Raw genomic sequence first — 57,671 nt, forward strand, 5'->3', positions numbered from 1 at the left:
AACTTGTTTAGCCTCTTCCCACTAAAATGTACACATTACGTAACGTCGCGGCAAGTTTATCCTTTTTACGAAGAAAGCTATCGTTTCGTAAAGATCGGGTATAATGTGGACAGAGAGTCATAATACACGAACGGATCTTCGGGAGGTACCTGTGTGAAAATCGCAATATTTACTGAGACATTTCTACCCTCCACAGATGGCATCGTTACACGCCTATGTTCAACTATCGACCATCTTCTTGAAATGGGACACGAAGTAGCCGTTATTGCCCCAGACGGGTCGCCTGCTTTTTATAAAGCTGCTCCCGTACTTTCTGTAAAAGGAATTCCTTATTTTTTTTATCCACAAAAGAAATTTTGTCCTCCATCACCTAAAATCGGGACATTTCTTAGGTCCTTTAGCCCTACCCTTATCCATATTGTGAATCCAGTCGTACTTGGCTTAAATGGCATATACTATGCACGTAAAATGCGCGTTCCGCTGATTGCATCCTTTCATACCAATCTAGCCGCGTATGCCCATCTATACCACGTCCCATTTCTAGACCCAGTGGCTTGGAGTTATTTGCGGCTTCTCCACAATCAAGCCATACTTAATCTTGCCACATCCGAAGCCATGGTCGGGGAATTAAAAAAACGCGACTTTCACAATACGCGACTTTGGGCTGGGGGTGTGGATGCTGAACTTTTCCATCCCCGCCAACAATCTGATGCCATGCGTGCCCGATTAACAGGGGGAAAAATAAAAGACCCTGTGTTGCTCTATGTTGGCCGCTTAGCACCTGAAAAACAATTAGAGCGACTTCGCCCAATCTTAGACGCTATTCACCCTATTCATATCGCATTTGTTGGGGATGGTCCAGACAGAGCTCGACTAGAACATATGTTTAAACATACGCAAGTACATTTCCTCGGCCTTTTACATGCAAATGAACTGGCTGCTGCTTTTGCTTCTGCAGATGCGTTTATTTTCCCATCCACCACTGAGACGCTTGGACTCGTTTTATTAGAAGCGATGTCATCGGGTTTGCCTATCATTGCGGCTAAGAGCAAGCCCTCGGAAGAATTGATCCGGCAGACGGAGGCAGGAATTTTATTTGATTCCGAAGATCAAGAATCCTTACTACATGCAGTGCGATCACTTCTCACACAGCCTGATCTACACCATCAATTAGCGACACAAGCTCGCTCTTCCATTGAATTGCGAGGGTGGGAAATCCCAACGAAGGCGCTTGTTGAATACTATCAGGTAGCCGTGCGTGCACATCAATTACATCATCATTCTGTGACAAGTGACATTGACATTCCAGTGTAAACAGCTACATAATCAAGTGCCCAATTGTATAGTTGCAATGGTATAATTGTAGGCGAAGACATTGGAATCATATAGGTTGAGGTGACATAATGAGGATATTAATTACCGGTGGAGATGGATTTTGCGGCTGGCCAACTGCATTGTACCTTTCCCGTAAAGGACACGATATTGCCATCCTAGATAACCAATTACGCCGTGAGTGGGATCGCGAGCTAGGTATTGCATCTCTTACGCCAATTGCTTCTATGGATGAACGCGCACACGAATGGGAAAAATATGCGCAGGGCTCATTCACTTCATTTGACGTAGACATGCGGGATTATGATGCATTAGCTAGCGCAATTGCTGCATTTGTTCCAGAAGCAATTGTGCACTTTGCTGAACAACGATCTGCACCATACTCCATGATTGACCGTGAACACGCTGTATTTACTCAAACGAACAACATTGTAGGGACACTTAATCTTCTGTACATTATGAAGGACATCGTTCCTGACTGTCACTTGATTAAACTCGGAACGATGGGCGAATATGGAACGCCAAATATCGATATTGAGGAAGGCTATATCACAGTTGAATATAATGGTCGAACAGATACACTACCGTATCCTAAACAGCCACCTTCTATGTATCATCTTTCAAAAGTTCACGATAGCCACAATATTATGTTTGCATGCCGATCATGGAACTTACGGGCAACAGATTTAAATCAAGGCGTCGTATATGGCGTCCAAACGGAAGAGACACGGCTCCATCCCCTCTTATCCAACCGATTTGATTACGATCAAGTATTTGGAACAGCACTCAATCGCTTCTGTGTAGAAGCGGCAGCAGATCATCCGCTTACTGTGTATGGATCTGGTGGGCAAACTCGAGGATTTATTAATTTACTAGACACAGTAAGGTGTATTGAAATTGCAGCATTACACCCAGCTAAACCAGGGGAATTCCGCGTATTTAACCAATTTACAGAGGAATTTTCTGTTGCTGACTTAGCGTCTAAAGTGGAGCATGTCGCTTCTAGTATGGGCATTCAAGCAAACATTTCTCATCTAACCAATCCGCGTGTAGAGTCAGAAAAACATTACTATCATGCGGCACACACAAAGTTACTGGAACTGGGACTAACGCCTCACTTACTTTCGGATCAAGTCATCCGAGACATCATTGAGATGGCCCAAATGAACAAAGATCACATACAACTGGAACACATTATGCCAACTGTCACATGGTCTTAACTTATTATGCCTTGTGCTAGATGAGAAACACGCGCAGTATGGGGGAATAAATCATGGCTCAAGTGTCAAATAAGCCAGCACAGCCGAGAAAGGCTCGCCTGATTAAAGGTCGCTATCAGAGATTTTTGATCGTTGGATTGATGAATGCCTTTGTCGATCTTGCCATTTTGAATTTCTTGATGTTTACTTTCCCCACAAGATCGTCTGCGGTGTTACTCATATACAATACATTTGCCGTCATCTGTGCCATTACTACGAGTTACATCCTTAATCGCCGCTGGACATTTGCTGACCAAGCAAATAATAGTCGCAGACAAACACTGTTATTTTGGATGCAAGGAATTCTTAATATCGTGATCAATGACGCAGTACTCGCTCTTACATCTCGTTATTTTTTCCGATCCTTAAACTTGCCGCTAATCATTAGCGGCAACTTATCCAAAGCAGTAGCGATGTTTATGGCGTCGTCTATCAGTTATACTGTTTTGCGTTTTTTTGTTTTTCGAACCTCATCATAAATGGTGCGTTCGATGTTGCTTTTATTGCTTTCGTACACCTCTTATGGTACAATCATTGATATACACAATGAGGATTTTGTACATTTGCATACAAGTAGATGTACTATTAGTCATACGGGGATGTTTTTTCTATACAGTGTCAGTAAGAGTCAAGAAAACTGTCCTTAACAAGAGTTGAGGAGAGTTTTTATTTTGCATGTCCAATCGAAAGAGGGGCTACCATGTATTTTCACAAGAAATCAGCAGAAGACGTTCCTATGGAAGATACGGAAATTTGGTCCTGTACAAAAGAAGATTGCAACGGCTGGATGCGGGCAAACTTTACATTTGACGAAACACCTAAGTGCAGACAATGTTTGTCTCCTATGGAACGGACATCAAGAATGCTTCCGTCCTTAAATAACTCAAATATGGATGCTAAATAATCCACATGACACTAGAAGCACCCAAGTAAGCTGAGATAAAGATCTCCGCTTACTTGGGTGCTATTTTTACTGCGCAGTCTGTTTCATGAGAGATACAAGCCAAGCTTGAATATCCCGCACTACATTTGTATGGCAAAAATAATAATGCCATACCCCTTTTTGTAAATGTCCAACGAGCCCAGCATGTCGTAAAATAGCTAAATGCCTCGACACCGTTGATTGAGGTAATTCTAGCATGTCGCTTAAATCTTGAACACAAATTCCATTGACCTCTTCACCATCAATATGACAATAGAACTCCGTTTTCGTAAGTGCCTCAAGCAATGACCTTCGAATAGGATCCGCCAATGCTTTGAAAGCTGCATCAATATCTACAGTAACGTCGATCACCCTCATCAATACTTGTATACAGCACTAATTATGTGCAAGATGCACATCTCACTGTATATAGTATGATTGTGGCATTTTCATACTTAAAAAGTCAACCATTACAATCGAGTTCATGGCTTCACTAGTTTCTTTTTAACAAATAGATAGCTTACACCAATGATCATTGTGATAATGGCAAATGCATAAAAGGCAATTTGTTGATCCTTTTGAAATAACGCATACACGGTGAGAACAACGATCGCAACCATGGTGATGACTGTGGAAACCGGCTGACCAAATGCTAGCCGAGAAACTTCCCCTTGTCTTCCCTCTTTTGTGTTACGCCATTTAAGAAAAGTCCACAACATCATAAACCAGTAGAAAAAGGTCATAAAACTGGATGCGCTAATAAGAAAATTATAGATATTGGACGGCAAAATAAACGCTGCCCCAATCGCAATGAAAATCCCACCTGCCGTACTCGATAGAGCCCCATATGGGACATCTCGCTTAGATGTCTTAGAGACAAAACGAGGTGCTTCACGGTCTTTTCCTAAACTCACTACAATCTGATTGGCTGAAAACACAGCACCAGCCATGACACTAAAAGAGGCAACAAGGACAACCGCATTAAAGATATACGCTAATACAGGCATCCCTGCATGTTCTAAGGATAAAACAAATGGACTTGTCTTTGTGCTCACTGTCTGCCAAGGTTCAATCAATAAGAGTCCACCAATGGATAACACATACACAAGCGTCAAGATGATGATCGTCCATATGGCTCCTTGCTCAATTTCTCGCGTATCTTTTACTTCTGCAGCCGCTGTTGCAAAAACGCCAATCCCAGCATAGGCAAAAACTACGATTAACATGGACTGTAAGATACCAGTGATACCATGTGGAAAAAATCCTGCAGACGTAAGACTGGCATGTGCAAATCTACCCACTGTGGCGTGCCCGAACATGATTACGACGACAAATAGGATAAAACCAACCAAGGCAGCTATTTTTACGATACTCATCAAAGATTCTACACGACCAAAACTTTTAACACCAAAAGCATTGATCAGCAAAATCACGGCAGAATATACAGACGCAAATATCCACAATGGAACACCCGGTAACCACACACGAGTAAACACACTCATCGCCACAGCTTCACTCGCGATCGTTAACACACTAGCTAAATAATACATCCAGCCCTGCATGTACCCAGCAAATTGTCCAATATACATATCAGCATAAACTTTAAACGACCCTTCTACAGGATGTTTTGTTGCAATAGAGGTGAGTGCACCTGTAACTTGTGCGGTTAGAAATGCGCCAATCACAAATGAGATTAGTACGCTTGGACCTGCAGTGCGTATGGGTAATCCACTGCCAAGAAAAAAACCAGCTCCAATAATGCCCCCAACCCCAATGAATATGAGCTCACCCAGTCCTAAAGAACCATGACCTTTTTTTTTCGATAGATAGCTGATCTTTTGATTTCTGTGAATTAGCATACTCTGTTTACTCCGTTGCATCCAAGCTCCTCCTACAAATGATGATCTTCAGAGCTAGCATGTGATGCAACAAATGCTTTTATGCTTGATGATGGTGTTTCTCCCTCACTTACAAGAGAACAGCCCCATGAATTTGTGCGAGGACAAGGTCCACTTCAGAGAGTGGAGAAATAAAGACCAATAACTCATCCCCCGGCTTCAACACTGTATTCCCATGTGGGACAACCACTTCTCCTCCTCGTTTCACAGAAACAATGACAGCCTGTTTAGGTATACTTATTTCAGATAATGGACTCTCGACAATCGGACTCGAATGCTTTAATGGGATACTCACAAACTGCCCCACATCTCCAGTATAATCCTTTAACTGCTGTACTTTAGCGTTGGATTCAGTCGAATACAACGTATAAGCACTATACGCACGAACGACATCGCGCTGAGTGAGCGTTCCCACAACTTCATTTGTGTGATCATCTACTACGGGCAATAAGGTAACATCATGCAACGAAAAAAGACGCATCGCTTCTTCTAGAGTAGCGCTTTGCACGATGACAGGCAGGACAGAAAAATCAAGCATGGATAAAGGAGTCGTCAGCGGCATACTTTCAGCATAGGAGCGCAAGGTTTCAAGCGTCATAATTCCCTGTAATTGTTGTTGATGATCTGTAATAACAGCTACATGATCGCGCGACAGGTTTACTCCGTGATACGCTTCTACTAGTGTGTCGTCAGACGAAAAATAAGCGGTCAACGGCTCCATGGCTTGTTGCACAGAGATACGTTCTGTGGGCCGCACCTCATTGCCACGTAGGATGTGTATCCCCAGTCTTGAAAGTTTTACTGTATACATAGAGTCACGCGTAAGTAATCCATGGACTACAAAAGCCGTCACACAGGCAGCCATGACAACAGGGGTCAACTGATAATCTCCAGTGACCTCGAGTAAGATCGTAATGGATACAAATGGAGCTTGAGCAGCCGCAGCAAATATGGCACCCATACCTGCAATGGCATAGATTTCTGGATGCGGAATCAACCCAGGAACGATAAAACGTAATCCATCGCCATATAATGCACCGAGCATCGCACCAAGAAAGAGCGAGGGTGCAAAGACACCCCCAGAACCACCGGACCCAACCGTAGTGAGTGTCGCTACATATTTCAATACAAACAGAAGAAGAATGGTTCCAATGGCCAGTTGACCACCGAGTGCCAAATGGATCGATGGATACCCAACGCCTAGGACTTCAGGTGCCAGCAAGCCAAGTACTCCTACGAGTGCCCCACCTGTAATGTTTTTTACCCAAAAGGGCACACGCCAACGCTCTAGTAAATCTTCCGAAAAGGTCAATCCTTTAGAATAGGCAATGCCAAGTGTTCCAGCCAGTAAACCAAGGATAATCATAAACAAGAGCGCTATTGGATGAATCACAGGGTAGGGGATCGTTTGTAACACGGGGTGATTCCCCATGATTGCATCAAAAACTGTAGACCCTGTAACTGCAGCTAAAAAAACGGGCATAATAGCCCCCATCGCATAACTGCCTAATATAATTTCTAAGCCAAAAAAACCACCTGCAATCGGCGCATTAAATGTCGCCGCAATGCCTGCTGCTGCCCCTGATGCTAAGAGAAGGGAAATATACTTATCGGAGAGCCGTAGCCGTTGTCCAAGAATCGAACCAAAAGCGCCACCGATTAACGCAATCGGACCTTCTCGTCCCACGGATCCACCTGCACCGAGCGTGATTGCAGGTGCTATTATACCAAAAAAAGCGACACGCGGACGAATCTTGCCGCCACGCAAAGCAAGCGATTCTAGTAATTGTGGTACCCCGTGGCCTTTGACTTCTTTTGCAAAGAAATGTGTAATGAGTCCAACAAGCAATAACCCTAAAGCTGGAATCAAAGCGCGCAGTGGAGAATGTGTGACAGGTATCATAGAAAACCATGAGGCAAATAAATGAATCATACCCCTAAATAAAATAGCTCCTAGTCCACCGATCACTCCGATCAAGATCGCAAGTAAACCCACAATGATGGGTTCACGATACGGATGGATTAGCCAGCGCTGCAATGGTGACTGTTTAGGCCGAGCTGGTGCAATCACGGATGACAATACAAGATCCCCTTATGTACAATGTGAAATTTGATAAAACATAGGTGTGATAGAAGTCCACGACAAAATGAAAGTATGTACATATAGTGTACATGACTATAAGAGCAGGAGTAAAGGTTTATTTAAGCTAAACGAAACGGGGTGTCGATGTGAACGCTGCTACATCTAATTCTGTGCAAAATAAAATAAAGCACAGGAATAGTGAACAGTCTCATCGCCCATCACATCATTCGCAGCAGACACCTCCTGAATCCGTGCGATGGATGGTTACCTTTCTCATTTTGCTTGTTCGCTTTATTTTTGTCCCTGTCTCTATGTACAATACGTTCCTAAACCTCTTTATCATTGTCTCCTTGTTGCTCGTCGCATCAACGACAGATTTCGCAGTTACACGTATTTTATTTTTAATCGTCATCTTCACAACATTTGAACCTGCCCAATATGGCGAACACGAGGAACAGACCAAAGGATCGTTGCTCATCCCCAAATCAAAAAGCCTGTCTTCTTGTACACCATAGAAGACAGGCTCATCTTTTCATCCCATTAGATTAAAATCACAATAGTTCCGCGCTACTTAATTGAGTTCCTTAAACTGCGTGACATACTCTTCTAAAGTATGATGTAACGCTTCACCAATGTTGGCATACGCCTCATCCTCTAAATTAGCCAAAGAGACTCGAATTGACCAATTCGGTCCATGAAATCCTCCACCATTTAGTAAAACAATGGCTGATTGTTCAGCTAAGCGAAAAAGAATATCCACTGGTTCGTACTCTTGTTGAAGATACTTTGTGAATTTTTCACCATAGTGATGTTGAGCCCATTCACCAAGATCAAACTCTGTATAATAGGCGGCATCATACGGATCCTTTCGTGCCTCTATTCCTAATCCATCAAACAATAGCTTCTTGCGGCGACGACAGATGTCTTTAGTTAGTTGCTTATATCGTCCTTTGTGATCAAGTAAGGCAAACGCTGCGAAAAAAGCCATCTGTACTTGTTGAGGTGTAGACAAACCTGCTGTATGGTTTAATGCTACTTGACGACTATCTGCCACCAATCGATCGATGAAGCGTAATTTTGAGGGATGCAACGATAGAGAACCATAACGCTTTTTAAGTTGCTCTTGCTTGACTTCTGGTAATTGCTGAATTAATTGGTCAAACACATTATGGTGTTGTACGGATATGACACCAAGTCGCCATCCGGTAACACCAAAATACTTAGAAAATGAGTAGACCCCTATCGTATGAAAGGGCAAGTCTGCCATTAACGAGTGATAATCATCTACAAATGTCCCATACACATCATCAGATATAATCATTAATTGGCGATTATGCTTCGATACAACCTCCTTTAGGAGTTCGCGAGATTTTGGGTTCATTGCAACAGAAGGAGGGTTACTCGGATTCACAAGAAACAAAGCTTTAATAGTTGGATCACATAGCTTATCTATTTCTGATTGTGGATACTGCCATGTATGAACGTCATTTTCTGTCATTTCTGTGGCACGAATCTCGACTATTTCAAAATTGTATTTTGATAGCTGAGGAATTTCAATATACGGAGGAAAAATAGGAACCATGAGGGCAATCTTATCTCCAGATTCCAGTAAATAGTTGGCGTAAAGCGTCTCAAAAATATAACACATCGCAGCTGTGGCACCCTCTACAGAAAACAAATCGAAGTTCCCTAAAGATGCCTCACTATGCGCCATTTCTGCAAGCACATAATCGTGAACAATTTGTTCTACGTGTACAAGCATTCGATCTGGAAGTGGATAATTGTCTCCAATAATGCCATCTACAAGTTCAAATACCCACTGATCCGGGTGGAAATGCCGTTGTTCAATGCCATAATTAATGATGTCCATCAGTAACTTGACACCTGGTTGCTCTCTATGTTTGTTTACATATGCGTCGAGTCTTTGGGCAATTCCATCCTGTTTTGGTTGTCCGGCAAGATCACCTTCATTCCATACTCGTCGTGTCTCTTCTACTGCAAACTGACCAAACACAAAAAAAGCTTCACGTGGAGTAGCAGCAGTCCAGTTCGGATTACCCCTCCCAGCATCCAGCATCGTTCTTGCACTCTTTTTTTCATTGTCCTTCGCCAAGCGAATGAGCTCATTTTTAAATTCAAAAGGGCTAATTCCCTCATAAGGACGCTCCATCTTGCGCCGCGATTCTTGACTCTCTTCTTGTTTATTGTCGTTCATCTGTTACAGACCCACCCCTATCCAATAACTGTATGTCATTATTTGCGGATAGGGGTGAATCCATACTCATATTCCTTAAAGATCATGATACCCATACAGGATGACTATCAGAAAGCTTATCCTAGCATAATTTTCTTAGTACGTTTCTCTTCTATTTAGCGGAGAGTTCTCTTATCCATTGCGAGTACCAGAGTATACTATCCTTAGGTGTGCGTTTTTGTGTTTCATAGTCTACGTATACTGCACCAAATCGTTTGCTATAGCCAAATGCCCACTCAAAATTATCCATAAATGACCAAAGATAATATCCGCGCAAATCTACTCCTGCTTGTAGCGCCACTGTCAGTGCTTCTAAATGTTCCTTAAGATATGCAAGGCGAGCTACATCATGGATAGATCCATCAGACTCAACGACATCAGGATAAGCTGCACCATTTTCCGTTATATAGTAAGGCAACTTCCCATACTCTTTTGTTAATCGAATCAGTAGATCAGATAACCCCTTACCATTGATAGGCCACCCCATATCTGTGATGCGATCTTGTGGGGTTACGTGTTTTCCCATCACTCCACCATGCTCATCATGTGCTATTACACCATAGGAATAGTAATTGACCCCCATGAAATCATTTGGCAAACTAATAAGATCTAAATCACCATCTTTCACAACAGATGGCATGGTTCCAAAAATATCCCCTAATTCTTCTGGATATTTCCCTTTAAAAATAGGATCCAAGAACCAACGATTAGAAAACACATCTTGATAGTTAGCTGCTCTACGATCCGCTTCACTCTCTGTTGCAGCATAAGCTGGAGTTAGATTTAAAGTAATACCTATCTTACCCTTATGATTATTTTCTCGATAAGCCTGCACTGCAAGTCCGTGCGATAACAATAAATGATGAGAGACGTCTAATCCAATCTGCGCATCAGTAATACCCGGCGCATGTTCACCCTTAATATTTCCCAAAAACGCAGTACACCAAGGTTCGTTGTGCGTTATCCATTGATTCACCCTGTCGCTAAAACGATCAGTTAATGCCATACTATAGTCGGCGAAACGATATGCGGTATCGCGATTGAGCCATCCACCATCCCGTTGTAACGCCTCTGGCAAATCCCAATGATACATCGTAGCCATAGGATTAATTCCATGAGAAAGTAATGTATCAATTAATCGATCGTAAAATGCGATCCCTTTTTCATTCAATTTACCTTTACCTTCGGGAAAAATTCTCGACCAAGCAATAGAAAAACGGTAGTTACGAATACCCAAATCACTCATCAACTGAATATCAGACGGATATAGATGATAATGATCGCAAGCAACCTTCCCATCCTCATGTCCAGATACTTTACCAGGAACTTCACAAAAAGTATCCCAGATAGACGGACCTCTCCCGTCTTCATTCACAGCACCTTCAATTTGATACGATGATGTTGCAACTCCCCACTGAAAATCTCGAGGAAGAACGTTCATCATATCTTTGATCAATTTTTCACTCATAACAACATCTCCTTAAACTAACATACGTTTTCTACTAAACACTATAGTGGACGAGTCGACTGACGAACCATAAGCTTCGTTGGAACAACATAGTGTAATGGTAAATCATCAGATTTCGAACGAATTAATCTAAACAATACTTCCGCGGCCAACTGTCCCATCTGTTCTTTATCTTGTGAAATAGTTGTTAATTGCGGATAAATATAAGATGCTGCTTCGATATCATCAAACCCCACTAGACTGATTTGATCTGGAATATCAATCCCTCGCGAATGCATAATCTGCATAGCTCCGATCGCACACACATCTGCAGAAGAAATGACAACATCTGGCCATTCCTTTGAAGAAAGAATCTTTTCCATTGCCGCTTGCCCACCTTCAAGTGTAAACAATCCATTTTGAATCCACTCAGAACATGGAGCGATTCCTACTTCCTGAAGACCACTATAAAAACCTTGTAACCGTTCAACGGCCACAGGAATTTTTAGGGGGCCATGAAGAAACCCAAACTTACGATATCCATGATGATACAGCACATGGACTAGATCTTGAATGGCGCGACGATTATCTGAAGTTACTGATCCCACTTTTGGGCCTGTAACGACATAATCCAACCCAACCATGGGTATGTCAATTTGCATTAACTCGTCCACTGCTTCCTCAGGAGTTCCTATCAACAATACACCATCTAAATCGCGATGTTTAATTCGATCTAGAATTCCCCACCGGTCAAATGGTGCTCGACGATTACTAAGCAACATCATGTCATACCCTTGTTCACCAATCGCATCTTTAAAAACATTGAGTAAATGTCCAATAAATGGATGCCGCAAACCCGTACCATCCAATGACGGATAAACAACACCGATCGTGTTTGAACGATGCGTGACAAGGTTACGAGCAGTTGCACTAGGATAGAAACGAAGTTCCTCGGCAATGCGAAGAATATTGGCCTTTGTATCTGCATTGATATCAGGATAGTTATTAAACGCCCTTGATACAGCTGCAACTGATACCCCTGCTCTTTTTGCCACATCTCTAATCGTTGCCACTATGTGCTCCTCCTGCAATGTTGTGAACGTGCCCGCTTACTTTACTGCCTATACATTCATCAAGTGACAGAACACCGTATGCTCATCACTAATTGTCGTTTTTTCTGGTTCAACTTTTGTGCACTTTTCCAGTACATGTGGGCAACGATCAGCGAAGGGACATCCCATTCGTCCTTCAAATAAATTCGGTGCTGAGTTACTCGTCTCAGGCAACGGACCACGCACAGGACTGCCAGGAGTTGCCGCCAACAGCAACTTGGTGTAAGGATGCTGTGGGTTGCGAATCAACTCAGAAGATGGTGCCGTTTCCATCACCTTACCACCGTATATTACCATGATGCGATCACCAAAATAGCGCGCAGAAGCAAGGTCATGAGTGATATACAAGTAGGAAAGACCAAATTCATCCTTTAATTCATTCATTAATTTTAATATGCCCGCTCGAATGGAGACATCTAGCATCGAGATAGGTTCATCTGCGACAAGAAATCCAGGGTTTACAGCGAGTGCACGTGCAATGGCCACACGTTGACGTTGTCCACCTGATAGCTCATGTGGAAACTTTGCACGAATGTCCGCTACAGGCGTTAATCCAACGCGAGTTAACAAATAATCCATTCGTTCATCTACCGAATCGTTATTTCTACTAGGAGTAGTCTTCAACGGAAATTCAATATGTTGCTCGATAGTGCGAATGGGGTTCAATGATCCAAAAGGATCTTGAAAAATCATTTGAATAAACCGCCTATATTCCCTTAATGCTCGACCCTTAATATGTGAAACATCTTGGCCTCGAACGAGAATTTTTCCGTGACTAGGTTCTGTAATTCGAATTAAAGCGCGACCAATCGTTGATTTCCCACTACCTGACTCACCAACAAGCGCTAGTACCTCACTATGTCCAATTTCAAAACTCACGTGATCAACTGGCCGAATAAAAGTTTGCTTTCTTGCCTTCTGTGAGATCGGAAAACGAATGACTAAGTCTTCGACTTGAACTAACGGATCTCCTTTTGCCATTTTGCGTTCTCCTCCTCCCGATCGAATAAATGGCACTCGATTAATGCGCCATTATGCTCCAAAGTGAGTGGTTTTACTGATTTGCATGTTTCTAGTGCAACTGGACAGCGGGGATGAAATGCGCACCCTGTAGGCAAAGTAATCAAGTTTGGCGGCGAACCAGGAATCCCCTCAATGACAATTTCATCTGCCGTAAGTTTTGGTATTGCACGCAGTAATCCCTGCGTATAAGGATGATGTCCATCTAGTACTTCTAGAGATGCTGTTGTTGTTTCTTCTACTATCCTACCTGCATACATGATCGCGATGCGAGAAGCAAGTTCTTGAACCAAACTAAAATCATGGCTAATAAAGAGAATTGAAAAATGTTGTTTTCGTTGAATTTCTTGTATTTGATCTAAAATCGAACGCTGCACTACCACATCCAAAGCAGTAGTCGGTTCATCCATAATTACTAATTGCGGCTTTAAAGCAATTGCAATAGCAATTACGACACGTTGACGCATGCCACCCGAGAGCTCATGGGGATAACTACGCAAATGTTTGCGATCAATACTAACTAAATCTAAAAGTGATGCTGCACGCATAGATGCTTCTTTACGCGTAATCTTTTCATGACTTAAGATGGTATCAACAATCTGTTGTTCCACGTTCATTACAGGATTCAAAGCACTCATTGCGCTTTGGAAAACCATCGATACTTGGCTCCAACGAAAAGTACGCAAATCTTTTTTGTTCATCTCGTAGATATCGCGGCCAAGAATTTTCACGGTACCTTCTGTAAGATATGCACTCCCGCGCAATAATCGCATTACTGCATAAGCAATCGTAGATTTACCTGATCCTGATTCGCCAACAAGTGCCATGATTTCATTTTCATAAATAGCAAAACTCACCTTGTTAACCGCTTGTACATCTCCATTTGACGTTTCATAAACGATAGACACTTGATTCAGTTCAAGCACAGGAGTTTTATTGTTTTCCAGCATGAACTTTCCTCCTTGTCGTTCGTAAGCGTGGATTGGTCATTTGATCAACGGCTGAGTTCATCAGAGCAAAACTCATTCCAACTAATGCAATGGCCAAACCAGGAGGAACAATCCACCACCATGCTCCGTTTAACATGGCCCCACCAGCATCAGCCCAATAGAGCATTGTCCCCCAACTTGTCGAACTCAAACTTTCAAGTCCCAAATACGCTAATCCAGCTTCAGCCAAAATAGCTCCAAGACATGCGTACATTAAGTTTGCAAAAACGATGGACAACATATTAGGTATAATCTCAATGACCATAATGCGTAGACTAGACATTCCGGATAATCTTGCAGCAACAACAAAATCCCGATTGATTAACGTCATCGTTTGAGAACGAAAAACACGAGCACCCCATGCCCATCCGGTTAACCCAATAATAATTCCATTGAGTAGCGGTGTGCTATTACGCACGTATGATTCAATGACAATCAGCAATGCGAGTACAGGCATCACAAGGAAAATATTAGTTAGCGCTGTCAACAAAGAATCGACTAATCCACCTTTAAACCCTGCATATACCCCAACTAATAATGATAAAAAAGTTGCAAGTAAGCCTGCACCAATTCCAATCATTAAAGTTGTACGAGATCCTAAAACAAACTGCGAAAATACATCTTGTCCTGTTGATGTAGTTCCAAGCCAATGCTGAGCTGTAGGAGCTTGATTTGGCATAAATAACGTAGCTTGTGGATTATACCGAGCAAGCAACGGAGAAAAAATAGCCATCAAGATAAAAAAAGTGAATATAATGACGCCTGCCAACGCCTTAGGATTGCGCAAAAACGTTTTCGCTGTAGCCCATTTTTTTGCTTTTTTTAATTGACGTAACTGATCTTTTCTTTCCTGGTCAACAACATGCACATTCATACTCATGCAACAGCACCTTCTCGCCGCACACGTGGATCCAAACGACTTAAGAGTAAATCGACAATGAAGTTAGCAATGAGGACAGACAAAGCAATAATCAAGAACGTTCCCTGAATTAACGGGTAATCTTCGCCAGTTACTGCATTGACTAACTGATAGCCAATACCCGGATAGGAAAACACCATCTCAACGAGAATCGATCCACTAACTACATTGCCAAGAGCGATGGCAAAAGAAGTGATTTGAGGTAAAATGGCATTTCGTGCTGTATAAGAAAACATCAATCTTGCAGGACTTATCCCTTTTGCTTCAGCAAATACGATGTAATCTTCACCTAATGTATTGATCATATTATTGCGCATGCCGATCATCCAGCCGCTTAGTGACCCTATGAAAATTGTAAATCCAGGAAGCACAGCGTGATACAATATACTTAATAGATAGGACCCACTCATCCCGGGAACAATACTATTGGAATAGGCATGGCTCATAGGAAACCAACTTAGTAGGAAACCGAATATATACAATAACATTAATGCAACCCAAAACGTTGGCATAGCTTGAAAAAACATGAGAGAGGTAGGTAAGACAGAATCTAATATTCCTTTTCTACGCCACGCGATGTAAATTCCAATGATCGTCCCCATAAAAACAGAAATAATTGTAGAAATACCCACTAATCCAATCGTCCATGGAAGACTAGAAGCAATCACTGATGTAACCGGTGTAGGATAATAGTTAAACGATAATCCCCAATGCCCAGTAACTAATCCTCCAAGATAACTAAAATACTGATCAATCAGAGGTTTGTGGTTAAATCCAAATTCTGCTTCAAGTGCATGAAGCGCCTGTGGGGTCATACGCCCTTGAAATTTTGCAAAAAGCACTGTGGCTGGATTACCTGGCATCATTCTCGGCAATAAAAAATTAAGAGTAACTGCAGCGAACATAGAAAGAAATAGAAATCCTACTCGATGCAAAAAGTACTTCACACCCATAGCCTCCTAACAATCGCAATGAGAGAATGGAGAGTCGGGGTACACCCGATCTCTCCAGTGCATGAAACCGTCTAATTTTTCGTTACGATTTAACGACCATGTAGATGCATTAATACAACTGCATCTGCTGCTCCTGTAAACGGTGCTGGATTGACGTATGGATTTTGTGCTGTTGGCCAACCTGTAATGTTGGAATCATTATATTCATTCCAAGTTGCAGCATAGACCAGCGGAATTGTCGGCAAAGAATTGACCATCACTTTTTCAATCTTATAGATCTGTTGTTGTTGTGCGGCAAGATTGGTTGTTTTTTCAAAGTTACTTAAAGCTTCCGTAGTAGCAGGGTTACTCCACTGCTCAATATTCCATCCGCCCTTCGTTGCGAGCATGTTTTCATATTGGTAATACGGATTAGGACCAGTATTATTAGTCCAAGAAATAGTCAATTGATAATTATGTCCTGTTAGATTGGAGTAGTATGATCCAAACTGTTCTTCCTGTACTGTTACATTAATACCAATTTGCTTTAGTTGCTGAGATATTAATTCAGAATCTGAATCCCAGTCAGTCCAGCCTGTAACAACTTGCAATGTAAAGGAAAGCGGTTGCCCAGAACTACTCTCAAAAATACCTTGAGCATTTTTCTTGAATCCTGCTTTTTCAAGAATTTGAATCGCTTTAGCCGGATTATAACTGTATGATAACTGACTGGTCGTCAAACTCGGATCAATCCAGCTATTGTCATTTGGCAACACTAAACCTGTCGGACTTGCTGGAGCTTCAAAACCATATTCACCTTCTTGATCAATCTGCTGACGATTGATGCCAAGAGAAATAGCTTGTCGAACCGCGAGATTACCCAAAAGTGGATTGGTTAAGTTGGGATACAATACTACGTCGCCATCTGGCGGGAACCAGTATTTATTATTGGGGCTTTTGGAAGAGTATACATTTTGAATGTTAGGAATAAAAATACCTGCCCAATCAATTTGTCCCTTTGCCAGTGCCAAGTCAGCGCTATCATTGCTAGTATAGGCTGGATATTGCAAATTGCGAATATCAGGTTCGCCACCATAATAGTTTGGATTCGCTTTCAACGTATACACTTCAGGGCTAAAGGAGCCAAGCACATACGGTCCTGTACCTACAGGATTTGGAACGTTTACTTTACTTGGATTGCCTAAGCTTGCCCAAATATGTTGCGGAACGATATAAGAACCTAATACAAATGCTGCGAATGGAACATCAGCTTTTTTAAATTGAAAAATAACCTGATATTTACCATTAGCTGTTACAGACGTTAACTCATTCCATACGCCATTTGTATCTGTTGCAGGGTATTTTTTAAATAAATTAAACGTGAAAACAACGTCTTTTGACGTAAATGGTTTACCATCAGACCACTTTGCATGTTGTTGCAAATTGACAGTGAGCGTCTTATCGCCATTGCTCCAAGAATAATTCGTCCCTAGAAACGGATATACATTTGAGCTGACATTATCAAAATAAAATAATGGTTGATAGATGAGACCATCTGTACCTTGGTTTGCGTTCCCTTGAAATGGGCTAAAGTTTGGTTGAAATGTGCCATATGGTGACGGAACGACCACCATCGGTTGGTTCACTACTGCAGAATTTGATCCTCCATTTGAACCCGTGGTAGTCGGTGTGGCAGACTGTCCACAACCAGACAACGCCCCAACTGCCAATGTTGCTGTAGCGGCAAAAAGCGCCAATCTACGCGTTTTTTTCATTTTTGCCCCTCCTCCGAATACCGATGTAACCGGTTTCTCGAAAACGTTTTTGAAAAACTGCACAGCAAAGCAACCTTCGCATAATGCTAAGCAAATGTACTATAAATGAAGCAGATCATTGCAACAATATGTCTTTGTAACTGCAATGTAATTCTTGTTTACATACTAATACTACTTCCAACAGGTGTCAATAACGTTTTCGATAATCTATCTTCATCTCGTAGATTACGACCACCACACATCCTGTACCTGCTCTTTAATCAACATCGACTGTAGAAAGTGAACCGCCTTTTGAAAACCTTCTTCCCTCGACATCAAACTATCTTCATGTTCTATGCTGACTGCACCCTGATAACCCACGAGTTGTAATGCACTAAGTATTTGTCGCCACACTACTTCCCCATGCCCATATCCTACCGTGCGGAAAATCCAAGAGCGATTCATCTCATCGCGAAAACTTTTTGTGTCTAATACTCCATTGATCGCAGTATTGTGAGCGTCAATCGCTGTATCCTTTGCATGAACATGAAAAATAGCTCCCTGTCTACCTAGTTCCTTAATAGAAGATACAGGATCCATGGCTTGCCAAAAGAGATGACTCGGATCGAAATTGACACCTATCGCATCTCCGCATTCCGATCGTAGGCGCAACATGGTTTCTGTATTATAGGCAACAAACCCTGGATGCAGTTCTATAGCAACGCGAACTCCCTGCTCCTTCAAGAAGATATTTTGCTTTGTCCAATATGGTATAACTTTCTCGCTCCATTGCCATTCAAGTACTCTCGCATGCTCTTCTGGCCATGAACAGGTCACCCATACTGGATTCTCTGAGTGCTCTGATTCTCCTGGACATCCAGAAAATGTGTTGACTGTTTTAACACCCAACTCTGCAGCCAAGCGCACCGTAGCTACAAAATCATCATGAAACTGTTGCGCAATCAAAGGATTGGGATGCATTGGGTTACCATGGCAACTAAGTGCACTGATCTCCAAACCGCGACTGGAAATTTGATGCGCAAACTTTCGCAATTCAGAGGCATCGGACAATAGCAACGCAGGATCACAGTGTGCTTTTCCGGGATATCCGCCTGTACCTATTTCTACACATTGCAATCCTTGTTGGGCGATATCATCTAGTGCATCCTCACGGGATTTATCTCCAAACAACACCATAAATACACCAAGTTTCACTTTGCAATCCTCCGTTTACTTCTTATCATGAATGTATAAAGTCATTGCTATTTCAAGAAAAATATACAGCTTCCCCGGTATGAGCTGACTGATAAATCGCCTCTAAAATTTCAGTCACAACAAGCGCTTCTTCGGGTTTCACAAGTGGCTCTTTGTCTAACATGACAGCTTCAATCCACATTTTCATCTCAAGATCAGCCGCATTATCTGTGTGTCCTTCAAAAAAATCGGCCCCTGCACCTTGTAACTGAACATCACTTGTATACAGTTTCCCATACTGTTCACCATGAATATGCAGTCCACCCCGCATGTCTGCTCCAGCCTTTGTACCAGACAAAGAGCACTGTGCCTCTCCAATATCTAATGTATTGAGTGCCCAACTCGATTCCAATATGATAGTTGCTCCATTTTTCATGACAATAAACCCAAATGCCGAATCCTCTACCGTAAATTTTTTAGGATCCCACGCCCCCCATGCATTGGCTGCATGCTCAAACTTACTTAACTCGTGATGACTACTACCTAAGACAACTTTCGGTTCATAGTTATTCATCATCCACAGAGCCAAATCAAGTGCATGCGTCCCAATATCAATTAATGGTCCTCCGCCTTGTTTCTGCTCATCAAGAAAGACTCCCCATGTTGGCACTCCACGCCGCCTCAGAGCGTGTGCTTTAGCAAAATAAATATGTCCCAGACCATCTTCTTCACAAACTTGATGTAGATACTGACTATCTGCACGAAAACGATTTTGATAACCGATTGTCAACTTTTTGCCTGTTCGCTTTGCAGCTTCAACCATTTTACGTCCATCCATAGATGTGATGGCCATTGGTTTTTCGCACATCACATGTTTTCCTGCCTCAAGTGCGGCAACTGTTATTTCAGCGTGACTATCATTTGGCGTACATACGTGAACCACATCAACTCCCGCATCGCTTACTAATTCACGATAATCTTCGTATACTCTAGCAGTTTCTGATCCATACTGTTTTGCTGCAGAAATGGCCTTTTCTTTGACGATATCGCAAAATGCAGTCACCTCTACATGACCCAGTTTAGCTAAACTAGGCAAGTGTTTACCTAGTGCAATTCCTCGACATCCGATAATCCCCACACGCAATTTGTCAGTCATCTAATTCCCTCCATGATCATGCGATGTACCCAAAATAAACAGCTCTTTAAAGTATTGTTTGCATATATGCAAAACTTGACAAAACACTTTCAAGCGGATCGCCCAGACATTCATCTTGCTCAACAAACAACCATTTGGATCCACTTTCTTTTGCAGTCTCTACCATTTGTGAAAGATCAAATATCCCTTGACCAAGCTCCCTAAAACCACGTCCCTCACCATTCTCCATATCTTTAAGATGAACTAACGGTACTCGTCCTGCATATTTTTGCAAATAAGCTACAGCACTTTCCCCTGCATATTCAATCCAATATAAATCAAGCTCTGCCTGAACATGATGACCCTTAGTCCAATCGAAAAGAGCGTCAAGTGCATATTGGTCTTTATCCGTTTGAAGCTCAAACTCAAACGCGTGATTATGGTAACAAAATGTAATACCATTAGATTCACAGGCATTTCCGATGATAGAAAGACTTCTCGCAAGTCGTTCATAATCACTTAAAGATTTTCTCTTATCTTCGGGGAGAAAAGGACAGACAAGATACGATATTCCAACTTCTTTTGCAAATGCAATGACAGCATCTAATTCTTGTTCAAGTGCTATGAGTGGAATATGACTAGAAACTGCCTCTAACCCAAAATCATCCATTAGTTTTTTCAACTCATGTGCTCGATAATTACCGTACCCGGCAAATTCAACACCTCGATACCCAATGTTCGAAACAGCCTCCAACGTCTTTGCGAAATTGTCCTTCATGAGTTCTCGCAATGTATAGAGTTGAATACCGAGATTAGCTTTCGTTCCACCGCCTGCTCCCATCTGTATACCCTCCAAGAAGTATCATCACTTACTTTTCTCTATATTTACGAAAACGTTTTCTCGTTGATTATTATCCTATTTACTTGCACTGTCAATAAGATGTTTCTAATTAAACTCACTCATTTTACAAGTATAATGTGCACATTCTCCTGTCATAGATAAGCTCCTTTACCATGTTCTTTCTCAAATTCAATAACTGATTTAGCTTGAAAAAATGGCATCGTGAACATGGCCAAAGTCGATAGTGAAATTAAAAAGAAAAATGGAATATCCCCAATATGATGTACCATAAGTGCGCCTGCTAACACGATCATACGCCCAAGTGCCAAAGCAGCTTCAAACCATATTCCTAACTTTGTCCTCCACACAGGATCACCCTGCATAAATAATCGGTAGCTTTGTCTTCCAGAAGACGCTGAAAAAAAGAGGCCACCTATTTGCATGAATAAAACAACAAGAATCATGAGCATAGAATGGTTTGTCATAGCTAAGATATAGCCTGCAAGAATCAAGATAATGCCTATGATGAGCCAACTATTTTCATCTACGTGTGTCCGCCGATATACAATAAGACCTCCCAGTAGAACGATCGTATATCCCACATTTAAAAGCGCAACAAAAATTTCATTGCTTGTCATATGAAAAATAAAAATCATAGAAAAAAATCCTTGAAACTGTGTCAGTATTCCAGTTGCAACCATCATAGGGAATAGCCAGCGCGTACCTGCCTTTGAAAATACAGTTTTATAACGAATATCCTGAAATAATGGCTGATCTACCGCGAATACTGGGAGCCGAAACACAAAAAATATGGCCCCAAGAGCAAGAACTACCATGATGAGAAAAGCGCCTTTAAATGCAAACCAATACACAATAGCTGATGAAAAAAGAGGGACTGCCACTGTTACGATTTGACCAAGAATCGTGTTTATAGAAAAATAGGCCGGAAAATCTTCGGATTTAAGAAAAAAATACAGAGCTGCATTATTGCCTGACCAGTAAAACCCTTGTGTGGCTCCTGCAAGCAATCCTACTAATACAATCATGAGGATTCGATCAGATGCTTGATAAAAGTATAGAGAGATATAAGAACCCACGGCAAATACTACACTCCATGCCATAACAAATCGTGCACTTCGCTTATATAAGTAACGAGATCCAAGAAGATATGTGCCAAATAGAGCCAACATGGATAGTAGATTAAACCAAGTAACAGCGAGCAAGTCGCTCCCATTGCCCCAGATAAATAAGTTCACAAAAATACTGGTAAACGTGAATAAGGTGGACATGATGTTATTGAAAATAATGAAACTCCATACTTCTCTCGAGACGTTCAACCTTATTCACACCACCTTATACGTTTCATTATATAGTACCCATCTGTATTGCAGGTGACTTGGCATGACATACTAATGGACAACAATGAAATCAATACCATGAAAGAAAGGAATGTTTGAATGAAACATGTGAAACAAATGATTGCAGCAAGCATTTTATTCTCGGGAATAGCGAGCGTTGCACCAGCACTTGCTTCTTCCATCACAACTCACCCCGCATCCATCCAAGCTCCATATGAACAAATCGCTACCTATACCGATGTGGGGACGACACCTCACTTTACAGGAATAGACCATTTGTTACATAAACTATTTGTCAGTAATTTAAAGGCGGGAACGATAACAGTCGTAGATACGGCTACAGGTAAAATGATAAAAAGCATGAAATTAGGCGGTACCTTACATACCGTAATGGTCGATCAAGAAGCGCATCGAGTGTATGTCACCGACATTGAACGCAACTTACTAGACGTAATTGATGCGAATACGGATAAGGAAATCCAACATATAACCGTAAGTAAGATGCCACACGGACTCGCATTAGCACCTATGTTGCACCGCATCTATGTGTCCAGTGTAGGCAATAACAGTGTTGACGTGATTGATTCTACCCAAATGAAGCGAATGACTACAGTCGCTGTGGGTCCTAATCCATGGGGCGTGGATGTTGATCATCAAACACAAGCCGTTTATAGCGCAAATACAGGATCTTTACCAAATGGAACAAACAATCCTAACGGCAATTCTGTGACAGAGATTGATGGACATACAGATCAACCAAAACGAACAATTGTAGTTGGCCCACATCCATGGAATATCGTGGTCAATCAGCAATCTCATGTTGTCTATACTGGTGTGAGCGATGCTAACAATGTAGCCGTTATCATGGGTGAACAACCAGTTTTACATATCACGGTAGGAAAGTCACCACATGGTCTTGCAATGGATGAGCGAAGACAACGGCTATTTGTCAATAACTCAGGAAGCAATAGCGTATCTGTAATCGACGTGAAAACAAACACAGTTATTCAGACAATACCAGTTGGAAAAGATCCTCAGGGAGTCTGTGTAGATCAAGTAACAGGCGATGTATACGTAGCTAATCAGGGTGAAAATACAGTGACTGTGTTGCATCCAAAACAACCTGACGCGGTACACTGAACCCCCATTAAATCGCTCATCATATGAAACTCGCTCGATTTGCCACTCGAATGCAGTGACTCTGCATAGGCGATGTGGTATATCGGGCTATTTGTTATTGATTAATAGGCTGAATTTGGTATTATTGATGTTAAATAATTTCCACAATTATTTTATATCTTTTTTATCCACATCCTGTGTTAGGGGGGAGTATATATGCAGGAACTGACCGCGCATGATAACAAAAAACGAGCGCCATTTCCTTTCGAGCAGATTGATATTTTTAAAGAGGTTCATAGCACTTCAAGTCCAGGTTTGCAACTGCAGTATATCCGTCAAACCGCAACACACTTTCAAGACTGGTTTCGCAAGACAGGAGTTGTCAGTGCATTTGCTTCATTTGATCTAATTACGTTACCTTATCCTACACGATACGGTCTATGGCGAGCAACCAAGAGCCCCTCCCCTTTTCTTTGGTTTACTAATCGAATGTTCATTGTCCAATGGAAAGCTCATGGAAGAACATGGACTCTACTCAATGAACCTTCTGACTACGAACTCGGTGCTAATACTCCTTTTTATGTTAGTCTAATGAAAAAATATGGCGATTATGTATCTAACCATTTGCTAGCTAAGCGACACGGCACAGTTGAAACTCATCTTCAATCTGTCGGGCTTCGTCCCGAAGACATTGACTTTATCACATATGATCATTTACACACCCAAGATATTCGCCGATGGGTGGGTACAACGAAGTCACAAGCAGATCATGCAACAAACGAACCCTTACAAGCCTATTTTCCTAAGGCAAAACTAATCGTCCAGCAAAAAGAATGGGATGTACTCCATTCACTTCATCCTTTACAGTCGATATGGTATCAACCATCCACTTTTCATGATATTCCGAAGGATCGGCTGCTCTTTATTGACGGTGACGTTTTACTTGGACCAGGCGTTGCATTGATCTGGACACCCGGACACACCGAAGGAAACCATTCTCTCGTAGTACATACAGATACAGGGATTTGGGTATCCAGTGAGAATGCCATCTCGGCTGAATGTCTGAATCCATCGCAAAGCAGCCTACCTGGTCTTCGTAGTTACGCAAAAACTAGTGGTCTTGAAGTCGTTATAAACGGCAATACACTTGAGCACACAGCGCGCCAATATAATTCTGTAGTTTTAGAAAAGTTGATGTCAGATCCATCAAAAAACAACCCGCATATGCGCCAATTTTTCCCTAGTTCAGAGTTGACCGGACACCCACTATCACCTGGTACCAAACCATCATTTCGTCATCTTCAAGTTGCATATGGCACGATACAACAACCGCATGGCGTGCAATAACGAATCGGGAGGAACTACATGAAAGCGATTGTATACGACTTTTCCATCACTAAGTACATGGCTGCAAAAACATTTGGCAAACGATATCCAAAGCTCTATTATGGAAAACGATCTGCATTAAGCTTACGCGAGTGGCCCGACCCTAAGGAACCTGGACCACACGAGATTCGTATGCGCCCACTTCTTGCTGGAATTTGCGGTACAGATATGGGGGCTATCCTCTATAAATCTTCGCCATCACTCACACCTTTCAATTCTTTCCCAGCCGTTCTTGGCCATGAAGTAGTGGGCATGGTTGACGCATGTGGTGCAAAAGTCAAAGGGATTGAACCTGGACAGCGCATCTCTGTAGATCCCTTTATCTCTTGTGCAGTAAGGGGCATCGATCCCCCGTGCCCTGCTTGTGCACAGGGTCTTCACGCCATGTGTCATTACTCTGGTACTAAGCGCGGACTTTCAGAAGGGATGCTCATGGGTTTTTGTCGAGACCTTCCAGGGGCTTTTAGTGAACAGTGTACCATCCACGAATCCATGGCTATTCCAGTGCCTAGAGAAATTCCTGATCGCCTCGCAGTGATGATCGAGCCACTGAGCGTTGGTGTTCATGCTGTTTTACGCAAAGTCCCAGAAGATGGCGAGTCCGTTCTTGTGATTGGGGGTGGAATGATTGCTTATTCAGTCATCACTGCTCTACGGATGGCAAATAAAAATATTCACATCACCCACCTAAGCTTGTTACCGTATCAACGCGACATGGCAATGACACTGGGAGCAACCCAAGCGTTCACTACTAAAGAAGAATTATTGAACGATATGGAAGGACGTATAGGCGCAAAAAAGCATCGCCCTGCTATGGGTCGCACTGTTTATTTGGGCGGATACGCAAAAGTGTATGACTGCATCGGTAGCGAGCAATCACTCGCAGACGCCTTACACTATACGCGTGAGCGTGGTGCGATCATTGTCGTTGGCACAGCTGGACATATGAGTGATCTGGACTGGACATTTGTGTGGGCAAAGGAGCTAAGTATCATTGGATCGGTAGGTTATGGTCGAGAAACTTGGGAAGGTGAAACAGTCTCTACTCATGCCATTACCCTGCAGATGCTTATGCAGCAAGAAAATGCACAACTTGTTAAACTTGTCACTCATGAGTACTCATTAGATCATTATGAGCAGGCGATCATTGCAAATATCGAAAGAGCAAAGTACCAATCTATTAAAACGGTTTTTACAATATAAACATGCGAAGAGAGGATATGGGATGTACTCCGTTGATCCCCTCTTCGTTTGCAATCAACCTACATTTCACTAGATCCCCTTGCTACCTTGGTCAAGACGTCTCGAAATACCTCAATAGGCTGTGCCCCAACCAGTTTAAAACGATTTGCAACAATAAACGTTGGTGTTCCCGTTACTTGAAACTTTATTGCTGCCTGCCGTGCCTCTTCTAACCGCGACTCATAACGCGAGTCACTCAAGGCCTGCTCTATCTCTTTGCGATGAAGTCCCACTGATTCGCCAATTGCAAGGAGTATAGACTGATCACCAATATCTTTACCATCCGTAAAATACGCATGAAAAATTGCATCGTGGAACTCGTGAAATACCCCTTGATCGCGCGCAAACTCAGATACTTCAATCGCCATTTTGGAATTAGACAATAGCGTAAGATGACCAAACTTCACCCCATATGGTTGACCCATTTGCCGGAGCCGATCCACCATGGCCTGCGCCGATGCAGCAGAAAACCGCTCAGCTAAACTCATCCCCTGTAAAGGTGTGTCTGGATGAATTTCGTAATTGATCCATTCATCCTCAATATCAAATTCTTTTTTTAACGCTTGGACAACACCGCTGCCCACATAACAAAACGGTCATATATAATCTGAAAAAATCCGTATTTGTATACTCGTGATGGCCATCCCCTCACATTTGTAATTATTCATCTTATGACTATCATACACTCACACCGTACTCACTACAATGTGGATCGACTCGTACTCGTCCATCTTGTTTAGTTTATAAGAGCCTGTTCAAAAAGGGGGCAGGTAAGAACCGCGCAGTGCAAGGAAGCGAGCCATGAATGTGGACTGAGCGTACGTTTTGGGTACGTGAGGGAGCGTTCTTGGCGCTGACGCTGCCATGCGCCGGGGAGTTCTGACCCCTTTTTGAACAACCTCTATAAAAAACTTTACCTTCCGAATCATCACTCTTCACGGATATACTAAATTCATGTAGAATAGATAGAAAATTAATATAAAGGGGGGCGTCGTGTGTTCGAAGGGTACGTACGAGATACATTCTACGATGAGATGCTTTGTGATGACAATCAGCCACGCCCACCCTATCGCCGCTATTATGAGTTGCTTTCGCGCTTTCCAAAAGAAATTTTTGCGGCACGACACGATGCTGCAAAACAACTTTTTTTACGTCAGGGCATTACATATACCATGTATGATAACGCTCTTGGTGTAGAGCGCACACTACCCTTTGATCTTGTTCCTCGCATTATCCCTTCAGCAGAGTGGCATCACATTGAACGGGGCCTGATTCAACGAGTGACCGCGCTCAATGAATTTTTGAAAGACATCTACTCCACGCAATATATCATTCGAGATCATATCATTAGCCGTCAGACAGTGTATGCTTCTCCAGATTTTCAACTGGAGATGATGAATGTGCCTGTACCCAAAGGCATTCATACGGTGTTATCTGGGATTGATCTCATCCGCAATGAACAGGGTGGATATCAGGTTCTTGAAGATAACTTGCGAATTCCTTCTGGCATTTCTTACGCCTACAAAAACCGAAATATGATGAAACGTGTTTTTGCTGAAGCTTTTTCATCATATCATGTAGCCCCACTTGAACCTTTCATGAAAAAGTTAGGGGATACTTTTGCCTATTTATCACCGCGTCAAATCCCACAGCCAACAGTCGTTCTTTTGACACCTGGGCGCTTTAACTCCGCCTTTTTCGATCACTCATTTCTTGCTCAAAGCATGGGTATTGAACTCGTTGAAGGTAGTGATCTGATCGTGATTAACCAAATTGTATACATGCGCACCACAAGTGGATTGCGACAAGTTGACGTCATCTATCGCAGACTTGACGACGGATATCTAGATCCCCTCTCCTTTAACTTAGATTCGCTCATTGGCGTTCCCGGACTATTTGATGCATATCGCGCCGGTAACGTGGCCATCGCAAACCCATGGGGTAATGGTGTAGCTGATGATAAACTTATCTACTCCTATGTTCCCGACTTTATCCGCTATTATCTAAACGAAGACCCAATTTTACCAAATGTCATAACTTATCGCCTGACCAAAGATAACGAACGGCAACACGTGATTGAAAACATCGAAGATATGGTTATTAAACCGACAAATGCATCAGGTGGAGCAGGACTGTTTTTTGGATATGCTGCCACTCGTGCAGAATGCGAAGACATGCAACGAATCATACAAAAAGAACCACGCAATTTTATTGCACAGCCACTCATCTCATTATCTCGTCACCCCACCTGGATGGATGGAGACTTTGAACCTTGTCCAATCGACTTGCGCCCATTTGTGGCATTTGGTGAAACACTTCATGTTTTACCTGGTGGACTAACGAGAGTGGCACTTGAGCGCGGATCATGTGTAGTCAACTCATCCCGTGGCGGCGGTGCAAAGGATACATGGATCGTTGTGGGGGAGGGGGAACCTACATGTTAAGTCGCATCGCAGAATCGATGTACTGGATGGCTCGATATTTGGAGCGTGCAGAAAATCATGCCCGTTTATTAAAAGTACAAAAGGTCAATTCACTCGGATTAGTTGAGGATATGATCACGAATTCAGGCTGGGATACTATTCTTGATATCAACGGATATATGAACGTGTTTACACATCGTTTTCCCGAACGAACACCAGACAACATCTGTACATTCATGGTTTCATCAATCGATAACCCAAATTCTGTGCTCTCTTGTATTAAACAAGCGCGAGAAAATGCCCGAGCAGTTCAAGAACGGCTATCCTCTGAAATATGGGAAGCATTCAATGAATTTTACTGGGATTTTCTAGACTTCCAGCGCCACACAATCAATATGAATGACAGTTTGCAGGATCTCTTTTCTTTCGTTCGCAACTACTGTTTTCGAATTATTGGCGCACTTCACGTGTGTATGCCGCGATCTGAGGAATACGATTTTTTCCGTTTAGGATTGTATTTAGAACGAGCGGAGCAAACCTCTCGTATCCTTGATGTGCGCTACCATTTAACGGTTCGTACACCAGGTGAACAGCCCCTTGTCGACACGCATCATTGGATTAATATCTTGCGTTCCACATACGCTTATGAAGCTTTTTTGAAACGCCATCAATCTCGCTTTACTCAAGATCATGTCATCGAATTCCTGCTACTTGACGCAGAGTTTCCTCGCTCCATTCAGTACACTATCACTATGGTTAACCAGGCGTTGAATCACTTATTACAAAGCGAGGATCACGCCAAACATCCGCTTTTGCGCACGGTCGGGAAAATTCGATTGGAACTCCAGTATACAGCTGTAAACGAATTATTGAATGAAGGATTACACAATTATTTACTTGCGTTTCAAGCGCGTTGTTTTCAAATTGGAGACCTTATTAACCAATCATTCTTTTCCCAGGAGTTGACTGATTATGCCAACAATCTACCGTTTGCAGCACAACACAAAGTATACATACGAAACACCAGCACGCGAATTGACGAATGAAATCACCCTCACTCCTGGACAATTTCCTGGACAAACGGTTCTTCATCATGAAATTCGAACACTTCCAAGTTCACGGCCCTTTTATCACTCCGATGTATTTCGCAATCAATCTCAGACCTTTTACATTCCAACGTCTGTTTTGCAATTAACTGTAAGAGCCGATAGTTTAGTACTCGTGAATCGCGCGCCCACATTCCCAGAGATCATGTGGGGAAAATCAGACTATGCAAAAGGCGATATCCAAGAAAAGTACTACTTATATGTAATGCCCACTCATTACTGCTATCCAATACCTGAACTCTCTGAGTGGCTCGGTACCCTATGGGAAGATGCAACAGATCTCTCTGCATTCCTCCTCACTCTTACAAAAAAAATTAAGGAGCAGTTTCAATACGTTCCAGGTGCCACAGATGTAGAGTCTGATGTACAAGCTTTTTATAAGCTAAGGGCAGGTGTATGCCAAGATTTCACTCACTGGATGTTAGCTGCACTACGCTCGCTTGGCATTCCATGTCGCTATGTTAGTGGGTATATTTATGATCGTGCCGGCGTATTGCTAGGTACCCAAGCGATGCATGCTTGGGTGGATGTCCTCGTTCATGACGATACATGGGTTGGACTTGATCCTACAAATGGCTGCATCGCTGGAGAATCACATGTGTATCTGAGCGTGGGCCGCGATTATCGCGATATCGTTCCAATTAAAGGTGTATATAAAGGTACACTACAGACGATGGAAGTTGACGTCAAAGTTCAAATTAACTCACAATCTTGATGGATGAATGCTACACACATATCAACCGATTACTTTCCATATTTTACCTCCATCTGTCGTGTGCAGTAAAGCATCGTTCATTGAAAGCATCCAACCATCCTTTGCATTAACAAATTGCATGGTAGCGGGGGATGGCCATTGTGAAGGTGCAAAGTTATAGTTCGTCCACTCGCGACCACCGTCAGTCGTCTGAAAGTAACTTTGCCCATTTTGTCCCAGAATCCAAGCAATATCTCCAAAAGATCCGACCCAGTTGCCCGCTTCTGCGTCGATCAGCGTATGCAATGTAGGGGCTACATTCTGCTGCGCTAGTGCATCCTGTGCAGTTGCAAGATTTATCGCAGAAAACATCTTCCATTGAACCCCACCATTTGTCGTCACTTCCGTACGATTAGGATAAAATTGACTCATGGCAAAACCGATATTCTTATTTGCAAAGTATACCGTATCATATCCGCCCATGACCTGTGGTAAGTCAACTTCTGCAAATGATTTCCCGCCATTCTGCGTATGATACACTTGACCATCCCTATCAGCTACAAAACCATCTGTTGGCGTAGGAAATGATATGGGAGAAGGAGACACATTGCCGTAGTCTCTTCCTTGCAGTTGAAGTGGGAGATTACCCACCTGCGTCCATGTGTGCCCGCTGTTTGCAGTGATTAGTACTGCGCCCGAATCTCCTGGCAATCCTAATCCGTATCCGAGTGTAGCATCAACAAATGAAATGCCTTCTGTGGGTGTGGCATGACCTGTGACATATACAGGTCTCCATGTCTGCCCACCATCCGTTGTGTGCAATAAAGTACTCGGTCCAGCAAATCCTCCATCTACAAGCCAGCCATCCGTAGCACTTGGGAAGGAGAGTGAGTGAAACGTAGGGATCCCTTGAACACCTGTGATTGTATGAGACTTCGTCCAATGTGCCCCACCATCTGACGTTGCCTCCATAGATACAGTCCCCATCCCACATGCTGGACACTCCCCAATAACCACTGCAGAAGATGAGCCGATGGCCGCCATTGGTCCAGGATCGAATCCAGGGCCCACGGGAACATGCTTTACACCTCCAGGAGCTGGTCCTGCACCTGCTGTCGATAGCGCAAGCACAGGGGTAAACGAGTTGCCGTTTGTCGAATGAAACACCGTATATGATTGTTGACTCATGCCTCCCATGCCTGCAACTAAAAACCAAACATTGCTACTATTAACCACGCGAATTTGTGCAAAGTCAAACCCACTTGGCAAATCAGCAATGGCCGTTGTCCAAGTCATGCCACTATTGGTCGTGTGATATAACACACCTGCATAAGAATACATCCACCCATTGTTAGGTCCTGCAAATCCTATTTCTAATGCTGCACTAGGTACATGTACAATGGTCCAATGTTGTCCCCCATCTTCCGTTCGCAATAGTCGCGTGTTACCAATGTTTGCATTGCCTACAATGGCATACCCTATCTTTGCTGTTAAAAAATCTACTCGATGAACGCTCCCCGGGACTGATATGTAGTGCCAAGTTGCTCCACCATTAATAGTACTCATTATTTTCCTTGTGGCTGTTCCATGTAACGATGATCCAATAGCAAATACATCTGATGGATTCAGTGCATCGATACTCTGGATGCTTTGCAATCCGCGATACTGCACAGAAAAATGTGCACCTCCATCCGTCGTATGCCACAAGACACCTTGCCCACCAACCCATCCATCAGTTGCATTGACAAATGTAACTGTATTAAGTTGTGCACCATTCACAGCATGGTGCACACTAGCAGAAACAGTAGGTGTCATATGAGCTCCTGGCGATCCACCAGCCACATTGGCCTGCTTCCATTGACTCACCACTTCTGCAGCAGTCACAGATGGTGAGGGTCCGAGATCGTTAATTGTCGTTTCATTCAATGATTTGACTCCATGCGTTGTAGTGCCTGCTTGTTTTGTTATCGGACTTTTGCCCTGTACATGTGTTCCAACATCCGTATTATTTTTCGCAAGTGCTTGACTTGATGAAACACCACAACCTGCTAAAATCGCAGAAAGCCCTAATAGTACAGTCATTGTCCACATCCGTAACGCTTTCATGTCAGATGCCCCTTTCACTCGCCTTGTCAAAGTTCGCACCACTCCAACTCACATAAAACATGACTGAATTGATGACATGTACAGCATATATCTACACTCATTCTATGCGAACTCTAGGTAACCCCACAAGTTGACCCATAAAATAAAGCAAATAATAATAAAACAGATGTTGTTTTTATCTTTCTGTTATAGTACAATACTTGTAATATAAATCGACACTACTTAGGAGGGAATACCATGCAAGAGATGGATCAACAGTCACCGACTGAGGACTTACAACAGATGTGTGGCATGTGTGGAAACGAATTGCTGCCGTATGATTGGCACTACCAAGAGTGTGATCGCTGCCTAACACAAACACCAGAGTAAAACTCGTACAAACCAAAGGGACGCTACATAGTATGTAGCGTCCCTTTGGTTTGCACGAGTTACTTTGATTGAATCGTCACTGACTCGATAAAAGCGGTTTTGGTAGGGAAGGAATCCTCACCCGTAAGAGGATTGGTCTTCACGGGTATCGATGCAATCTTTTCTACTACACTCATTCCCTTGATGATCTTTCCAAACTCTGTATAAATGGGTTGATGATTGAGACTCTCACTCTCTGAGCCTGTACAAATGAAAAACTGGCTACCATTAGAGACTGTATTTGGCCCTCGATTGGCCATCGCCACGATTCCAGGCGCATACGGATACTTAGGAGGCAATTCGCTTGCAAATTGATATCCCGGTCCACCAGTACCATTGTTGCGAGGATCCCCAGTTTGAATCATAAAAGGTTTAATAATGCGAAAGAACGTATCTCCTGTAAAAAAGTGATGATCAGCGAGAAACACAAAATTATTGACTGTTTTAGGTGCACTTTTTGCAAATAATTGAATGGTGAAATCTCCATAATTGGTATGTACCACAGCATCATATTGTTTCGATGTATTAATTTGCATCGGTGGTACTGTAGACCATTGTTGCTTCGTGGTCGGTGGTGGTGTCGTTTCGCTTGTCGCTGTAGTCGACCCTGTCGTTGTCTTCGTGGTACTGCTTGGCCCAGGTCCACTACTCGCTGATTGAACTGCTCCTGTTCCACAACCAGTTACCATAGCTACACTACATAATATCATCCCTAGCATTGCGAAACGTTTTCTTTGTGGTTTCATCAGATATCCTACCTCCATTAAAATGAGCATGCAAAATGAACATGTTGAAGGAACAGTGTTCGCTGCTTGTCCCATTCAACAGTGTTAGGTAAAAAAATAATAAATATCCAAAAATATTCATTTTCTTCTTGGACTAGCGTTTTTCCGCGACGAGTGTGAAGGTTTTGGGAATGCCCATATCATCCACCTTGTGATTCGGTTCTTCTTCCAAAACACAAACGCACAAACCAGCAGAAGCAAACGACGTCACAATGTCTCCAAGTGTCCATTTGCGCAACTGCACTCTTCTAGATTCTCCGTAATCCTCTACATACTTTGTAAATGCAACATCTGTTTCTTCGATAGAGGAATCGAAATAATTCCCTGTTACCTTGTGCTTGCGGCCTTTTGAAGTAATCAGCTTTGTCGATACGGGGTGAAAGTCCTGTAGCACTAGCTTCCCTCCCATACGCAATAGGCGGTATACGACCTGAGCCAGTGGGGCTAAATCGATAAAATAATGTAAAATCCCCAATTCCATTAACACCATATCATAGATTGGAACCAATTCATCGTGGGGCAATGCCAAAACATCAGACACAACATAACGCACGTTTACGCCTGCTGCCTGAGCAAGCTCTGTTCCATATGTAGCATTTTGCTCAGAAAAATCAATGACTGTAACAGTAGCACCAAGCAAGGAAAGAGCAACTGCTTTACTGCCATGAGATCCAAGTAAATTAGCAATGTGTTTCCCTCGAACATCCCCCATAAATCGAGCCAATGATTGTAGCTTAGAAAGTGGATGAAGTTTGATCTGTTCAGCCGCAATTGCAGGTACACCAAAGCGGTTGATCCACGCATCATATGCATTCATGTTCCATGCATGTTCATGTTCGGCACTTAAGCCTTGTTGTTTATGAAGCAGAAATTTTTTAATCTGCTGCACTTTAGGGTCATCAGGTGCACATGTTTTTACATAGTATTCCCATGATTTAACCCATAATGTTGCTCCAACCCGTTCCACACGAATACGATAAGGATCTGTGGTGACGACGGTGTTGTACACGCACCCCAAGATCACGAGCTTATTGTCACGTGAGAACTGAAATGTCGCAAAGGTCGCACCTTTGCGACTCTCTTCCATGCTTTCTTGCGACCATAGAGTACATGCATGATCAAATACATCCCACTGTACAGATACTTCAATTCGTCCCATATCGGGTACATCTATTCCTTGCACAAATAATGCTGCATCTCCCTCAAAACAATACGGAATATGAGCGACATCGAGTTCTTGTGCCAGTGAACACATCAGTTGTACCCAAGATTCAAAAGCCACCTCTAAGCCACGCCTTTCATTCGTTCTGTAAACGCTCCTGCATCCATTGCGCAACCGCCAGCGAATCAGGATCAGTAGATCGGCTCAAATGATCAATGACTCTCTGCTGAACAATGGGCGACTTATTTTGGCTTAATTTAGCCTTTGCCTCTACACTTGTGATATCAATCCTAAAACCCACAATTGCACGCATCATGTTTTGATAAAATGATTGATCCGATCGACTCGGCAGATCTGAAGTGGGCTCATAAAATTGAACCGTCTTCTCTAGTATGGAACCTAGTTCATCATGGTTATCTAAGACAGTACATCGACCAACGATATGCACCGCTAGATAATTCCACGTCGGAACAGAAGTTGTATCCCCATACCACGATGGGGAGATATATGCATGAGGGCCAGAAAAGACAACGAGTGCAGACTGTCCATCCATGGTTTTCCACTGCGGATTTGCCCGCGCCATATGAGCTAATAACAAGTTCTGCTCTTCATCATAGAAAAAAGGTAAGTGTGTAGCTTGCGGTACACCATCAACAGTAGTAACCATGATCCCAAAACTGTTAGCATTCACAAACTGAACAATTTCATTCCGGTCAGACATCTTGAACTCCTTAGGTGTATACAGTTGCAGCATCTCCTCTCCCTTGTAAACATCATATCTCAAATTGTATGTCCTTACAAAACCTCTATTTACAATTGCGTGATCACGCAATTGTAAGTAATGAAGCACTAGTCATATGCTATACTTACTATAAACGAGGATAGCAATCCCAAAGGGGGAACCATCATGAGTTTATTTGATTCCTTAAAAAGCAAAACATCTCAAAGCGTGTCAAAAGCTTTATCAAACACCGAGAAGGCTCTTAAAAAGGCAGAACTCAATCGACAAATCACAAAATCCAATGAAGAGTTAGAAGCACTTTGCCTGCAATTTGGACAAATGGTATATCATGCAGGCGTTGCTGCAGAAGCAGAAGTTCGCCATTTTCTTGAGTCTGCACAAGCAATTGAATCTACTGTGGTAGATTATCAAGAAAAAATCAAGGAATTAGATGAGGTTCCTGAGCATGAACATGAAAGTCTAGCCACTAAATCTCTGTGTGCACAATGCGGTGCAGACATTTTACCCACTCAAAAATTTTGTGCAAACTGCGGAGCTATGTTGCAATCTGATTTGCAAGCAGAATAAGTTCAAACTCTTCCTTCTGACTAGATACGTATTTTTGAACGGTGAGGAATGACGTACATGTTCAAGCAACTTCATCGCTTTTCTGGTTTAATGACTATCCTATTATTAGTTCAGCTCATCTCTGGTATGATCACAAACTTATTTATTACCATTCCAACTGTGTTACCGCACACACAATCACTACCCATTGGTATGACGCTCTTCATGACCGCTTTCGCATGGTCTTTAACGAATGCCAATCCTATTTTAATCATACACTCTGCGCTTGGGATTATTATCCTCTTGTTATCGTGGGGGTTTGTCATTGTTGCACTTCGAGCACATGCAGGATGGTTTGTGGTGCTCGGATGGATTGGCACATTAGCCATCCTCTTCTCTGCACTGAATGGATTGCTGTTTTTACTTGCACAGCAGGGGATCAATTCCATTTGGATGGCTGCAGGATTTGCTGTTGCTCTTATTGCTTATGCGTTGGGTTTTTATATGAAAATCGAACCAAATGCCATTTCATAAATACTTGCCAATTCACCATGACTATTTTATACGAGGCGCAAGATGAGGATTGCTATCCCCCTCATCTTGCGCCTCGTATTTTGCATCAGTATGTCGTTACAAGGAAAGAATAATAAGGGGTGATTGAATATGAATCTGTATTTTCTCGGTACTGGTGCATCGGTGCCTACAAAACAACGCAATATGACGAGCATCGCACTGCAACTCTATCAAGAACGAGGAACATTCTTTCTCATCGATGCAGGAGAAGGCACTCAGCATCAAATGCTTCACTCTCCACTACGATTATCAAGATTAGAAAAAATATTGATTACCCACATGCATGGTGATCATATCTTAGGACTACCAGGTGTTCTTGGAAGCCGAGCTACAGAAGGTGTTACAAAACCCTTAACTATTTATGGACCACCAGGTATTCAATCATTCATCGATTTCTTTTTAACTATTCGGAAGTCCGGATTAACTTACCCTCTAACCATTGTTGAAGTTCAACCAGGTGTTATTTTTGAAGATCATAAAATGATCATAACTGCCAAACAACTTGCCCATACGATTCCTTCTTATGGATATCGATTTCAGGAAAAAGATCGGCCCGGTGAGTTATTACAGCAAAAATTGAAGGATGACGGGATCGCTCAATCGCCGCTATTTTCTCGCTTAAAAGCAGGAGAAGATGTCACGCTACCAAATGGACAAACATTACATAGTGAGACCTATACCGGGCCACCAAAACGCGGTCACTCTGTAGTCATCTGTGGAGATACCTCTCCAACCCCCGCTGTGATAGAGTTAGCGCAACAAGCAGATGTTTTAGTGCATGAGTCTACATATGCACATCACGAACATGTAAAAGCGTTACAACGCGGGCACTCTACCGCATCTCATGCAGCTCAAACAGCTCTAGCTGCTAAAGTGAAAACATTAATCATCACGCATATCAGTGCTCGCTATGATGAGAACGCATCTTTGCAATTATTACTTGAAGCTAGAAGCCTATTCCCACATACGTATTTAGCTAACGATCATTTCAGCTATGATATAGGTGACGAATAACCATCTTGAAGTTTCTCAAGCGATTCACTTGGCCAATGTGGAACACGCTTTTCTAAAAATGCGGAAATACCTTCTTGTGCATCATCTGTTGTGCTTTGTAAAGAAATGACCTCAGTTGCATAAGCAAGTGCTTGTTCATCTGTCATCCCATACTGTTTATAAAGAAATTGTTTGCCAGTAGCAAGCGTATCTAAACTGTACTGAGCAATGGATGTTGCAAGTTCGTAAGTCGCGCTTTGCAACTGATCTGGTAGAACCACTCGATTAATTAATCCATACTGTGCTGCATCTTGTGCAGACATAAACTCCCCAGTAAAGAGCATTTCGGCTGCCTTCTTTCGTCCCACATTACGCGTAACGTGAACAGCAGGGGTACTACAAAATAGTCCAATCTTCACTCCTGGTGTAGCAAACTTCGCTTCATTAGATGCCACGGCCAAATCGCATGCCGCTACAATTTGACATCCCGCCGCAGTCGCAATCCCTTGCACTTGCGCAATAACTACTTGTGGGAGTTCACGAATCGCAGTCATCACCGACCCGCATACTTCAAAAAGGTGATGTACATCTTGTGGTCCACCCGACAATACCTCTCGTAAATCATGTCCAGAACTAAATACAGAACCTTCAGCCGCTATAATGACGACATGAATGCGCTCATCATGCTTAACTACTTGCAAATGCTGCGCAAGTGACTCTAATACGGCTGACGAAAGTGCATTTCGCTTCTGTTGATGATGAAATGTTATCATTGCAATTTTATTTTCATGATGTATGGTTAGCTCCGTAAGTGCCATGTCTTTCACCGCCTATACAGTGTGTCTACCAAAGCCTCACAATTCCCATACCACTACTCCATCATATTCTTTATGTATAGACTATAACTTCATATAATTTTCAACAAGTACATATTCTAAATTTTAAAAATATACTATGATAATTGAACCGTTCAGAGCATAAATTGACTCATCAGTACAATTCGTACCTGCACTTGGTAAAGAGTATCGATCAATGATTTGCTAGATATTCCATTTGAGAAGGAGGATATGCTTTATGGGAAAGCCCTTTCATACATCATTTGCAAGTCGCGTTGCACTTAGCACATTTGTCATTGGCTTTTGCATCGGCGCTTCAACCTATTCTGATACAACCATTTCTTAGCTACTTCGCACACTCAATACTCCCCTCACTAGTCGGGAAGTATTGAGTGTGAACCTAGTCTATCGGACATTAATAACCGCCGTTTGCTCCATAACCGTAGGCTGGAACAAGCAAGAAGAAGAGAACAAAAATTACTAGAAATACAACAGCCCATCTCGTATATCCGCCAAAGCAATCCATCATAGCACCCCCCACTAGCTGATACCTCAAAATATGGATAAGGGTGCTAGTTAGCAACGGCATTTGGTATAGGACATACACACATTCATATGTTTGTTACTGGATTTTGTCTAAAATAAACGCATATCTGCCAGCCAACTCTTTCAATCGATTATAGCGTCCAGAAGATCCAAAATGACCTGCTCCCATGTTCGTTTTAAGCAGTAACTGATGATCATCTGTTTTAGTCACGCGTAATCTAGCTACCCATTTTGCAGGTTCGAAGTAAGCTACACGTGGGTCATTCAATCCGGTCGTCACAAGCAGATGCGGATAATCCTTTGCCTCTACTTGATCGTATGGACTATACGATTTCATATAGTGATAGGCCTCGACTTCACGCGGATCACCCCACTCATCCCACTCTAAGCTCGTTAATGGCAGTGTATCATCTACCATTGTCGTCACGACGTCGACAAACGGCACATCAGCTACTACCACTTGAAAAAGATCAGTTGAAAGATTGATCACTGCACCCATGAGGAGACCACCTGCACTACCACCTCGCGCAGCCAATTGCGAAGAAGTCGTATACCCACGCTGTATCAAGTCTTGCGCAGCTGAGATAAAGTCAGTGAAGGTATTCATTTTTTTCATGAGCTTCCCGTCTTCATACCAAAAGCGTCCCATTTCTGATCCCCCACGGATTTGCGCGGTAACAAAGATGATCCCACGATCCATGAAAGGAAGTCTCGTAGCATCAAACATTGGATCACTATTTGCCCCATACGATCCATATCCGTAAAGAATAAGTGGTGCTGGGCCTTTGTTCATGGCCCCTTTGCGATAGACGACGGATAACGGAATCTGCGCCCCATCGTGCGCCGTTGCAAAAATCCGTTCCGAAGTGTACTCATCTGACACATAGTCGCTTCCTGGCACAGACATTTTTTTAAGTACAACGCGTTCACCTGTCAGCAGGTTCAAACTGTATGTAATTTTTGGTGTGAGTAGCGACTCGTAATGGAAGATGACTTCTGTCGTATCATAGCTTATATTGTAAGCCAACCTTACCGTATAGAGTGGTTCATCCCAATTCAAGCGAGAGAGACTGCCATCGCGATAGATCCATATTTGTGTCAATCCGTCTTGGCGTCCAAAGAGCACTACCGCATCTTTAAATGGATACATCGCTTGGAGATAACGCGAAGCATCATAGGGGAATAATTCAACTCGTGATGCCTGATCCATAGTTTCGATTGGACATTGCAACACCTTAAATTGACTCGCTTCTTTATTCGTAAGAATTAAAAAAGTATCCCCAACATGCTCTATTTCATATTCAATTCCTTTTTGTCTTGCATCAAATACATGAAATTCCGAGGTCGGTTGGTCCGCTCGAAGATAGCGTACTTCAGTTGTGGTCTTCGTTTCAGATTTTAAAAATAGATATTCTCCGCTCCTTGATTTTTGCAATGTAAGTGCAAATGTACTATCTACTTCTTCATAGAGTAGCTCATCCAATCCCGCGTTGCCTACATGATGTCGCCAAAGTCGATAGGGGCGTTGGGCATCATCAACTGTTATGTAAAAAAGATAGTGTCCTGTAGCATCCCATTCTAAACTACCATCGATAAACACATCTTCAATGCGATCAGATAGTTGTTCTCCAGTGAGTAAGTCTTTCACACAGACGACGTAGCGATCAGTTCCATCGCGATTGTCCAAATAGGCAAGCTTGGAGTGGTCCGGACTCACTCGAAGTGCGTTAACACTTAAATACTCATCTTCTTTTGCAAGTGTATTCACATCCAAAATAACTTCTTCCAGAGTTTGATCCAACAAATCTCGACTATTTGCACGCTTGCGCGCATAAATCGAGTATTGTTTCCCCTTTTCCGTTCTAGAATAATAGTAATACGGGCTGGCTTGAATCGGCACATCTATTTCATCTTCATCCATTCGTGCAAACATCTCTTGGTATAGCTGTTCGGTCAACTCCTCAAGTGGTTGCATATGTTCTTCATAATAGCGGTTCTCTGCTTCTAAATAAGCGATCACCTCAGGATCATTACGTTCCTTTAACCAATAATAGTCATCTCTACGAATATCATCATGTAAAACATGAACATAGGGAATGCGTTTTGCAATGGGACTTTCCATCATCAACTTCCTCCTTATTACACTATTGTATCCAATATAGTGTAGCGCAAATTTCTCTTACCTTGGTAACATTCATACAATTTGTTATTCAAATAAAAGACTAGTGCGTCTGCCGTCCAAGTGTAAACAGAGCAGGACGTTCAGACGCACTCTTGATCGTTACTACGCCTTATGAAAAAATTACACCGCGCGAAGTAATCGCAGTTGGTATCCGTATACAAATACACTTAAAATAAAACCTATCGACATATCAAGCGACATCATATTCTGCTGCCCATTTGTCAAAAAAGCCATTCCGCTTCCCCAAGAAAACAAAATAGAGACAAATCCAACAATCGATGTGATGATTGCCACTTTTCCTTGCATACTCGTTGTTAGTATAAGATTAAATAACCCAAGAACGAGGATCACCGTTCCCAGTAAAATATGAATCATTGTAAGCGCACTATGTTGCGTCACCCACGTAAAAACATTGCCATTTGGAGAGTTAGCAGGAAACTGGACATACAAATTGACAATCATGCCGAGTAAAAATTCAAGGCCTAATCCCAATAATGTACCAATAATCGATTTACGTAAAACACCTAGCCCACGACTATACTTTTGTTCCACTTTACACACCTCACTGATCCCCACACCTAAAGATGAACGATAGCTTCACCCTAGTCGTGTTTACTTTTCTACTCTATCATGATCTTACTACAATGTGTGGGAAATCATTGCATCCCATAGCAATTGTAAAAAATTGCCACGATCTTAGAGACACCTTTGTCCACTTATCCATATAAAGATTCCCTTACCTCTTTAACCACCTTTGCAACATTGCCAAGGCAGCAAGAACCTTGTGGATTATTGATTTCACATGCACAGCGACCTGCTTTAATATGCGCAGAAATGGATGATACGGCTGTACTTTGTCCATCTTCTTCAAGTTCAGTCTTTATTCGTATACGATTCCACCCAAAGCAATAGCATACTTCCACCTGTTCATCCTGACTTTTTTGAAAGACAGCACGACGCAAATTCTTCAGGCGAAAATGTTGACCTTTAGTACCAAAATACACAATCTCACAAGAAGGAGATGCACAAAAGCGAAATTCTTGCTTTGGATCTAGTTCAGCCAATGCATTCGGTTGCAGCATACTTTTCACTGTAATAAGTCCAATCGATGTGCCACTTTGTTCACAACTAGGACATACCACCGGGTCTACATCTTCTTTTGTAACCACGTCGTTTACTTCTATTGAACAACTCGCATCAGATGCTAATGCACCGTTGGTATCTGTTGAACTGCAACAATCAGACACGCGATCTCCCCCCTGCATGAATAGATAGATAACTCTTCATGAGATCATTCATCTCATGAAGAGTATGCAAAATGGGTAGCTTGCATGATATCTGCAAAAATATCGTCCGGATGTTCCAATCCGATTGCGATGCGCATGGTTCCTTCTGTGATGCCCATCGCTAGCCGTTCTTGTTCTGTTTGATTGCGATGAGATGCCACTACAGGATAAAGACATAATGTATAGACATCACCAATGGTGGTTGCGGAACGCACCACTTGAAGCGATCTCAAGAAATCATAGGCCTCCTTGCGCGCACCCTTCAACTCAATGGTAACTACCGCTCCACCTAGCTCTGCTGGCAATAGTTTTTTTGCAGTCGAAAAAGTTGGATGACTCTCTAGAAAAGGATGATAGACATGACGAAAATCATGTGTCGCTTCTAATCTTTGAGCTACGTTCCAGGCGTTTTGACACTGTCTTTCAAACCGAACAGAAAGAGTTTGTATGCCGCGATGTATCAGCCATGCTTCAAACGGTCCAAGAATTCCTCCGCGAAGTCTTAAATATTGGTGAAGCGCCTCCTCATAGTGCGCATGACCAGCTACAATTCCACCCATAGCATCACCGTGGCCACCGAGGTATTTTGTCGCACTATGCACGACAAGATCTACTCCAAAAGATAACGGCTTCACCATAAGCGGTGTGGTAAAGGTACTATCTACAATAACCTGACAACCCACTTCATGAGCCATCTGCACAATTTTGGGTGCATCTGCAACCTTCAACAGTGGATTCGAGAGAATTTCAAAAAGAAGCACTTTAGGTTGTTCTTTTAATAAGATAGCATGTAGTTGGTCGAGGTCAGTCAAATCCGCAACTACTGACTTCACACCATATTGCGACCATATTTTCCCGGCCAAATTAAGAGATGCACCATATAGATCGCGACTCAGTAAGATGGTATCTCCAGCATGCAATCCTGCCGCAAACAGCGCTGCATCAATCGCTGCCATGCCAGATGATGTCGCAATAACAGTTTCCGCACCTTCTAATTGTGCCATCGCATGGGTTAACCCCTCCACTGTAGGATTACCATGTCTAGAATAGGAAAATCCGTCCATCGTTCCACCCATAATTTGATCCAATTCTTCTGGTGAATCTGCTACAAAACTTGTACTCGGATAAATGGCTAATGCAGTAGGATCTACGTTATGACGAACATTCCCTGCATGCACCAACATCGTTTCCACAGCCACATTGCGATTTTTGTATGTTTCTTTCAAAAATATAGCCCCCTTATTTACAGTACATAATTAAGATCATAACAAAACATAAGTTACTCAACAACAAGTAATCATCTTGATTCTTTTAGCCAAATCGCCACATGCATATGGTGTATCCAAGTGCTCCTTTGCTCTCTGTAACATACCATCTATTCAATCGCTTGCAACCACTAGCAACACATAAGGTGCACAACTTTTGCTAGATGCAAACCTTAGCTATGCGAGACAATCTGCTGTACTCGTCCAACCTGACCATCTTGCAATCGAACTTTGATCCCATGTGGATGTGTAGGCGATTTAGTGAGAATATCTTTTACAATTCCTCTTGTTCTCTTTCCAGAGCGTTGATCTTGTTTCAATACAATCTCCACTTCCAGACCTGCACGAATGTCACTGCGATTCTGTCCACTACTCATCGTATTCATCTCCAGCCCTTATTCCTCAACAAGTCCACCTAGTGCTTGCACGATCGCGATTGCCTGTGAAAGATCCACATGCACACCTCGCAGATTAAGTGAAGCTAAGTTAACCCCATGAATCACTGCCCCCCTAAAATCAGCACCTGTAATGGTTGCTGTATCGAGGATAGCATTTGTTAAATCTGCTTTACGAAAATCTGCCTGTTGCAAATTGCACCCATAGAAATCAGCTTGTACAAGTTTTGCACCACGAAAGTTAATCTTCTTGAGATGATGCATGCGCAGATTTGCATATGCCCAATCTCCGCCGTGTATCATGATCCCCGAAAGTTTTGCCTCTTCAAACATAGAACCAGTCATTTTACAACCATGAAATGACGCATTAAATAAATTAGCCATGCGAAACTGACAATTTGTATATGCAGAGTTTTTATGTTCTGAAACGTTCATCCATGCCCCTTGGAAGTCACATTCCGAAAAAGTCGAACCTTCCGAACGACATTCCTTCATATCTGCTCCCCGAAAACTGCAACGAATAAAAGTACAGCGATAAAACGAACACTCATTGAAATCTTTACCATCAAACACCTCATCGGTGTACTCAACCTCACTCAAAACCATGCACAAGCCTCCATACAACATCCGTCATTACTCAAAAGAGTTCCCAATCTTCTTCGCGATGTCGTTTGCAGTTCCAAATATCTCAGCAAACAGCTCTGCGACAGTAGGCACACTATGAATTAATCCAATGCACTGTCCCGCCCAGGCGAACCCATCTTGCATATCCCCTTCAATTATAGCCCGACGATTGCGCTCACCTGAGATATATGGCCACAATTGGTCAAGTGTAGTTCCACTTTGTTCCTCTTCAAGAATTTTTGTAACCCACGAAGAAGGCAGTACACGACCAGGTGCTCCAAGAGTACGTTTAATTACAACCGTATCCGTCTCTTGACCATTCACCAAAGCACTTTTATAAGCCGCGTGTGCAATGCACTCCTTTGTTGCAATAAACCGAGTCCCCATCTCAATCCCCTCTGCGCCAAGTGCAAGCGCGGCGAGCAGTCCACGTCCATCCGCAATTCCACCACTGCCAATCACAGGTATCGCTACTGACTCAACCACACGCGGAATCAATACGATCGTCCCCGTATCTGCACGCCCAATATGGCCACCACCTTCTTGCCCCACAGCGATCACTGCGTCTGCACCCAGTGATTCGGCCTTTTGCGCTTGCCGTACCGTACTCACAAGAATGAGCGTTTTTACCTTGCTATCGGCAAGTCGTTTCATCAACGGTTCGGGATTCCCTCCCGTTAAGGAGACAACTGAAACATCCTCCTCCAACACAACCTCTACAAGTGCATCACTTGAGGAATGCTGACCGATAGCAATATTTACGCCAAATGGACGACTTGTTGCTGCCTTTGTTTTGTGAATCTCTTCGCGCAACTTTTGTGCATTCGCAAGTGAGGTGGCTGTAATTTGACCCAATCCACCTGCGTTGGAAACAGCAGACGCAAGTTTCGCATACGCCAAATTGGCCAATCCACCCTGGATCACTGGATATTGAATACCAAGCAGTTCTGTTATACGTGTCAACATGTCATTCCCACCTTCTTCTGGTGATCAATCAGAACTTAGGCAAAACGGTCGAATTCATACGCTAGTAAAGACTCTGGAATGGGTGCAGGCTGCCCTAATAAGCGCGTGGACTCGGCCCATTCTAGCAGTGTGTGGTATGGTTCGTCTGTCACAATGCCTCCAAAATAACGTTGCTCTTGCCCCGTCATGATGCTTACAACGTTAACCAAGTCACAAGGGCCTAAGCAACCCGTAATGGTCAATTGCACCGTTTTTAAAAGTTTCCTTTCTTTCCACGCCTTTTTGAGCCAATCGAGCGGGATTTCTGGTTTCCCCTTCTCCGTTTTACCACAACAACACCCAGCACAAACCATCACTTGTGCGATGACTTGACGCTTCGTAACTCTCGCTTTAACCAGTTCACTTACTTCTTCCAACCGTAGCACCCCTACCTTTTACGATCACTCTTCCTATCGCCACATCGACATCGTGAAGTGTTATGAAGTCACGATGAATATATACGCCATTAGTCAAGCCGAAATTCTGCAAATGGTTTCCCATAAATATACTGCTTACTGGCCTCATCAAATGCGTCGATGATCTCATCACTTAACGCAAGCTCTACAGATGTAAGATTGTCAATCACCTGATCAGGTCGCGTGGCACCTACAATGACTGTCGCCACTGCAGGTCTTGTATATAGCCATGCGAGTGATAATGCAGAAGCTGAGCACGATAATTGCGTTGCAACTACACTGACTTTGTCTCCTAAGTGCAAGCGCTCATCATCCAGCCGATTGATAAATGCAGGATTTGTTTCAGCACGGGAACCATTTGGTACTTGCCTTCCAGCGTACTTACCAGTAAGGATTCCACCTGCCAAGGGGAAATAAGGAATAATGCCTACCCCTTGATCGAGGCACAGTGCAACAAGTTCTCGTTCAGGAGATCGATCTGCCATCGAATATGACGGTTGAATCGAAATATATCGAGCCAAGCCCTTTTCATGACTGATACTAAGAGCTTTCATCAATTCCCACGCCATATAATTCGACGCACCAATATAACGAACTTTACCGGAACGCACAAGGTCATCTAGTGCCCGTAACGTCTCCTCTACTGGTGTATGCGGATCAAAACTGTGAATTTGATAGAGATCCACGTAATCTGTTTGCAAGCGCGTAAGACTCTCGTCAATCTCTTGAAATAAATGCGCGCGCGAAGATCCCTTCCCATTTGGACGATTGTGTCTAGGTAACCCTGCCTTTGTAGCCAATACCACATCGTGGCGACGTCCCTTTAACCCTTCACCAATGATTTCTTCTGATCTCGTTCCACTATAAATATTGGCCGTATCAATAAAGTTCACTCCAGCATCAATCGCTGTATGTAAGATACGAATCGATAGATCCTGATCAGACCGCGAACCAAAGGAATTGGTCCCAAGCCCCATAACCGATACTTCTAAACCACTACTTCCAAGACGACGATATTGCATGCAAAACGCCTCACTTTCTATGATTAGCATGATATATTCGTACATAGATGACCTGCGAGCGTTGTACAACTAGGTCTTATCGTTGCGCTGACTCTAAGGGGAGCGCAGCATCGACTAACGAATGTACCGCGATAGAGTGTGATTGAGACAATTTTTGAACAGCCTGTACAATCGATTGATGGTGGGTAAAATAAATGACTTGAGTCTTTTGCGCCACTTCTGCGAGCACTTCTAACGTAGCTTCCGTACGAGCATCATCGAAATGCACCAAAATATCATCCATAATCAGTGGTACCGCATGCTCCTTTGTCATGTGTTGCAACACAAATGCTAAGCGCAACGACAAGAATAATTGATCGCGCGTTCCATCGCTCATTTGCCCTACTCGCCTCATACTTCCATCATTAGTTACGGCACTTAAATATGGAATATTATCTTCATACTCCACTCGCAACTCCCTATAATGTCCGAGCGTCAAGCGCTGAAAAAAGCGATTAGCCTGTTCAAGTATGGTAGACTCATTGTCTAAGCGAAATTCCTCAATCGCTCGCTGTAAGAGTCTCCGCGCTAATTCTACCTGTAGATATTCGTTCCATTCTTCATTTACCACAGTCCAATAGAACTCCGCCTGCTGTGCATATGTGGCTGCATCTGACTTCGTGCCATCTAACTGGAAAAAGTCTCCGCGCAACTTGCCAAGCATTTGTGCATTAGTTTCAAAATGTCTTTCTTCTTCTGCTATTTCCTTGACAAGAGCATCGAGCCGCGGCTTGATCAAAACGATGTCTGGTATTTCATCCACCTCTTGTTTTAATCTATCAAGCGGTACACCACCGCCACTTGCACGAATCTGCTTTTCTAAGCTGTCTTGCTCACTTTGCAACTGATCATAACTGTCCCACTGACCAAACAAAATTTTCCACTCTGTCTCTGTCGCACAACCATATTGTTGTTGCCATTCACCTAGCTGTAATTCATAGTGCTCATATGCGCTCTTACCTTCTTTTATCGCAAGACTTGATTTTTCAAGTTGTTCTTTTAGTGCATTTTTGCTCTTATGATCTTCCCTAGTCTCGCGCAAGCGAGCTACCATCGTTTTAACAAATGTCAGTAAATTCATACCAGCTTGCATCTCTTCATGCAGTTGATCTGCTATATGACGTGTAGCTTGTTCGAACTCCTCACGAATCGATATCACACTGTTTACTTGTCGCTCTTTCTCTTTTACTTGCTGGTCATGTCGAAAGATATCGCTTAATTGGTCAATAAACTTCATCGCACGATCGATCTGAACAGGTACAAAGGAATAGAGTCGTTGTAATTCAGCCCACTCCTTTTCTACTTTTTCTATCTCTTGCATACATGATCGCTGTTTATTCTCTAATTGCATCATTTGTCGCGCACGATCATTCAATTGATGCTGTAACTGCTCATGATCTCTTGCACGCGTTTGCATCACTTCTATTATTTGACGCGCCTTTGTCATCCACTCTTTTAGTGAATCATAACCCTCCTTCATGTCCACCTCAAACAAGGACATAGCCTTTCGCACATCCATGATCTTGCTATCCCGAAGCTCCACCATATCTATGTGTTCCTGCTTCAAGTCGCGAAGAACTTCAAAACGGTTAACCATGTCATCTTGAAAATCACTTAACCATTCTTTCATCTCTTGTGGAGACTTTACTACAAGCGCTTCTTCATCCCACTCTTTTACCCATTGCACTTGCAATTGTTCAAACTCATCTTGCATAATCGCTAATTTTTCTTTCAATATCTTCTTTTCTTGTTCAAATCTCTCTTTTTGCAATAAAAGTTCAGCTTTATGCGCCACTCGATCAGCGTGTTGACGCATATTATCAGATAGGCGGTCAGCCTTGTCCACTGCTGCTTCATAGGCCACCTCTAACGGCATGCCTTCGCTAAATGCCGCGATCGCCTGTTCATCTTTTGCCGTATCTTGTAACCATACTTGCTTAATTAAATGCCATCCACGATCGCGAACTGCACGCGTCGCGTGTAACTCTGCCTCGTCTGGCACTCGCAAAACGACATCCATTTCTTCTAAATCATGCTCACGTTGAGTATAGTTCTCTGCTGCTTTTGCTAGATCCTGCTGCAACTGGATCAGCTCACGTTCTAATCGACTCCACTTTTGTCCATATTGTTCTCGTGTTTCAACCAAGGGAATGGCCAATTTGGCACACTCTTCGGCTGTCCCTTGCCATATCTTTTGTTGCTGTATCCGTTTCGCAGCAGCTACCTCATGCCGTTCAATAACCTTTTGTTTGTCTGCAATCTTCTGTTCTAGATCACCGTGCTCAATCATGCTGTCTACTACCACTTGTAGCGCCGTGATATTCTGTACGTTACCCAAAGTACGCATACTCTCAATTACCTGATCACGCTCTTCTTGCAACTCGCGAAGTTGACCATCTAGGACCTTACGATCTCGCTTCAACTCATTCAATTGATTGGAAAGTTGCTTCATCTGATCGATATCGATCTTCGCAATACGCATTTGTTCTAATGATTGTCCATCTACTTGAACTGCTAATTCGCTTAAAAGAACATCTGTATAGTCTTGCATTTGACCCAGCTGTAATTGCAACATCGGAATCTCATCTAATGCATCTTCATATTTTTGTACTCTCTGATTGAGCGTGTCGATCTCATGTCCGTACACTAACCATGCTTCATGAACGCTTATTTGCTCATAGTCGGTCACAAGCTGTCTATGCTCTCTTTCCTTTTCCGCAAGAAATTTTGCCGCAATTTGCATATCTGCCAATAATTGCGGAATGCGTTTTCGATCTTCATCTATCAGCGGTAGACGAAGATCAGTAAAACTCTCTCGTTTCATCTTAACTTCGCCCAATTCACCTATCGAAGCATATACACGTTCTATCCGCTGTAACTTGGCTTCCTCCATGCGCAACTGCTCAATGTGCTCACGCAACGCTCGATTTTTTTGATCCAATGTGTCGATTTCTTGTTTCATACGAAGCCACTCTTTACTTGGCAGAGATGCTCTGCGCACTAACTCCTTATTTTCCTTATATAATTGCCAAGACTTATTGAGTTTTTTAGTGGAATTTTTCCGCCAAGAATGCGTATCCGTTATTTCTTTTGCTTGCTCAGAAAGGTTATCCAGTACATGTTGTAACGATGTGACACCAGCACCTGCTTCAAATAACGAAATACCCGCTTGCCCATCGGACCGCAATAAATTTTCCCCACCCTCGCGCAAGCGATCGTGGTTAAATCCAAATAATAATGAAAAGCGCTCTCGGCTCACATTGCTCACAAACTGTGCCAATAATTCATCTATTTCTGCAGCAGAAAACTGCTCTGTATCTACTAATTTTAATTGATTGCGCGAACGCTTCCGCCGTACTTCCACTAGTTGATGATCATGTCCCTCTAATAATCCACGCAAGACGATGCCACTTGCTGGATATGCATCTTTTAATGACCCGTCCAAAGTGCCTCCAAAAAGCATATCTAAAAGCACCTGTAACAGTGTGCTCTTGCCTGCCTCATTGGGTCCATACAGAACATGGAACCCACAACTGTCCTGTTGTAAGTCTAAGGTATACTCCTTAAAGTGCAGTAACGAGGGAACGGATAGCTGCAAAATCCTCATTTTTTATCCACCCCTTTTGTCAGCATGGCAAGCACCTTTTGTTCTGCCCCTTCGATAAGCGAAAGCACATCCTGTATCGAATCAACACGAGTGGCATCAGGTGATTGAAAATATTCACTCATCTTTTCTCGAAAGGTTTGTGGCACTTCGTTTAAAAATGCTTGCAAAAACTCCTCATCGATCGAAGCCGATGTGATCGATTGCGAAAACACCTGTAACGCATGATGTTGTTCCTCTTGGGAATGATGGGATACCAATGAACTCGTTTTAAATTCGACTTTTTCAATCCATACATGAGCTCCAATTCGAGTGAGGGCGGCTGACTCTACTTCGTGATAATACCGTTTGCGATCCTGTAGCATCGTTTCATGCATACTTGTTCGACCTGTTAGCTCGATCCGTAACACAAGGGGATAAGAAAGGTTTGCATCAATCACGTGACCAATGGCCTGGCTCACAGCAACGTGAAACGCTTCGTCAGAATCAACCTTATCAAGGGGTACTTGTACACTATAAAACCGCAAAACATCCAAATCGCGATGCTCAATCTTTACCTTGGATCCGTCTACCGTCACTAGTGTACATCCTTTAGGGCCTGTCTCATTGATATGTCTTCCTTGTAAATTGCCAGGGTAAATGATGGGTGGATCCTCATGTAATACTTGCCGCTTATGAATATGCCCAAGTGCCCAATATTGATACCCTTTATGCAACAAATCTTCCATTCGACACGGTGCATAGGGTGCATGTCCTTGTTGTCCCTCTAAAGAAGTATGTAGTATCCCGATATTGAAGTACCCTCCAATCGCATCTGGATAGTGTACTACCAAGTTATCCATGACATCCCGCTGCGCAAATCCCTGACCATGAATAGCTACATGTAAATCTTCTAACACAAATGTCTCTGGTTGCCGTTCTGATAATTTATGAACATGACTTGGGAATTGCAATTCTTTCGTCATGTGACTTGCTGCGTCATGATTGCCGCGAATAATAAATACTTCAATGTGATGTTCCCCTAATTGGGCCATGCAGCGATTGAAAAATAATCCTGTCTCATAGTCCTCCCAATTGCCATCATACAGATCTCCTGCAATCACGATAAATGCCACATGTTCTTCGATACTCATCTCAACAAGATTTTGTAATGCCCTTCGCGCCGCCAATTTAATATCCTCTTCAGGCAAATCTTTGCGCTCAGACAGCCCCCTTAACGGACTATCCAAATGCAAATCTGCGCAGTGAATAAATGTAAACACATGTGCGCCCCCTCTTTTAATCAAGACCGTCACAATTCTATATCTTTTCATTTTATAAGGTTTACGCTGAACCGCAATAGCCAGTTGACATTCATTCATGTTCGTACAAATGATCCATACAATCTCTAGCACGAAAAAGATATACTATAAAAGCCTGTTCAAAAAGGGGGTAGGTAAGACCCGCGCAGTGCAAGGAAGCAAGCCAAGAATGTGGACTGAGCGTACGTTTTGGGTACGTGAGGGAGCCTTCTTGGCGCTGACGCTGCCATGTGCCGGGGAGTTCTGACCCCTTTTTGAACAACTTCTATAAAAAAGAAGGAGATATGCATATGAAAACAAGAGCAGCTGTTCTCTATGAGATGGGAATGACACGTCCTTATGCACAGAGTAAACCTTTGCGCATTGAAGAAGTGGAACTCGATCCACCTGGTCGAAATGAAGTACTCATTCAAATTAAGGCAGTCGGGTTATGCCACTCTGATTTATCGGTGATCAATGGCAGTCGCCCTCGCGTTTTGCCTATGGCGCTTGGTCATGAGGCAGCCGGTATTGTAGCTGCACTTGGTGAAGGTGTCGATGACTTGCAGATCGGGGATCATATCGTCTGTGCCTTTGTACCTAGTTGCGGTCATTGTGCGCCTTGCCAAGAAGGTAGATCGGCTCTATGTGAGACTGGTGCACAAGCAAACACTGCAGGAACCTTGCTTAGCGGTGAACGCCGCCTTCATCACTGCGGACAAGACATTAACCATCATCTAGGAGTTTCAGGCTTTGCTGACTATGCTGTGGTAGATCGTCGCTCCCTTGTCAAAGTAGACCCTACACTTCCTTTTGATGAGGTCGCTGTTTTTGGTTGCGCTGTCATGACTGGCGTGGGTGCCGTTGTGAACACCGCACATATTGAGCCTGGAACTACAGTTGCTATTATTGGTCTCGGCGGTGTAGGACTTAGCGCCCTACTGGGTGCACGTGTCGCCGGCGCAGCGCGCATCATAGCAGTGGATATTCAACCTGATAAACTAGAGTTGGCCAAAAAAATGGGTGCCACAGATATTTTTGATTCGCGAGAAAAAGATGTGATTGAGCACATTCGCTCAGCAACACATGGTGGGGTGGATTATGCATTTGAAACGGCCGGTGCTGTTTCTGCACTTGATGTAGCCTATCGCATTACGCGACGCGGTGGCACAACAGTTACGTCTGGATTGCCACATCCGACACAGCAGCTATCGCTTTCACCTGTGACGCTTACGGCGGAGGAAAGAACGTTAAAAGGTTCTTATATCGGTAGTTGTATTCCTGCGCGAGATATCCCGCGCTATATCTCGTTGTATAACCAAGGCCTGCTGCCTGTTCAACAATTGCTAACAGATCGCATTTCACTTGAACAGATCAATGAGGGGTTTGATCGTTTGGATCGAGGCGAAGCAGCACGGATCGTAGTGATCCTCTAACACCTAAGCATCATCATGCACGACCTTCGCATCGTATACCCTCTGACCAATGTGAACCAATCAAATAACGTGTGACTAGTTTCCACAATGCTCACGGAACGGTTTTATTTTTTGAAGATGAATCCGCCGTTGCAACATGGCAAAAAGTTATGCCCTCTATCATCATCGCTTTCCTATGACGTTTGGCGCACCTGATGCACTGGCAACCACAAAAAAATTTCACCCACTTGAGAATGGTATCAAAGTATATCAATGAGCTCCTTGACCATAGCTGCTACATGGATACCCTATAGTGATGCATGAACCATGACTATAGGGTATCCATGTAGCGCGCTTTATCTATTCATGCTACCTACATGTTCAATCAGAAGATTTTGTGAGGATTTGTTTCACGTAACTAGCCGCTGTTTGAGGAGCTGGTAATGCGCCACCCATTCGTTCGTTACCGGTACTCGTCGCATCAAGTGCCGGATAGACATGATATCCATCTTCCCGCAATTGGTTAATGTTACGTTTCACACTGGGTTTGTGCCACATCCCGAGGTACATGCTAGGCAAAAAGATAACCGGACTATTAGCACATAAAATGGTACTTGATACGATATCTTGAGCAAAGCCGTGTGCCACTTTGGCAATTGTATTGGCTGATGCAGGTAGCACGACGATCGCATCAGCCCAATGGGTTAACTCTACGTGTGGCATCTTGAAGTCGCCTTTAGCCGATAAGTCAACAAATACATCCCCATCAATACTATGTATCAGTGTAGAAGCTGGGATAAAGGATTGTGCGGCTGGTGTCATCATGATGTGCATCCGACATTGAAGTTCACTTTGAAGTGCAGATATATAAACAAATATAGTAGCAATATTGATTGACCCAGTTACACCAAGCAAAATCTTTGGTGACTTTACCACAGTGATCTTCTCCCTCCATTGTAACCATTCTCACTTCTACGTCATTGACTAGTGAACGTTCTTCATTTAATCACACTCGTTCAAAAAAAGCATCTTGATCAAAATTCCCTATTTCGAGATCTGACTTATCTGTATTATCTATTTTTTTATTGACTCTATCCGCTAGGTCGAGTATAAGATACATATAGCGTATTGCTAAAGGGAGATGGAGGAATCGCTGTGGCTAAAGTATTAATTGTTTCTGGAGATGGCGTAGAAGCACTAGAAATTTATTATCCCTATTATCGTTGCCTAGAAGAAGGATTCGAAACGGTCATTGCAGCACCGCAAGCAAAAACGCTACATACAGTCATCCATGATTTTGAAGATTGGGAAACCTACACAGAAAAACGTGGTTATCAAATTGAGGCTACAGTAGCCTTTGAACATGTCGATCCTCACGAATATGATGCTCTTATTATTCCAGGTGGTCGGGCTCCTGAATATATCCGATTGAATCCATTTCTACCGAGCATCGTAGCCCATTTTTTTGAAGCACAAAAACCAGTTGGCGCCATTTGTCACGCAGCTTTAGTATTGGCGACTGTAAAAGAGTGGGTGCAAGGAAGAGAAATGACTGCTTACATTGCATGTAAACCAGATGTAGAGGGAATGGGCGCTACGTATGCCGAACACACGCTACACGTGGATGGCAATCTAGTATCTGGACACGCTTGGCCTGATCTGCCTGGCTTTATGCGCGAATTTATTCAACAGGTCAAACAACAAAACGCATAAATCGCTAGAATTCAAAGCCGCGTACAAAGTAGACAATGACTTCATACGCGGCACATTCATATAAAAAGATATCGTTTATACATGCAACACGATCTGCCAAGTCTATTTTATACCGTTTCTAATCCCATACATCTCGATCCCATAAGTCACTGTGGATAAAATAAAACCCAATGACATCATCAACGATAATATATTCGTTTGACCAGATGTTAGAAAAGCAATACCGATTGCCCAAGTACTGATAATAAAAACAAACCCTACGATCGATAAGATCATGATGCTTTTCTGTTCAAAAGACAAACTCAGCATCATGATCCATATGGAAACCACTAAAATCAGCGTTCCAACGATCATGTGCATTAAGATTAGCGGACTATGCGACATCGTCCAAGACATCGCATTCCCATTGGGTAAAGAACTTGGGATCTGCACGTACAAGTTGACTACCATACCCAGTATAAACTGTATGACCAATAAAGCGAGAATCGTGCCTACTGCCATACGAAACTTATTCACTTCCCGCACATTGTCTTGTTCCACTAGCCATCCTCCTCCTCCTCATCTACGACCTATGATCAAGTGTAAAATACTTTTCACTTTTAGGGGTGTCGATATCATGACATCGAGATCATTTTTACGTGAACTGCTCCAGCCTTCGCTTTGCTTAGAGGCGTGAGCTTCTTGCTTCATCGACCATCGCCTGCTGTAGCAGGTCTTACACGATCTCCACAAGCGTCCATTCGGCATGTTCCATGCCTACTCGATTCTCTAGTCAGCCAGCTTGTCGCACTATCTCCAAGCCGCGTTGCAAAATGTTGATCGCCGCATTCACGTCTCGGTCGATATCTAGTCCGCACGTCGGGCATTGATGGATACGCACCAACAAATCTTTTTTTACCAAGGTTCCGCAACCGGCACTACAAAGTTGCGACGTATGATGCGGTGGCACTTTAATCAGTTGCTTGCCAGCGTTTTTTGCTTTGTATTCCAGGTAGGTAGCGAGTTTTCCCCAGCTTGCGTTCGCAATGGATTTCACAAGTCGATGATTTTTCATCATCCCTTTCACTTGCAAATCCTCCATGCAGATGAGGTCGTAGCGGTCCATCAGCGATCGGCTCACTTTGTGCAGATGGTCTTTACGCTGGTTTGCCACATGGTCGTGGGCGCCCTGAAGTTCATGCTTAGCCTTTTCGCGATTCTTGCTGCCTTTCTTTTTGCGGGAAAGCTGTCGTTGCATGCGTTTCAGACTCTTTTCGCTCTTTTGTAGCCACTGCGGATTTTCAAAGAATTCTCCATCTGATGTGGCAATCAGCGAAAGCAATCCAAGGTCAATGCCCGCCGCGTTTTGAATCTCTCTGAGTGGTGCGACTGCTTCTGTCACATAAGTAAGGTTTACGTACCATCTGCCATCATGGAATTTGACATTGATGATTTTGACGGACGCCGCATCAAAGGGCTGATGGGCAATCATTTTGACTCGACCGATTTTGGGGAGAAACACAGAGCCATCTTCACGAAAATAGCTGGGTCTTGCTTGCGAATAAGTGATGGATCGAAAGCAGAACTTATCCTTGAAACTAGGAAAGCCAGCTCGCTTTTCAAAGAAGTTGACAAACGCCTGATCCAAACGCTGTAACACATTTTGCAACACTTGAGAGTGAATGTCCTTGTACTCAGGATGTTCTCGCTTCCACGCTGGCAAGCGGTTTTGTTGATCCGTGTAATGAATCGAGACCCCGTGTTGGCGATAGGAAGTGATCCGTTCTTCCAGTGCTTGATTGTACATTTTTCGGCACAAACGGAAAGTGTGGAGGAGCTTTTGTTCCTGCTCCTTGGCGGGTTCCAAACGAAAGCGCAACACGCTAACGGTTTCGTTCTCCTTGGTTTTCGATGTACCTTTTGATGGTCTCCATTGGAGCACCTCCTGTCGTTAGCAACCAGAAACTGCGTGACCAGAAATACTCTTTTCAAAGCGATTTTCGTATGTGCGGAAATTCTTTTTTTATGAGTCTTGATGACGCGCTTTTGTAAGCGTTGATAAACATAGATAGTTCGGAATGTGGATGTGCCTTGAATAAAACATGGACATGATCGCGGTCGTGGTTCCATTCCTGAAGAGTGATGTTGTCATTCGGCTGTATGTACTCAAAAATCTCACGCAAACGGTCCGAAATGGCATCATCAATCACTTTACGCCGGTACTTGACCACCAAAATCAGGTGGTCATACATCAAGAACACTGAATGATGATTACTCTCAAGTTCCATATCATATATGCCTTCTTCTCTATTACTACTGATAGTATATTA

The 57,671-nt window shown here is 43.0% G+C and carries 52 protein-coding genes and 1 pseudogene; 17 read left to right on the forward strand and 36 right to left on the reverse strand.

Annotated features, from left to right (window positions below):
• The first annotated feature begins 153 nt into the window (after positions 1 to 153).
• From MM817_RS17195 to MM817_RS02900, 4 genes are all read left to right on the forward strand, one after another.
• Positions 154 to 1,314, forward strand: a complete 1,161-nt coding sequence (locus MM817_RS17195) for a glycosyltransferase family 4 protein (protein ID WP_241711926.1) — start codon at positions 154 to 156, stop codon at positions 1,312 to 1,314.
• 89 nt (positions 1,315 to 1,403) lie between these two features.
• Entirely contained in the window at positions 1,404 to 2,552 is a 1,149-nt protein-coding gene (locus tag MM817_RS02890; RefSeq protein ID WP_241711927.1) for an NAD-dependent epimerase/dehydratase family protein, read from the forward strand.
• Positions 2,553 to 2,605: 53 nt separating this feature from the next.
• On the forward strand, positions 2,606 to 3,070 hold the full coding sequence (locus MM817_RS02895; protein ID WP_241711928.1) for a GtrA family protein: 465 nt from the start codon (positions 2,606 to 2,608) through the stop codon (positions 3,068 to 3,070).
• Between the two features lie 221 nt (positions 3,071 to 3,291).
• Entirely contained in the window at positions 3,292 to 3,495 is a 204-nt protein-coding gene (locus MM817_RS02900; protein ID WP_241711929.1) for a cold-shock protein, read from the forward strand.
• A 66-nt stretch (positions 3,496 to 3,561) separates the two neighbouring features.
• On the opposite strand, the gene MM817_RS02905 is transcribed toward MM817_RS02900, so the two are convergent.
• The 3 genes from MM817_RS02905 to MM817_RS02915 all read right to left on the reverse strand — a co-directional run bounded on the left by MM817_RS02905 (position 3,562) and on the right by MM817_RS02915 (position 7,482).
• Positions 3,562 to 3,885 (reverse strand): ArsR/SmtB family transcription factor, encoded by a 324-nt coding sequence (locus MM817_RS02905; protein WP_241711930.1) that lies wholly within the window; start codon positions 3,883 to 3,885, stop codon positions 3,562 to 3,564.
• A gap of 110 nt (positions 3,886 to 3,995) precedes the next feature.
• A complete protein-coding gene (locus MM817_RS02910) occupies positions 3,996 to 5,393 on the reverse strand; it encodes an amino acid permease (protein ID WP_241711931.1) in 1,398 nt (465 codons plus the stop codon).
• 88 nt (positions 5,394 to 5,481) lie between these two features.
• Positions 5,482 to 7,482 carry a chloride channel protein gene (locus tag MM817_RS02915; protein ID WP_241712270.1) on the reverse strand — a complete coding sequence of 667 codons (2,001 nt, stop codon included), beginning with the start codon at positions 7,480 to 7,482 and terminating at the stop codon, positions 5,482 to 5,484.
• Between the two features lie 158 nt (positions 7,483 to 7,640).
• On the opposite strand from MM817_RS02915, the gene MM817_RS02920 reads away from it, so the two are divergent.
• Positions 7,641 to 8,009 carry a hypothetical protein gene (locus MM817_RS02920; RefSeq protein ID WP_241711932.1) on the forward strand — a complete coding sequence of 123 codons (369 nt, stop codon included), beginning with the start codon at positions 7,641 to 7,643 and terminating at the stop codon, positions 8,007 to 8,009.
• 56 nt (positions 8,010 to 8,065) lie between these two features.
• On the opposite strand, the gene aspD is transcribed toward MM817_RS02920, so the two are convergent.
• The 12 genes from aspD to MM817_RS02980 form a co-directional block, all read right to left on the reverse strand.
• Complete coding sequence (aspD, locus tag MM817_RS02925) at positions 8,066 to 9,709, reverse strand: aspartate 4-decarboxylase (protein ID WP_241711933.1); 1,644 nt, start codon at positions 9,707 to 9,709, stop codon at positions 8,066 to 8,068.
• A 151-nt stretch (positions 9,710 to 9,860) separates the two neighbouring features.
• Positions 9,861 to 11,216: a GH1 family beta-glucosidase gene (locus MM817_RS02930; protein ID WP_241711934.1), complete on the reverse strand. Its 1,356-nt coding sequence runs from the start codon at positions 11,214 to 11,216 to the stop codon at positions 9,861 to 9,863.
• 41 nt (positions 11,217 to 11,257) lie between these two features.
• Positions 11,258 to 12,268 (reverse strand): LacI family DNA-binding transcriptional regulator, encoded by a 1,011-nt coding sequence (locus tag MM817_RS02935; RefSeq protein ID WP_241711935.1) that lies wholly within the window; start codon positions 12,266 to 12,268, stop codon positions 11,258 to 11,260.
• A 48-nt stretch (positions 12,269 to 12,316) separates the two neighbouring features.
• On the reverse strand, positions 12,317 to 13,288 hold the full coding sequence (locus tag MM817_RS02940) for an ABC transporter ATP-binding protein (protein WP_241711936.1): 972 nt from the start codon (positions 13,286 to 13,288) through the stop codon (positions 12,317 to 12,319).
• Positions 13,267 to 14,277, reverse strand: a complete 1,011-nt coding sequence (locus MM817_RS02945) for an ABC transporter ATP-binding protein (protein ID WP_241711937.1) — start codon at positions 14,275 to 14,277, stop codon at positions 13,267 to 13,269. Before MM817_RS02945 ends, MM817_RS02940 begins: the two co-directional genes overlap by 22 nt.
• Complete coding sequence (locus tag MM817_RS02950) at positions 14,261 to 15,196, reverse strand: ABC transporter permease (RefSeq protein WP_241711938.1); 936 nt, start codon at positions 15,194 to 15,196, stop codon at positions 14,261 to 14,263. Before MM817_RS02950 ends, MM817_RS02945 begins: the two co-directional genes overlap by 17 nt.
• Positions 15,193 to 16,182: an ABC transporter permease gene (locus tag MM817_RS02955; RefSeq protein ID WP_241711939.1), complete on the reverse strand. Its 990-nt coding sequence runs from the start codon at positions 16,180 to 16,182 to the stop codon at positions 15,193 to 15,195. Before MM817_RS02955 ends, MM817_RS02950 begins: the two co-directional genes overlap by 4 nt.
• Before the next feature lie 95 nt (positions 16,183 to 16,277).
• Complete coding sequence (locus MM817_RS02960; RefSeq protein WP_241711940.1) at positions 16,278 to 17,942, reverse strand: ABC transporter substrate-binding protein; 1,665 nt, start codon at positions 17,940 to 17,942, stop codon at positions 16,278 to 16,280.
• Between the two features lie 225 nt (positions 17,943 to 18,167).
• Entirely contained in the window at positions 18,168 to 19,136 is a 969-nt protein-coding gene (locus tag MM817_RS02965) for a sugar phosphate isomerase/epimerase family protein (RefSeq protein WP_241711941.1), read from the reverse strand.
• Between the two features lie 52 nt (positions 19,137 to 19,188).
• The gene (locus MM817_RS02970; protein ID WP_241711942.1) at positions 19,189 to 20,271 is read right to left on the reverse strand and encodes a Gfo/Idh/MocA family protein; all 1,083 of its coding nucleotides are present in this window, start codon (positions 20,269 to 20,271) and stop codon (positions 19,189 to 19,191) included.
• A gap of 46 nt (positions 20,272 to 20,317) precedes the next feature.
• Positions 20,318 to 21,091 carry a sugar phosphate isomerase/epimerase family protein gene (locus tag MM817_RS02975; protein ID WP_241711943.1) on the reverse strand — a complete coding sequence of 258 codons (774 nt, stop codon included), beginning with the start codon at positions 21,089 to 21,091 and terminating at the stop codon, positions 20,318 to 20,320.
• Positions 21,092 to 21,243: 152 nt separating this feature from the next.
• Positions 21,244 to 22,428 (reverse strand): MFS transporter, encoded by a 1,185-nt coding sequence (locus MM817_RS02980; RefSeq protein WP_241711944.1) that lies wholly within the window; start codon positions 22,426 to 22,428, stop codon positions 21,244 to 21,246.
• A gap of 120 nt (positions 22,429 to 22,548) precedes the next feature.
• On the opposite strand from MM817_RS02980, the gene MM817_RS02985 reads away from it, so the two are divergent.
• The 3 genes from MM817_RS02985 (at position 22,549) to MM817_RS02995 (ending at position 26,157) form a co-directional block, all read left to right on the forward strand.
• Complete coding sequence (locus MM817_RS02985; RefSeq protein ID WP_241711945.1) at positions 22,549 to 23,589, forward strand: YncE family protein; 1,041 nt, start codon at positions 22,549 to 22,551, stop codon at positions 23,587 to 23,589.
• A 195-nt stretch (positions 23,590 to 23,784) separates the two neighbouring features.
• Positions 23,785 to 24,915, forward strand: a complete 1,131-nt coding sequence (locus MM817_RS02990) for an MBL fold metallo-hydrolase (RefSeq protein WP_241711946.1) — start codon at positions 23,785 to 23,787, stop codon at positions 24,913 to 24,915.
• Between the two features lie 18 nt (positions 24,916 to 24,933).
• Positions 24,934 to 26,157, forward strand: coding sequence for a zinc-dependent alcohol dehydrogenase (locus MM817_RS02995; protein ID WP_241711947.1), 1,224 nt, complete (start codon positions 24,934 to 24,936; stop codon positions 26,155 to 26,157).
• A 59-nt stretch (positions 26,158 to 26,216) separates the two neighbouring features.
• Here the strand turns inward: MM817_RS02995 and MM817_RS03000 are convergent, their stop codons facing one another.
• Entirely contained in the window at positions 26,217 to 26,780 is a 564-nt protein-coding gene (locus MM817_RS03000; protein ID WP_241711948.1) for a DsbA family oxidoreductase, read from the reverse strand.
• A gap of 411 nt (positions 26,781 to 27,191) precedes the next feature.
• On the opposite strand from MM817_RS03000, the gene MM817_RS03005 reads away from it, so the two are divergent.
• From MM817_RS03005 to MM817_RS03015, 3 genes are read left to right on the forward strand one after another with little or no spacing between them, the layout of a single operon-like run.
• Entirely contained in the window at positions 27,192 to 28,640 is a 1,449-nt protein-coding gene (locus MM817_RS03005) for a circularly permuted type 2 ATP-grasp protein (RefSeq protein WP_241711949.1), read from the forward strand.
• A complete protein-coding gene (locus MM817_RS03010) occupies positions 28,634 to 29,665 on the forward strand; it encodes an alpha-E domain-containing protein (RefSeq protein ID WP_241711950.1) in 1,032 nt (343 codons plus the stop codon). Before MM817_RS03005 ends, MM817_RS03010 begins: the two co-directional genes overlap by 7 nt.
• Positions 29,592 to 30,440, forward strand: coding sequence for a transglutaminase family protein (locus tag MM817_RS03015; protein WP_241711951.1), 849 nt, complete (start codon positions 29,592 to 29,594; stop codon positions 30,438 to 30,440). The genes MM817_RS03010 and MM817_RS03015 overlap by 74 nt, the downstream gene beginning before the upstream one ends.
• 21 nt (positions 30,441 to 30,461) lie before the next feature.
• Here MM817_RS03015 and MM817_RS03020 read toward each other — a convergent pair whose 3' ends face one another.
• On the reverse strand, positions 30,462 to 32,525 hold the full coding sequence (locus MM817_RS03020) for a YCF48-related protein (RefSeq protein WP_241711952.1): 2,064 nt from the start codon (positions 32,523 to 32,525) through the stop codon (positions 30,462 to 30,464).
• A 237-nt stretch (positions 32,526 to 32,762) separates the two neighbouring features.
• Between MM817_RS03020 and MM817_RS16835 the strand changes: the two genes are divergently transcribed.
• Positions 32,763 to 32,894 (forward strand): hypothetical protein, encoded by a 132-nt coding sequence (locus MM817_RS16835; protein WP_272879606.1) that lies wholly within the window; start codon positions 32,763 to 32,765, stop codon positions 32,892 to 32,894.
• Positions 32,895 to 32,953: 59 nt separating this feature from the next.
• Here MM817_RS16835 and MM817_RS03025 read toward each other — a convergent pair whose 3' ends face one another.
• The 3 genes from MM817_RS03025 to MM817_RS03035 form a co-directional block, all read right to left on the reverse strand.
• Positions 32,954 to 33,679: a peptidylprolyl isomerase gene (locus MM817_RS03025; RefSeq protein WP_241711953.1), complete on the reverse strand. Its 726-nt coding sequence runs from the start codon at positions 33,677 to 33,679 to the stop codon at positions 32,954 to 32,956.
• A 133-nt stretch (positions 33,680 to 33,812) separates the two neighbouring features.
• Complete coding sequence (locus MM817_RS17200) at positions 33,813 to 35,000, reverse strand: class I SAM-dependent methyltransferase (protein ID WP_241711954.1); 1,188 nt, start codon at positions 34,998 to 35,000, stop codon at positions 33,813 to 33,815.
• 16 nt (positions 35,001 to 35,016) lie between these two features.
• Positions 35,017 to 35,634, reverse strand: coding sequence for an FMN-binding negative transcriptional regulator (locus MM817_RS03035; protein ID WP_272879607.1), 618 nt, complete (start codon positions 35,632 to 35,634; stop codon positions 35,017 to 35,019).
• A gap of 153 nt (positions 35,635 to 35,787) precedes the next feature.
• Here MM817_RS03035 and MM817_RS03040 point away from each other — a divergent pair, with 153 nt between their 5' ends.
• From MM817_RS03040 to rnz, 3 genes are all read left to right on the forward strand, one after another.
• Positions 35,788 to 36,189: a zinc ribbon domain-containing protein gene (locus MM817_RS03040; protein ID WP_241711956.1), complete on the forward strand. Its 402-nt coding sequence runs from the start codon at positions 35,788 to 35,790 to the stop codon at positions 36,187 to 36,189.
• Between the two features lie 57 nt (positions 36,190 to 36,246).
• Positions 36,247 to 36,702, forward strand: a complete 456-nt coding sequence (locus tag MM817_RS03045; protein WP_241711957.1) for a hypothetical protein — start codon at positions 36,247 to 36,249, stop codon at positions 36,700 to 36,702.
• Between the two features lie 129 nt (positions 36,703 to 36,831).
• Positions 36,832 to 37,755: a ribonuclease Z gene (rnz, locus tag MM817_RS03050; protein WP_241711958.1), complete on the forward strand. Its 924-nt coding sequence runs from the start codon at positions 36,832 to 36,834 to the stop codon at positions 37,753 to 37,755.
• On the opposite strand, the gene MM817_RS03055 is transcribed toward rnz, so the two are convergent.
• From MM817_RS03055 to MM817_RS03110, 12 genes are all read right to left on the reverse strand, one after another.
• On the reverse strand, positions 37,734 to 38,552 hold the full coding sequence (locus tag MM817_RS03055; protein ID WP_241711959.1) for an enoyl-CoA hydratase: 819 nt from the start codon (positions 38,550 to 38,552) through the stop codon (positions 37,734 to 37,736). The genes rnz and MM817_RS03055 overlap by 22 nt on opposite strands.
• A gap of 640 nt (positions 38,553 to 39,192) precedes the next feature.
• The gene (locus tag MM817_RS03060; RefSeq protein WP_241711960.1) at positions 39,193 to 41,241 is read right to left on the reverse strand and encodes a S9 family peptidase; all 2,049 of its coding nucleotides are present in this window, start codon (positions 41,239 to 41,241) and stop codon (positions 39,193 to 39,195) included.
• A gap of 177 nt (positions 41,242 to 41,418) precedes the next feature.
• A complete protein-coding gene (locus tag MM817_RS03065; RefSeq protein ID WP_241711961.1) occupies positions 41,419 to 41,850 on the reverse strand; it encodes a hypothetical protein in 432 nt (143 codons plus the stop codon).
• 164 nt (positions 41,851 to 42,014) lie between these two features.
• The gene (locus MM817_RS03070) at positions 42,015 to 42,545 is read right to left on the reverse strand and encodes a putative iron-sulfur cluster-binding metallochaperone (RefSeq protein ID WP_241711962.1); all 531 of its coding nucleotides are present in this window, start codon (positions 42,543 to 42,545) and stop codon (positions 42,015 to 42,017) included.
• A gap of 53 nt (positions 42,546 to 42,598) precedes the next feature.
• Positions 42,599 to 43,810 (reverse strand): trans-sulfuration enzyme family protein, encoded by a 1,212-nt coding sequence (locus MM817_RS03075; protein WP_241711963.1) that lies wholly within the window; start codon positions 43,808 to 43,810, stop codon positions 42,599 to 42,601.
• 212 nt (positions 43,811 to 44,022) lie between these two features.
• Entirely contained in the window at positions 44,023 to 44,226 is a 204-nt protein-coding gene (locus MM817_RS03080) for a YwbE family protein (RefSeq protein WP_241711964.1), read from the reverse strand.
• A gap of 18 nt (positions 44,227 to 44,244) precedes the next feature.
• Positions 44,245 to 44,850 (reverse strand): pentapeptide repeat-containing protein, encoded by a 606-nt coding sequence (locus MM817_RS03085; RefSeq protein WP_241711965.1) that lies wholly within the window; start codon positions 44,848 to 44,850, stop codon positions 44,245 to 44,247.
• A gap of 27 nt (positions 44,851 to 44,877) precedes the next feature.
• The gene (locus MM817_RS03090) at positions 44,878 to 45,834 is read right to left on the reverse strand and encodes an NAD(P)H-dependent flavin oxidoreductase (protein ID WP_241711966.1); all 957 of its coding nucleotides are present in this window, start codon (positions 45,832 to 45,834) and stop codon (positions 44,878 to 44,880) included.
• Positions 45,835 to 45,869: 35 nt separating this feature from the next.
• Positions 45,870 to 46,250 carry a (2Fe-2S) ferredoxin domain-containing protein gene (locus tag MM817_RS03095; RefSeq protein ID WP_241711967.1) on the reverse strand — a complete coding sequence of 127 codons (381 nt, stop codon included), beginning with the start codon at positions 46,248 to 46,250 and terminating at the stop codon, positions 45,870 to 45,872.
• A gap of 89 nt (positions 46,251 to 46,339) precedes the next feature.
• Positions 46,340 to 47,311: an aldo/keto reductase gene (locus tag MM817_RS03100; protein WP_241711968.1), complete on the reverse strand. Its 972-nt coding sequence runs from the start codon at positions 47,309 to 47,311 to the stop codon at positions 46,340 to 46,342.
• A 76-nt stretch (positions 47,312 to 47,387) separates the two neighbouring features.
• On the reverse strand, positions 47,388 to 50,957 hold the full coding sequence (locus MM817_RS03105; protein WP_241711969.1) for an AAA family ATPase: 3,570 nt from the start codon (positions 50,955 to 50,957) through the stop codon (positions 47,388 to 47,390).
• Positions 50,954 to 52,216 (reverse strand): metallophosphoesterase family protein, encoded by a 1,263-nt coding sequence (locus MM817_RS03110; protein WP_241711970.1) that lies wholly within the window; start codon positions 52,214 to 52,216, stop codon positions 50,954 to 50,956. The genes MM817_RS03105 and MM817_RS03110 overlap by 4 nt, the downstream gene beginning before the upstream one ends.
• Positions 52,217 to 52,545: 329 nt before the next feature.
• Between MM817_RS03110 and MM817_RS03115 the strand changes: the two genes are divergently transcribed.
• On the forward strand, positions 52,546 to 53,670 hold the full coding sequence (locus MM817_RS03115; RefSeq protein ID WP_241711971.1) for a zinc-dependent alcohol dehydrogenase family protein: 1,125 nt from the start codon (positions 52,546 to 52,548) through the stop codon (positions 53,668 to 53,670).
• Positions 53,671 to 54,030: 360 nt separating this feature from the next.
• Here the strand turns inward: MM817_RS03115 and MM817_RS03120 are convergent, their stop codons facing one another.
• Entirely contained in the window at positions 54,031 to 54,585 is a 555-nt protein-coding gene (locus tag MM817_RS03120) for a flavoprotein (protein ID WP_241711972.1), read from the reverse strand.
• 219 nt (positions 54,586 to 54,804) lie between these two features.
• Between MM817_RS03120 and MM817_RS03125 the strand changes: the two genes are divergently transcribed.
• A complete protein-coding gene (locus MM817_RS03125) occupies positions 54,805 to 55,362 on the forward strand; it encodes a DJ-1/PfpI family protein (protein ID WP_241711973.1) in 558 nt (185 codons plus the stop codon).
• A gap of 102 nt (positions 55,363 to 55,464) precedes the next feature.
• On the opposite strand, the gene MM817_RS03130 is transcribed toward MM817_RS03125, so the two are convergent.
• The 3 genes and pseudogenes from MM817_RS03130 to tnpA all read right to left on the reverse strand — a co-directional run bounded on the left by MM817_RS03130 (position 55,465) and on the right by tnpA (position 57,629).
• Positions 55,465 to 55,902, reverse strand: coding sequence for a hypothetical protein (locus MM817_RS03130; protein ID WP_241711974.1), 438 nt, complete (start codon positions 55,900 to 55,902; stop codon positions 55,465 to 55,467).
• Between the two features lie 232 nt (positions 55,903 to 56,134).
• Positions 56,135 to 57,223: an RNA-guided endonuclease InsQ/TnpB family protein gene (locus MM817_RS03135; RefSeq protein WP_241711975.1), complete on the reverse strand. Its 1,089-nt coding sequence runs from the start codon at positions 57,221 to 57,223 to the stop codon at positions 56,135 to 56,137.
• 1 nt (position 57,224) lies between these two features.
• Positions 57,225 to 57,629, reverse strand: a pseudogene (gene tnpA / locus MM817_RS03140) (IS200/IS605 family transposase).
• Positions 57,630 to 57,671 lie beyond the last annotated feature (42 nt).

It is taken from the genome of Sulfoacidibacillus ferrooxidans, assembly GCF_022606465.1.
Classification (GTDB): domain Bacteria; phylum Bacillota; class Bacilli; order Alicyclobacillales; family SLC66; genus Sulfoacidibacillus; species Sulfoacidibacillus ferrooxidans.

Coding starts and splice junctions, on each gene's coding strand:
- MM817_RS02900 (WP_241711929.1), top strand. CDS start 3,292: ATGTATTTTCACAAGAAATCAGCAGAAGACGTTCCTATGGAAGATACG.
- MM817_RS02890 (WP_241711927.1), top strand. CDS start 1,404: ATGAGGATATTAATTACCGGTGGAGATGGATTTTGCGGCTGGCCAACT.
- MM817_RS03015 (WP_241711951.1), top strand. CDS start 29,592: ATGCCAACAATCTACCGTTTGCAGCACAACACAAAGTATACATACGAA.
- MM817_RS03060 (WP_241711960.1), bottom strand. CDS start 41,241: ATGATGGAAAGTCCCATTGCAAAACGCATTCCCTATGTTCATGTTTTA.
- MM817_RS02985 (WP_241711945.1), top strand. CDS start 22,549: ATGAAACATGTGAAACAAATGATTGCAGCAAGCATTTTATTCTCGGGA.
- MM817_RS03115 (WP_241711971.1), top strand. CDS start 52,546: ATGAAAACAAGAGCAGCTGTTCTCTATGAGATGGGAATGACACGTCCT.
- MM817_RS03100 (WP_241711968.1), bottom strand. CDS start 47,311: ATGCAATATCGTCGTCTTGGAAGTAGTGGTTTAGAAGTATCGGTTATG.
- MM817_RS03045 (WP_241711957.1), top strand. CDS start 36,247: ATGTTCAAGCAACTTCATCGCTTTTCTGGTTTAATGACTATCCTATTA.
- MM817_RS03025 (WP_241711953.1), bottom strand. CDS start 33,679: ATGAAACCACAAAGAAAACGTTTCGCAATGCTAGGGATGATATTATGT.
- MM817_RS02995 (WP_241711947.1), top strand. CDS start 24,934: ATGAAAGCGATTGTATACGACTTTTCCATCACTAAGTACATGGCTGCA.
- MM817_RS03035 (WP_272879607.1), bottom strand. CDS start 35,634: ATGCTGCAACTGTATACACCTAAGGAGTTCAAGATGTCTGACCGGAAT.
- MM817_RS02945 (WP_241711937.1), bottom strand. CDS start 14,277: ATGCTGGAAAACAATAAAACTCCTGTGCTTGAACTGAATCAAGTGTCT.
- MM817_RS03085 (WP_241711965.1), bottom strand. CDS start 44,850: ATGGTTTTGAGTGAGGTTGAGTACACCGATGAGGTGTTTGATGGTAAA.
- MM817_RS03055 (WP_241711959.1), bottom strand. CDS start 38,552: ATGGCACTTACGGAGCTAACCATACATCATGAAAATAAAATTGCAATG.
- MM817_RS02975 (WP_241711943.1), bottom strand. CDS start 21,091: ATGGGAGCAGGCGGTGGAACGAAAGCTAATCTCGGTATTCAACTCTAT.
- MM817_RS02960 (WP_241711940.1), bottom strand. CDS start 17,942: ATGAAAAAAACGCGTAGATTGGCGCTTTTTGCCGCTACAGCAACATTG.
- MM817_RS02930 (WP_241711934.1), bottom strand. CDS start 11,216: ATGAGTGAAAAATTGATCAAAGATATGATGAACGTTCTTCCTCGAGAT.
- aspD (WP_241711933.1), bottom strand. CDS start 9,709: ATGAACGACAATAAACAAGAAGAGAGTCAAGAATCGCGGCGCAAGATG.
- MM817_RS02940 (WP_241711936.1), bottom strand. CDS start 13,288: ATGGCAAAAGGAGATCCGTTAGTTCAAGTCGAAGACTTAGTCATTCGT.
- MM817_RS03040 (WP_241711956.1), top strand. CDS start 35,788: ATGAGTTTATTTGATTCCTTAAAAAGCAAAACATCTCAAAGCGTGTCA.
- MM817_RS02990 (WP_241711946.1), top strand. CDS start 23,785: ATGCAGGAACTGACCGCGCATGATAACAAAAAACGAGCGCCATTTCCT.
- MM817_RS16835 (WP_272879606.1), top strand. CDS start 32,763: ATGCAAGAGATGGATCAACAGTCACCGACTGAGGACTTACAACAGATG.
- MM817_RS02910 (WP_241711931.1), bottom strand. CDS start 5,393: ATGCAACGGAGTAAACAGAGTATGCTAATTCACAGAAATCAAAAGATC.
- MM817_RS03090 (WP_241711966.1), bottom strand. CDS start 45,834: ATGTTGACACGTATAACAGAACTGCTTGGTATTCAATATCCAGTGATC.
- MM817_RS03105 (WP_241711969.1), bottom strand. CDS start 50,957: ATGAGGATTTTGCAGCTATCCGTTCCCTCGTTACTGCACTTTAAGGAG.
- rnz (WP_241711958.1), top strand. CDS start 36,832: ATGAATCTGTATTTTCTCGGTACTGGTGCATCGGTGCCTACAAAACAA.
- MM817_RS02895 (WP_241711928.1), top strand. CDS start 2,606: ATGGCTCAAGTGTCAAATAAGCCAGCACAGCCGAGAAAGGCTCGCCTG.
- MM817_RS02970 (WP_241711942.1), bottom strand. CDS start 20,271: ATGACTGACAAATTGCGTGTGGGGATTATCGGATGTCGAGGAATTGCA.
- MM817_RS03020 (WP_241711952.1), bottom strand. CDS start 32,525: ATGAAAGCGTTACGGATGTGGACAATGACTGTACTATTAGGGCTTTCT.
- MM817_RS03080 (WP_241711964.1), bottom strand. CDS start 44,226: ATGAGTAGTGGACAGAATCGCAGTGACATTCGTGCAGGTCTGGAAGTG.
- MM817_RS02950 (WP_241711938.1), bottom strand. CDS start 15,196: ATGAGTATGAATGTGCATGTTGTTGACCAGGAAAGAAAAGATCAGTTA.
- MM817_RS03010 (WP_241711950.1), top strand. CDS start 28,634: ATGTTAAGTCGCATCGCAGAATCGATGTACTGGATGGCTCGATATTTG.